General features: G+C 70.1%; 46 protein-coding genes (2 of these 46 cut by a window edge). 18 read left to right on the top strand and 28 right to left on the bottom strand.

Going from position 1 to position 57671, the window contains the following annotated elements; translation table 11 throughout:
- Nucleotides 1-497, bottom strand: partial view of an amidohydrolase family protein gene (locus tag ABT367_RS03685; RefSeq protein ID WP_352249191.1) — the 5' portion only. Its footprint begins 592 nt before the window's first position; the window shows 497 of its 1089 coding nt (coding positions 1-497); its start codon is at nucleotides 495-497; its stop codon lies off the left edge, out of view.
- A gap of 79 nt (nucleotides 498-576) precedes the next feature.
- Complete coding sequence (locus ABT367_RS03680; RefSeq protein WP_352249189.1) at nucleotides 577-936, bottom strand: hypothetical protein; 360 nt, start codon at nucleotides 934-936, stop codon at nucleotides 577-579.
- Between the two features lie 112 nt (nucleotides 937-1048).
- Here ABT367_RS03680 and ABT367_RS03675 point away from each other — a divergent pair, with 112 nt between their 5' ends.
- Together ABT367_RS03675 and ABT367_RS03670 are read left to right on the top strand one after the other, a co-directional pair.
- The gene (locus tag ABT367_RS03675; RefSeq protein WP_352249186.1) at nucleotides 1049-2104 is read left to right on the top strand and encodes a D-2-hydroxyacid dehydrogenase; all 1056 of its coding nucleotides are present in this window, start codon (nucleotides 1049-1051) and stop codon (nucleotides 2102-2104) included.
- 17 nt (nucleotides 2105-2121) lie between these two features.
- Nucleotides 2122-2436 (top strand): hypothetical protein, encoded by a 315-nt coding sequence (locus tag ABT367_RS03670; protein ID WP_352249184.1) that lies wholly within the window; start codon nucleotides 2122-2124, stop codon nucleotides 2434-2436.
- An 18-nt stretch (nucleotides 2437-2454) separates the two neighbouring features.
- Here the strand turns inward: ABT367_RS03670 and ABT367_RS03665 are convergent, their stop codons facing one another.
- On the bottom strand, nucleotides 2455-3405 hold the full coding sequence (locus ABT367_RS03665) for a heme o synthase (protein WP_352249240.1): 951 nt from the start codon (nucleotides 3403-3405) through the stop codon (nucleotides 2455-2457).
- 340 nt (nucleotides 3406-3745) lie between these two features.
- Between ABT367_RS03665 and tkt the strand changes: the two genes are divergently transcribed.
- The 6 genes from tkt to ABT367_RS03635 are packed head-to-tail and all read left to right on the top strand — an operon-like array spanning nucleotide 3746 to nucleotide 10722.
- Complete coding sequence (gene tkt, locus ABT367_RS03660) at nucleotides 3746-5833, top strand: transketolase (RefSeq protein WP_352249182.1); 2088 nt, start codon at nucleotides 3746-3748, stop codon at nucleotides 5831-5833.
- Between the two features lie 43 nt (nucleotides 5834-5876).
- Nucleotides 5877-6995 carry a transaldolase gene (gene tal / locus ABT367_RS03655; RefSeq protein ID WP_352249181.1) on the top strand — a complete coding sequence of 373 codons (1119 nt, stop codon included), beginning with the start codon at nucleotides 5877-5879 and terminating at the stop codon, nucleotides 6993-6995.
- Between the two features lie 4 nt (nucleotides 6996-6999).
- A complete protein-coding gene (gene zwf, locus ABT367_RS03650; protein ID WP_352249179.1) occupies nucleotides 7000-8529 on the top strand; it encodes a glucose-6-phosphate dehydrogenase in 1530 nt (509 codons plus the stop codon).
- Nucleotides 8526-9590, top strand: a complete 1065-nt coding sequence (opcA, locus tag ABT367_RS03645; protein WP_352249177.1) for a glucose-6-phosphate dehydrogenase assembly protein OpcA — start codon at nucleotides 8526-8528, stop codon at nucleotides 9588-9590. Before zwf ends, opcA begins: the two co-directional genes overlap by 4 nt.
- Entirely contained in the window at nucleotides 9587-10372 is a 786-nt protein-coding gene (gene pgl / locus ABT367_RS03640) for a 6-phosphogluconolactonase (protein WP_352249175.1), read from the top strand. The genes opcA and pgl overlap by 4 nt, the downstream gene beginning before the upstream one ends.
- The gene (locus ABT367_RS03635) at nucleotides 10369-10722 is read left to right on the top strand and encodes a DUF1801 domain-containing protein (RefSeq protein WP_352249174.1); all 354 of its coding nucleotides are present in this window, start codon (nucleotides 10369-10371) and stop codon (nucleotides 10720-10722) included. Before pgl ends, ABT367_RS03635 begins: the two co-directional genes overlap by 4 nt.
- Nucleotides 10723-10818: 96 nt before the next feature.
- Here the strand turns inward: ABT367_RS03635 and ABT367_RS03630 are convergent, their stop codons facing one another.
- The 16 genes from ABT367_RS03630 to ABT367_RS03555 all read right to left on the bottom strand — a co-directional run bounded on the left by ABT367_RS03630 (nucleotide 10819) and on the right by ABT367_RS03555 (nucleotide 31836).
- Nucleotides 10819-11766 carry a hypothetical protein gene (locus ABT367_RS03630; RefSeq protein WP_352249172.1) on the bottom strand — a complete coding sequence of 316 codons (948 nt, stop codon included), beginning with the start codon at nucleotides 11764-11766 and terminating at the stop codon, nucleotides 10819-10821.
- A gap of 118 nt (nucleotides 11767-11884) precedes the next feature.
- Nucleotides 11885-12370, bottom strand: a complete 486-nt coding sequence (locus ABT367_RS03625; protein WP_352249170.1) for a DUF2087 domain-containing protein — start codon at nucleotides 12368-12370, stop codon at nucleotides 11885-11887.
- Nucleotides 12371-12528: 158 nt separating this feature from the next.
- On the bottom strand, nucleotides 12529-14181 hold the full coding sequence (gene pgi, locus ABT367_RS03620) for a glucose-6-phosphate isomerase (protein WP_352249168.1): 1653 nt from the start codon (nucleotides 14179-14181) through the stop codon (nucleotides 12529-12531).
- A gap of 75 nt (nucleotides 14182-14256) precedes the next feature.
- Entirely contained in the window at nucleotides 14257-15492 is a 1236-nt protein-coding gene (locus ABT367_RS03615) for an MFS transporter (protein ID WP_352249166.1), read from the bottom strand.
- A 129-nt stretch (nucleotides 15493-15621) separates the two neighbouring features.
- Complete coding sequence (locus ABT367_RS03610; RefSeq protein ID WP_004002138.1) at nucleotides 15622-15909, bottom strand: RNA polymerase-binding protein RbpA; 288 nt, start codon at nucleotides 15907-15909, stop codon at nucleotides 15622-15624.
- A 331-nt stretch (nucleotides 15910-16240) separates the two neighbouring features.
- A complete protein-coding gene (gene secG / locus ABT367_RS03605) occupies nucleotides 16241-16471 on the bottom strand; it encodes a preprotein translocase subunit SecG (protein ID WP_147990402.1) in 231 nt (76 codons plus the stop codon).
- A gap of 91 nt (nucleotides 16472-16562) precedes the next feature.
- On the bottom strand, nucleotides 16563-17339 hold the full coding sequence (tpiA, locus tag ABT367_RS03600) for a triose-phosphate isomerase (protein WP_352249238.1): 777 nt from the start codon (nucleotides 17337-17339) through the stop codon (nucleotides 16563-16565).
- 2 nt (nucleotides 17340-17341) lie between these two features.
- The gene (locus tag ABT367_RS03595) at nucleotides 17342-18553 is read right to left on the bottom strand and encodes a phosphoglycerate kinase (protein WP_352249164.1); all 1212 of its coding nucleotides are present in this window, start codon (nucleotides 18551-18553) and stop codon (nucleotides 17342-17344) included.
- 125 nt (nucleotides 18554-18678) lie between these two features.
- Nucleotides 18679-19689 carry a type I glyceraldehyde-3-phosphate dehydrogenase gene (gene gap / locus ABT367_RS03590; protein WP_352249162.1) on the bottom strand — a complete coding sequence of 337 codons (1011 nt, stop codon included), beginning with the start codon at nucleotides 19687-19689 and terminating at the stop codon, nucleotides 18679-18681.
- Between the two features lie 214 nt (nucleotides 19690-19903).
- A complete protein-coding gene (locus ABT367_RS03585) occupies nucleotides 19904-22858 on the bottom strand; it encodes a M14 family metallopeptidase (protein WP_352249160.1) in 2955 nt (984 codons plus the stop codon).
- A 135-nt stretch (nucleotides 22859-22993) separates the two neighbouring features.
- Nucleotides 22994-23983: a DNA-binding protein WhiA gene (gene whiA, locus ABT367_RS03580; protein WP_352249158.1), complete on the bottom strand. Its 990-nt coding sequence runs from the start codon at nucleotides 23981-23983 to the stop codon at nucleotides 22994-22996.
- Nucleotides 23974-24990 carry a gluconeogenesis factor YvcK family protein gene (locus ABT367_RS03575; RefSeq protein WP_352249156.1) on the bottom strand — a complete coding sequence of 339 codons (1017 nt, stop codon included), beginning with the start codon at nucleotides 24988-24990 and terminating at the stop codon, nucleotides 23974-23976. Before ABT367_RS03575 ends, whiA begins: the two co-directional genes overlap by 10 nt.
- A complete protein-coding gene (gene rapZ / locus ABT367_RS03570; protein WP_199546732.1) occupies nucleotides 24987-25928 on the bottom strand; it encodes an RNase adapter RapZ in 942 nt (313 codons plus the stop codon). Before rapZ ends, ABT367_RS03575 begins: the two co-directional genes overlap by 4 nt.
- A 30-nt stretch (nucleotides 25929-25958) precedes the next feature.
- Nucleotides 25959-27911, bottom strand: a complete 1953-nt coding sequence (gene uvrC, locus ABT367_RS03565; RefSeq protein ID WP_352249154.1) for an excinuclease ABC subunit UvrC — start codon at nucleotides 27909-27911, stop codon at nucleotides 25959-25961.
- A gap of 90 nt (nucleotides 27912-28001) precedes the next feature.
- The gene (locus ABT367_RS03560; protein ID WP_352249152.1) at nucleotides 28002-28685 is read right to left on the bottom strand and encodes a response regulator transcription factor; all 684 of its coding nucleotides are present in this window, start codon (nucleotides 28683-28685) and stop codon (nucleotides 28002-28004) included.
- A 427-nt stretch (nucleotides 28686-29112) separates the two neighbouring features.
- Nucleotides 29113-31836, bottom strand: coding sequence for a PAS domain S-box protein (locus tag ABT367_RS03555; protein ID WP_352249150.1), 2724 nt, complete (start codon nucleotides 31834-31836; stop codon nucleotides 29113-29115).
- A 290-nt stretch (nucleotides 31837-32126) separates the two neighbouring features.
- On the opposite strand from ABT367_RS03555, the gene ABT367_RS03550 reads away from it, so the two are divergent.
- Entirely contained in the window at nucleotides 32127-32483 is a 357-nt protein-coding gene (locus ABT367_RS03550) for a LytR/AlgR family response regulator transcription factor (protein WP_352249148.1), read from the top strand.
- A 185-nt stretch (nucleotides 32484-32668) separates the two neighbouring features.
- A complete protein-coding gene (locus tag ABT367_RS03545) occupies nucleotides 32669-33097 on the top strand; it encodes a Rieske (2Fe-2S) protein (protein WP_352249146.1) in 429 nt (142 codons plus the stop codon).
- A gap of 41 nt (nucleotides 33098-33138) precedes the next feature.
- On the opposite strand, the gene ABT367_RS03540 is transcribed toward ABT367_RS03545, so the two are convergent.
- A complete protein-coding gene (locus ABT367_RS03540; protein ID WP_352249144.1) occupies nucleotides 33139-34881 on the bottom strand; it encodes an alpha/beta hydrolase in 1743 nt (580 codons plus the stop codon).
- 55 nt (nucleotides 34882-34936) lie between these two features.
- Nucleotides 34937-37987, bottom strand: a complete 3051-nt coding sequence (uvrA, locus tag ABT367_RS03535; protein WP_352249142.1) for an excinuclease ABC subunit UvrA — start codon at nucleotides 37985-37987, stop codon at nucleotides 34937-34939.
- A gap of 222 nt (nucleotides 37988-38209) precedes the next feature.
- Between uvrA and ABT367_RS03530 the strand changes: the two genes are divergently transcribed.
- From ABT367_RS03530 to ABT367_RS03510, 5 genes are all read left to right on the top strand, one after another.
- Nucleotides 38210-38905, top strand: coding sequence for a maleylpyruvate isomerase family mycothiol-dependent enzyme (locus ABT367_RS03530; protein WP_352249140.1), 696 nt, complete (start codon nucleotides 38210-38212; stop codon nucleotides 38903-38905).
- A gap of 81 nt (nucleotides 38906-38986) precedes the next feature.
- Nucleotides 38987-39643: an MBL fold metallo-hydrolase gene (locus ABT367_RS03525; RefSeq protein WP_352249137.1), complete on the top strand. Its 657-nt coding sequence runs from the start codon at nucleotides 38987-38989 to the stop codon at nucleotides 39641-39643.
- Nucleotides 39644-39931: 288 nt separating this feature from the next.
- Entirely contained in the window at nucleotides 39932-40669 is a 738-nt protein-coding gene (locus ABT367_RS03520; protein ID WP_352249135.1) for a D-Ala-D-Ala carboxypeptidase family metallohydrolase, read from the top strand.
- A 148-nt stretch (nucleotides 40670-40817) separates the two neighbouring features.
- Nucleotides 40818-42083 carry an MFS transporter gene (locus tag ABT367_RS03515; RefSeq protein WP_352249236.1) on the top strand — a complete coding sequence of 422 codons (1266 nt, stop codon included), beginning with the start codon at nucleotides 40818-40820 and terminating at the stop codon, nucleotides 42081-42083.
- Nucleotides 42084-42112: 29 nt separating this feature from the next.
- Nucleotides 42113-45499 carry an ATP-binding protein gene (locus ABT367_RS03510; protein WP_352249133.1) on the top strand — a complete coding sequence of 1129 codons (3387 nt, stop codon included), beginning with the start codon at nucleotides 42113-42115 and terminating at the stop codon, nucleotides 45497-45499.
- A gap of 92 nt (nucleotides 45500-45591) precedes the next feature.
- Here the strand turns inward: ABT367_RS03510 and ABT367_RS03505 are convergent, their stop codons facing one another.
- From ABT367_RS03505 to ABT367_RS03480, 6 genes are all read right to left on the bottom strand, one after another.
- Nucleotides 45592-46470 carry a siderophore-interacting protein gene (locus tag ABT367_RS03505; RefSeq protein WP_352249130.1) on the bottom strand — a complete coding sequence of 293 codons (879 nt, stop codon included), beginning with the start codon at nucleotides 46468-46470 and terminating at the stop codon, nucleotides 45592-45594.
- A gap of 141 nt (nucleotides 46471-46611) precedes the next feature.
- Nucleotides 46612-47625 (bottom strand): TerC/Alx family metal homeostasis membrane protein, encoded by a 1014-nt coding sequence (locus ABT367_RS03500; protein WP_352249128.1) that lies wholly within the window; start codon nucleotides 47623-47625, stop codon nucleotides 46612-46614.
- Nucleotides 47626-47931: 306 nt separating this feature from the next.
- Nucleotides 47932-49941, bottom strand: a complete 2010-nt coding sequence (locus ABT367_RS03495) for a TerD family protein (RefSeq protein WP_352249126.1) — start codon at nucleotides 49939-49941, stop codon at nucleotides 47932-47934.
- A 142-nt stretch (nucleotides 49942-50083) separates the two neighbouring features.
- The gene (locus ABT367_RS03490; RefSeq protein WP_199546743.1) at nucleotides 50084-50662 is read right to left on the bottom strand and encodes a TerD family protein; all 579 of its coding nucleotides are present in this window, start codon (nucleotides 50660-50662) and stop codon (nucleotides 50084-50086) included.
- A 323-nt stretch (nucleotides 50663-50985) separates the two neighbouring features.
- A complete protein-coding gene (gene uvrB, locus ABT367_RS03485; protein WP_352249124.1) occupies nucleotides 50986-53142 on the bottom strand; it encodes an excinuclease ABC subunit UvrB in 2157 nt (718 codons plus the stop codon).
- 83 nt (nucleotides 53143-53225) lie between these two features.
- Nucleotides 53226-54062, bottom strand: coding sequence for an MHYT domain-containing protein (locus ABT367_RS03480; RefSeq protein ID WP_352249122.1), 837 nt, complete (start codon nucleotides 54060-54062; stop codon nucleotides 53226-53228).
- Between the two features lie 280 nt (nucleotides 54063-54342).
- On the opposite strand from ABT367_RS03480, the gene ABT367_RS03475 reads away from it, so the two are divergent.
- From ABT367_RS03475 to ABT367_RS03465, 3 genes are all read left to right on the top strand, one after another.
- A complete protein-coding gene (locus ABT367_RS03475) occupies nucleotides 54343-55284 on the top strand; it encodes a glycerophosphodiester phosphodiesterase family protein (RefSeq protein ID WP_352249120.1) in 942 nt (313 codons plus the stop codon).
- A 147-nt stretch (nucleotides 55285-55431) separates the two neighbouring features.
- The gene (locus ABT367_RS03470; RefSeq protein WP_352249118.1) at nucleotides 55432-56007 is read left to right on the top strand and encodes a methylated-DNA--[protein]-cysteine S-methyltransferase; all 576 of its coding nucleotides are present in this window, start codon (nucleotides 55432-55434) and stop codon (nucleotides 56005-56007) included.
- Nucleotides 56008-56056: 49 nt separating this feature from the next.
- On the top strand, nucleotides 56057-57394 hold the full coding sequence (locus tag ABT367_RS03465) for an MFS transporter (RefSeq protein WP_352249116.1): 1338 nt from the start codon (nucleotides 56057-56059) through the stop codon (nucleotides 57392-57394).
- Nucleotides 57395-57456: 62 nt separating this feature from the next.
- Here the strand turns inward: ABT367_RS03465 and ABT367_RS03460 are convergent, their stop codons facing one another.
- On the bottom strand, nucleotides 57457-57671 hold the 3' portion of the coding sequence (locus tag ABT367_RS03460; RefSeq protein ID WP_352249114.1) for a cupin domain-containing protein. Its footprint extends 184 nt past the window's final position; the window shows 215 of its 399 coding nt (coding positions 185-399); its start codon lies off the right edge, out of view — the gene reads right to left on this strand; it ends in the stop codon at nucleotides 57457-57459.

The following is a 57671-nucleotide window of genomic DNA, read 5'->3' as shown; positions in this document are numbered from 1 at the left end:
TCGCCCGCGACCGAGGTGAACGCGACCGCGGCGGAGGCCGCACCGTGCACGGACTCGGCGAGATTCGCGAGGAACGACTCCACGGTCCCGGACGTGTCCGCGACCTGCTCGGCGAGGAGTTCCAGGCGGACGATCTCGTGCGCCGACGCCCCGCCCGCCGCGCCCAGTTCGGCGGGCCCGGTCAGGTCCTCGGGCAGCCCGGTGTCGACGAGATACGTGGTGATCCCGCTGCCCCCGAGCAGCCGTCGCGCCGCCTCGACCACTCCCAGTTCACGGCGCCGCGCCAGATAGTGCGGCGCCGGACAGTGCGGTTCGAGGTCGAGCAGGGGCGGGCACCAGCGGCGTACGGCGAAGCCCGTCTGGGTGTCGAAGAAGGTGGTGCCCGGGGCGGGCGGGCCCTCTCCGCGCCCGAGATGGGACTCGAACGTGCCGAGGCCGAGCTCGGTGCGCAGTACGCCGTGGCAGTACTGGTCCACCAGGGACGGGGTGTCGATCATCCGGGGCTCCCTGTGCTGGACCGCTGTTCCTTACGGTCCTAACGCCGAAGCCCCGCTCCAGGTGTTGCCCGCCGCCGCCTCAACCGTTCTTCGGACCGCCGAGCTGCATACCGGCCATCCGCGTCCACTCGTACGGGCCTGTCTTCACCTTGGCCGCGAACTCGCCGTCGAAGTCCTCGTGCACGGTGACCCCGGCCTTCGCGACCGCGGCCTCGGCCACCGCGTGGCTGGTCGCGAACAGGTCGCCCCAGCCGCCGTCCTGCCCGACGAGCACGATCCGCGTACCGCGCTCCCCCACATAGGCGAGCTGCGCCTCGGCCCCGCCGTGCTCCTTGGCGAACGCGCCGATCCGCTTGGCCAGCTTGGCCGCCGTCCGCTCGTCCTTGGTGTCCCGGACCTCGGAGTCCTGGGCCGCTGTCTCCGTCTTCGTCTCTGCCATGGGCCAGATGCTACCGACGGGTAGATCAACGCGCGACGCCCGCCCGCAGTGTCCTCGGCCACGCGGCCGTGCCCATTCCCCTTGCAAGCCGCCCGTGGTACCACCTCTGCCCATGGGCGACTCGGTCGTGGTGGGCATCAGCTATCCGCCCCATTGGGATGTACGGCCCGAGGGCGCCCTTGCCGCCGATCTCGCCGCGACCGCCGCACTGGACCCGCGTATCGAGCTGGTCGACTGCCGTTACGTCGAGCCCGATTCCCTGCGCACGGCCCGCAGCGCACCACCGCCGCATGACCACTCGCGCGACCGGGCACCGGAACTGACCGGTCCCCAGCGCGAGTTGTTCGCCCGCGCCGAGGTGATTCTGACCACAGACCTCCCCTTCGCCATCGCCGCGCTCGCCCCGAACCTCCGCTGGGTCCAGGGCATCGGCGCCGGCGTCGGCCAGCTCCTGTCGGCCTGCCCCGGCGAAATCCGGGTGACCACCGCGGCCGGGGTGAACGCCGCCTCCGTCGCCGAGTTCGCCCTGGCCCGCCTGCTCGAACACGCCAAGCGGCTACGGGAGATCGACGAGGTCCAGCGGATACGCGGCCCCCGCCGCCCCTTCGGCACCCAGCTCGGCGGCCGCACGCTCGGCGTGATCGGACTCGGCCGGATCGGCACCCGTATCGCCGCCGGTGCGCATGCGCTGGGAATGCGGGTCCTGGCCGTCCGCCGGGACAGCACGGCACCCCGCCCGGCCTGCGTCGACGAGGTGTACGCGCCTTCGCGGCTCCTTGCGTTCCTGCCCCGCTGCGACGCGGTGATCGCCGCCGCCCCCGAGACCCCGGACACCGCGGACCTGATGGACGCGCGGGCCTTCGCGGCCATGCGGCCGGGCTCGTTCTTCTGCAACGTGGGGCGCGGCTCCCTTGTCGACGAGGCCGCCCTGATCGCGGCTCTGGACACCGGCCACCTGGCCGGTGCGGCCCTCGACGTGACCCGCGAGGAACCGCTGCCTGCCGGCAGCCCGCTGTACGACGCCCCGCGGCTGGCCCTGTCACCGCATGTGGCGACGGCCGCCGGCGAGCACTTCACGGGTGTCTTCGAGCTGTTCCGCGAGAACCTGAGCCGCTATCTGAGCGGCCGTCCGCTCCTCAACGAGGTCGACAAGAACCTCGGCTACTGACGACGGGAGACCTGGAGATGAGCGAGCGCGTCCTCGGCGACATCGCCACGAAGCTGCTCTTCGAGAACGACCGCGTACGGGTCTGGGAGCTGCGCCTGGCACCCGGCGAGCGCAGCGCGGTCCACCGCCACGACCTCGACCATCTCCTGATCCAGATCTCCGGCGACCGCATCGCGATCGAACCCGAGCCGGACTCGGCGGGCCCGTTCAAGGACTACCTGGCGGCGGACGTGGTCCCAGGCGCCGTGATCCCGGTGGACCGCGGCGGCATCGAGACGGCGGTCAACGTGGGCGAGCGGGCTTACCTGGAGGTCATCGTCGAGCTGAAGTGATCCGGCCCGCAGCCGGACTCAGCGCAGGAAGGGGTCCACCGCCACGGCCACGAACAGCAGCGACACATAGGTGATGGACCAGTGGAACAGGCGCATCTCCTTGAGCTTCGCGCCCGTGACCTCGGAATTCGCCCGGTTCTGGAGACTGTGCGCCTCCCAGAGCCAGAACCCGCCCGCGAGCAGGGCGACCACGGTGTAGAACCAGCCGGTGTAGCCGAGCGGGGTGAGCAGCAGCGATGCGCCGACCATCACCCAGCTGTAGAGCACGATCTGCCGGGCGACCACCTTGTTGGAGGCGACGACCGGGAGCATCGGCACACCGGCGCGCGCGTAGTCGTCCTTGACCTTCATCGACAGCGGCCAGTAGTGCGGCGGCGTCCAGAAGAACATCACCAGGAAGAGGATGACCGGCGCGTACGACATCGAGTTGGTCACCGAGGACCAGCCGATGAGGACCGGCATACAGCCCGCGATCCCGCCCCACACGATGTTCTGCGAGGTCCGCCGCTTCAGGATCATCGTGTAGACGACCGAGTAGAAGAGCAGTGCGCCGAGCGCCAGCCAGGCCGACAGCCAGTTGACCGCGAAACCGAAGAGCAGCGTCGAGCCGATCGCGAGGGCGATGCCGAAGGCGAGGCACTCGCGCGGGCTCACCATGCCGGTGACCAGGGGACGCTGCGACGTACGCTCCATGAGCGCGTCGATGTCGCGGTCGTACCACATGTTCAGGGCGTTGGCCCCGCCCGCCGACAGATAGCCGCCGAGACAGGTCACGAGGACCAGCCACAGATCCGGCACACCCTGCTCGGCGAGGAACATCACCGGCACGGTCGTGATGAGCAGCAGCTCGATGATCCGTGGCTTGGTCAGAGCGACGAACGCCATGACCCGGGCCTTCAGTGGCCGACGGCTCGTGCTCGTCGTGCTCAGCACACCCGCAGGACGGGATTCAACGGCCGTCACGCACACCCCTGACAGAGACTCCCAGCGAGCCACGTCGGACGTCCGTCGATGTGAACACCCGGTAAAGGCTCGCGCGTACCAGGCCACTGTAGAGGTTGGCCATACCTCGCCTGCCGCGGGGGTGGGTCGTGTTGGCAGACCGGCCCGTTCGGCGGTCCGGCCGCCTTCCGGAGGCGAATCCGCCCGGCGCCCGGCACCCTGGAATGAGTCGAAAAAATGCACGGCCCAACGGCGGTAGGCTCGGCGGTACGAGCCAGGTGGCGCAGGCCATCGGGCTCGTGACCCGACCGGCGCACGCCCGCCGGTTTCGACATGTGGAGCATGTGGAGAGGAGCCCTGACCCAGGGTGAGCACCAAGCCGACCACCACAGACCTCGAGTGGACCGACCTCGACCAGCGCGCCGTAGATACGGGACGCATCCTGGCCGCGGATGCCGTACAGAAGGTCGGCAACGGCCATCCCGGTACGGCCATGAGCCTGTCCCCCGCCGCGTACACCCTCTTCCAGAAGGTGATGCGGCATGACCCGGCCGACCCCGAGTGGGTGGGGCGCGACCGTTTCGTGCTCTCCGCCGGTCACTCGTCCCTGACCCTGTACATCCAGCTCTACCTGGCCGGCTTCGGTCTCGAGCTCGATGACCTCAAGGCCTTCCGCACCTGGGGCTCCAAGACCCCCGGCCACCCGGAGTACGGCCACACCGCCGGCGTCGAGACCACCACGGGTCCGCTCGGCCAGGGTGTCGCCAACGCCGTGGGCATGGCGATGGCCGCCCGCTACGAGCGCGGTCTGTTCGACCCCGAGGCCCCGGCGGGCGAGAGCCCGTTCGACCACTTCGTGTACGCGATCGCCGGTGACGGCTGCCTCCAGGAGGGCATCTCCGCCGAGGCCTCCTCCCTCGCGGGCCACCAGAAACTCGGCAACCTGGTCCTGCTGTGGGACGACAACCACATCTCGATCGAGGGCGACACGGAGACGGCGATCTCCGAGGACACCCTCAAGCGCTACGAGGCGTACGGCTGGCACGTCCAGCGCGTGAACCCGAAGCCCGACGGTGACCTGGACCCCGAGGCGCTCTACAACGCGATCGAGGCCGCGAAGGCCGTCACGGACAAGCCGTCCTTCATCGCGATGCGCTCGATCATCGCCTGGCCCGCCCCGAACGCCCAGAACACCGAGGCCGCCCACGGCTCGGCTCTCGGCGACGACGAGGTGGCCGCCACCAAGCGCGTGCTCGGCTTCGACCCGGAGCAGAGCTTCGAGGTCTCCGACGAGGTCATCGCCCACACCCGCGGCGCCCTGGCGCGCGGCGCCGAGGCCCGCAACGAGTGGGACAAGTCCCTCGCGGCCTGGCGCACCGCCAACCCGGAGCGCGCCGCCGAGTTCGACCGCATCAACGCGGGCGAGCTGCCGGCCGGCTGGGAGGAGAAGCTCCCGGAGTTCGAGACCGGCAAGGGCGTCGCGACCCGTGCCGCATCCGGCAAGATCCTGCAGTCGCTCGGCGCGGTGATCCCGGAGCTGTGGGGCGGTTCGGCCGACCTCGCGGGTTCCAACAACACCACGATCGACAAGACGAGTTCCTTCCTCCCCGAGGGCAACCCGCTGCCGGAGGCCGACCCGTACGGCCGCACGATCCACTTCGGCATCCGCGAGCACGCCATGGCCGCGTCCATGAACGGCATCGCGCTGCACGGCCACACCCGTATCTACGGCGGCACCTTCCTGGTGTTCTCGGACTACATGCGCAACGCCGTGCGCCTGTCCGCGCTGATGCACCTGCCGGTCACGTACGTGTGGACGCATGACTCCATCGGTCTCGGCGAGGACGGCCCGACGCACCAGCCGGTCGAGCACCTGGCCGCGCTGCGCGCCATCCCGGGTCTGAACCTGGTCCGCCCGGCCGACGCCAACGAGACCGCGATCGCCTGGCGCGAGATCCTGCGCCGCGGCAAGAAGGACTACGGCAAGAGCGCCCCGCACGGCCTCGCGCTGACCCGTCAGGGTGTCCCGACGTACGAGCGCAACGAGGACGCCGCCAAGGGCGGTTACGTCCTGTTCGAGGCCTCCAAGGAGACCCCGGACCTGATCCTGATCGCCACCGGTTCCGAGGTGCAGCTCGCCGTCGCCGCGCGCGAGGCGCTCGAGGCCGAGGGTGTCGCCACCCGGGTCGTCTCGATGCCGTGTGTCGAATGGTTCGAGGCCCAGGACCAGGGGTACCGGGACAGCGTCCTGATCCCTTCCGTCAAGGCGCGGGTGGCCGTCGAGGCCGGTATCGGTCTGACCTGGCACCGCTTCGTCGGGGACGCCGGCCGCATCGTCTCGCTCGAGCACTTCGGTGCCTCGGCCGACGGCAAGGTGCTCTTCCAGGAGTTCGGCCTGACCGCCGACGCGGTCACCGCCGCGGCGAAGGAATCTCTCGCCGCTGCTCAGCGCTGACGCCCATAGACGCTTCATACGACACGTAGGAGATGCAATTTCCATGACAGACGCACTCAAGCGCCTCTCCGAAGAGGGCGTCGCGATCTGGCTGGACGACCTGTCGCGCAAGCGCATCACGTCCGGCAACCTGGCCGAACTCATCGACCAGAGCCACGTCGTGGGCGTCACGACCAACCCGTCGATCTTCCAGAAGGCGATCTCTTCCGGAGACGGTTACGAGGAGCAGGTCGCCGACCTCGCCGCCCGCAAGGTGACGGTCGAGGAAGCCATCCGCATGATCACCACCGCGGATGTACGGGACGCGGCCGACATCCTGCGGCCCGTCTTCGACGCGACCGACGGCCAGGACGGCCGGGTCTCCATCGAGGTCGACCCGCGCCTGGCGCACAACACCAAGGCCACGGTCGCCGAGGCCAAGCAGCTGGCTTGGCTGGTGGACCGGCCGAACACGCTGATCAAGATCCCGGCCACCAAGGCGGGTCTGCCGGCCATCACCGAGACCATCGGCCGGGGAATCAGCGTCAATGTCACGCTGATCTTCTCGCTCGAGCGCTACCGCGAGGTCATGGACGCCTACCTCGCGGGTCTGGAGAAGGCCAAGGCCAAGGGCCTGGACCTCTCCAAGATCCACTCGGTGGCCTCGTTCTTCGTGTCCCGTGTGGACACCGAGATCGACAAGCGTCTGGACGCCATCGGCACCGACGAGGCCAAGGCCCTCAAGGGCAAGGCCGCGCTCGCCAACGCGCGTCTCGCGTACGAGGCGTACGAAGAGGTCTTCGGCTCCGACCGCTGGGGCGCCCTCGACAAGGCCGGCGCCAACAAGCAGCGTCCGCTCTGGGCCTCGACCGGCGTCAAGGACCCGGCGTACAAGGACACCTTGTACGTGGACGACCTGGTCGCGCCCGGCACGGTGAACACCATGCCGGAGGCCACCCTGGAGGCGACCGCCGACCACGGCGAGATCGTCGGCAACACCATCGCCGGTACGTACGAGCAGGCCCGCGCCGAGCTCGACGCCGTCGAGAAGCTCGGGATCAGCTACGACGACGTCGTGCAGCTCCTCGAGGACGAGGGCGTCGACAAGTTCGAGGCGTCCTGGAACGACCTGCTCAAGTCGACTGAGGCGGAGCTCAAGAAGCTCGCTCCCTCGGAGGGCTGACACCTTGACCGCAATCGGAGCCAATCCGCTCCGTGACGCCGCAGACCGACGGCTCCCGCGTATCGCGGGGCCGTCGGGCCTGGTGATCTTCGGCGTCACGGGTGATTTGTCACGCAAAAAGCTGATGCCTGCTGTGTACGACCTGGCCAACCGCGGCCTGCTGCCGCCGGGCTTCTCGCTCGTCGGCTTCGCGCGCCGCGAGTGGCAGGACGAGGACTTCGCGCAGGAGGTGCACGACGCCGTCAAGGAGCACGCCAGAACCCCCTTCCGCGAGGAGGTCTGGCAGCAGCTGATCCAGGGCATGCGGTTCGTGCAGGGCGACTTCGACGACGACGACGCCTTCGAAACGCTCAAGGCCACCATCGAGGACCTGGACAAGAAGCAGGGCACGGGCGGGAACTTCGCGTTCTATCTCTCCGTACCGCCGAAGTTCTTCCCGAAGGTCGTCAAGCAGCTCAAGAAGCACGGCCTCGCCGACCAGGCGGGCGACGCCTGGCGGCGCGCGGTGATCGAGAAGCCCTTCGGGCACGATCTCGTCTCCGCGCAGGAGCTGAACTCGATCGTGCACGAGGTGTTCAAGCCGGACCAGGTGTTCCGGATCGACCACTACCTCGGCAAGGAGACCGTCCAGAACATCCTGGCGCTCCGCTTCGCCAACACGCTCTTCGAGCCGCTCTGGAACCGGTCGTATGTCGACCACGTCCAGATCACGATGGCCGAGGACATCGGCATCGGCGGCCGCGCCGGCTACTACGACGGCATCGGCGCCGCGCGTGACGTCATCCAGAACCACCTGCTCCAACTGCTCGCGCTGACCGCGATGGAGGAGCCCGCCTCCTTCGACGCGGACGCGCTCGCGGCCGAGAAGACCAAGGTGCTCGGCGCGGTCAAGCTGCCCGACGACCTGTCGACCGGCACGGTGCGCGGCCAGTACACGGCCGGCTGGCAGGGCGGCGAGAAGGTCATCGGTTATCTCCAGGAGGACGGCATCAACGCGTCCTCCAAGACCGACACCTATGCCGCGGTGAAGCTGCAGATCGACAACCGCCGCTGGGCGGGTGTGCCGTTCTATCTGCGCACCGGCAAGCGCCTGGGCCGCCGGGTCACGGAGATCGCGGTGGTCTTCCAGCGCGCTCCGCACTCCCCGTTCGACCACACGGCGACCGAGGAGCTGGGCCGCAACGCCCTGGTCATCCGGGTCCAGCCGGACGAGGGCGTGACGGTGCGCTTCGGCTCCAAGGTGCCGGGCACGTCGATGGAGGTCCGGGACGTGTCCATGGACTTCGCGTACGGCGAGTCCTTCACGGAGTCGAGCCCCGAGGCGTACGAGCGCCTGATCCTCGATGTCCTGCTCGGCGACTCCAACCTCTTCCCGCGTACGGAGGAGGTCGAGCTGTCCTGGAAGATCCTCGATCCGATCGAGCAGTACTGGGACAGCAACGGCAAGGCCGCCGAGTATCCGGCGGGCACCTGGGGTCCCGCCGAGGCGGACGAAATGCTCGAACGAGACGGACGGAGCTGGCGTCGGCCATGAAGATCGACCTCACGGACACCACCTCCAGCAAGATCAACAAGGCGCTCGTCAAGGGGCGCCGGGCCATCGGCACCCCCGCCGTCGGCATGGTGCTCACCCTCGTCATCGTCACCGACGAGGAGAACGCCTACGACGCGCTCAAGGCCGCGAGCGACGCCTCGCGCGAGCACCCCTCGCGCACGCTCGTGGTCATCAAGCGCGCATCGCGCTCGCCCCGCGACCGCACCCAGTCCCGGCTCGACGCCGAGGTCAGGGTCGGCGCGGACGCGGGCACGGGTGAGACCGTGGTGCTGCGCCTGCACGGCGAGATCATCAACCACGCCCAGTCCGTGGTACTCCCGCTGCTGCTGCCCGACGCTCCGGTCGTCGTCTGGTGGCCGGTGAACGCCCCGCTGTCGCCCGCCACCGACCCGCTCGGTGCGCTGGCCCAGCGCCGTGTCACCGATACGTACGCGGCCGAGCAGCCCATCCACGAACTGACCGCGCGCGCCGACACGTACACCCCCGGCGACACGGACCTGTCCTGGACCCGCATCACGCCCTGGCGCTCGATGCTGGCCGCCGCGCTCGACCAGGTGACCTGCAAGGTGACCGAGGTCGAGGTGGAGGGCGAGGAGTTCAACCCCAGCTGCGAGCTGCTCGCGATGTGGCTGGCGGACCGGCTCGGCGTCCCGGTGCACCGCACCCTGTCGGCGGGGCCCGGTCTGACCGCGGTCCGGATGAGCACCGACTGCGGCCCGATCGTCCTGGACCGCGCCGACGGCTCCCTCGCGACGCTCTCCATGCAGGGCCAGCCCGACCGTGCCGTGGCGCTCAAGCGCCGCGAGACGGCCGAGCTGATCGCGGAGGAGCTGCGGCGGCTCGACCCGGACGACACGTATGCGTCCGCGCTGAAGTTCGGCGTGGACCGGCTGGGCGAGCCGGGTTCGATGCAGACGGTGCCGCCGGTGGAGTCGACGCAATCAGCGGAATCGGCGTCCGGCTCGGGCGGGGAGTCCGCCTCCGCCGCCTCGAAGAAGAAGTCCGCCGCCCGTCCGGCCAAGAAGGCGGCGAGCAAGTGAGCTCCTCGCCCCAGCTGGTCGTCCACCGCGACAAGGACCTGATGGCGCAGGCCGCCGCGGCCCGGCTGCTCACGAAGATCGTGGACGCCCAGGCCGCGCGCGGTGCGGCGTCGGTGGTCCTCACAGGCGGCCGTAACGGCAACGGTCTGCTCGCCGCCCTCGCCGCCTCTCCGGCCCGGGACGCGATCGACTGGTCGCGACTCGATCTGTGGTGGGGCGACGAAAGGTTCCTGCCGGAGGGCGACCCGGACCGCAATGTCACACAGGCCCGCGAGGCCCTGCTCGACGCGGTGCCGCTCGACCCGGCGCGTGTGCATGCGATGCCGGCTTCGGACGGTGCGTACGGGAACGACGCCGACGCGGCGGCGGAGGCCTACGCGCAGGAGCTCGCGGCAGCCGCACGCCCCGAGAACCACGCCGAAGTCCCCTCCTTCGACGTGCTGTTGCTCGGTGTCGGCCCGGACACCCACGTGGCATCGCTGTTCCCCGAGCACCCCGGTGTCCGCGAGACGGACCGCATGGTGATCGGCGTCCACGGTGCGCCCAAGCCCCCGCCCACGCGCATCTCGCTCACGCTCCCCGCGATCCGCGCGGCGCGTGAGGTGTGGCTGCTCGCGGCGGGCGAGGACAAGGCGAAGGCGGCGGCGATCGCGCTGTCCGGCGCGGGTGAGATCCAGGCACCGGCGGCGGGTGCGTACGGCCGCGCCCGCACGCTCTGGCTGCTCGACTCCGCGGCGGCTTCCCAGTTGCCGCGCGAGCTGTACCCGCCGGCGCTGGCATGACCCCCGAGGTCCAGGCCCTGCTTGCCCGCCAGTCCCCCGCAGTCGCGGAAACGGCCTGGCGGGCGGTCGGCCTGATCCTGGAGCTGTATCCCGACGCGGTGGTCACCGTGGACGGGGGCGACATCGGCTTCGGCTCGGGCGCCGGCTACAAGGGCCTGGTCTTCGTCGTATCGCCGCATACGTCCTGGGTCACGCTGGGCCTGCCGAACGGCGCGGCGCTGCCCGACCCGGAGGGCCTTCTCCAGGGCAAGGGCAAGGTCCACCGCCATGTGAAGCTGCACTCCCCGGCCGATGCCGACCGCCCGGCGCTGCGCGCGGTGCTGGGCGAGGCGGTGGCCCGGCGGGCGTAGGCCGCCTGCGGCAACGCCCCTGCCGGCCAGTCCGAGCTTGCGCCGCGCCGCGATGACCGCGGCCCCGGCGGTAGCGCCGGCTCCGGGATACGCCGGTCAACTCCCGTACGGGTTACCCGGGTTGGGCCCCCCGGCGCCGTACGGGTGTGTCTGCGGAGGTCCGTACGGGTGCCCCTGGGGCGGACCGTACGGCTGCCCCTGTGGCGGGCCGTAGGGATTCCCATTCGGCGGCCCGTACGGAAAGCCCTGCCCCGGCGGCGGCACATGCGGCGGCCGGGGCGGCGGGACCGTGGGCGTCGCACGGACGTGCGGGTGCGCCGAGAGACGGATGCCGTGATGGCGGCGCAGGCGGCTCATCTCGAAGAGGGCGATGCCCGTCACCGCCACGGGGGCGCCCAGGATGAAGAGAACGCCCATGGTGAAGCTCAGGCCGTGCAGATCGCCGGTGAGCAGATCGGGCAACGCCATCAGCCAGCTGGTGACCGTCGCAAGGAGCGGCGGCAGACAGCGGTGGATGGCCGCCGATCCGAAGAAGTTGCTGTTGACCTGGACGGCCGCCTGGGCGAGGAAGATCAGCCCCCAGATGCCGCCGAAGGCCATGAAGAACGAGAACACCAGGCCGCCGCCGCCCTGCGCGGCGGCAAGGGACAGGATGCCGAGGATCCCGACCAGGGCGCCCACGAAGCAGAGCAACACGCGCAGCGAGCCGAGCAGCGGGGACTTCAGGGCCCCCAGCGGACCGCTGCGGCGCCAGACGAGCAGCATCACGCCGACCGTGAGCGGGGTGATGACCATGAGGACGAGACCGGCGATGAGCACGTTCTCCATGACCTGTTCGAAATCGAAGCCGCCCGCCACGGATGTGTAGACGCCGACCGTGGCAATCAGTCCGGCAATGATCCGGTACCGCTTCAGACGGTCGACGACCGGATCGAGCGGCTCCGGGATCCAGGAGGGATGGAAGACCGCGTAGGCCGCCCCTCTGGGCCACCAGCGCGACGTCTCCGCCGCGCTGCGCCGATACCCGTACCGCCGTCGCACCATGCCCACTCCCCCGAGTGCCGTTCCGTATGCAGACCCGCGATCTTAGCGGTCCCAGGGAAGGGTGAACTCCGTTTCCGGGAGACGGACTTGTCCCACGCCCGAGGTCGGGGCTCGGGCCTCAGGCCACCTGGTAGCTCGCGCCGTCCTTCGTACGCCGCAGCAGCCCGCCCTCCACGCAGTAGCGACGCAGCATGGCGCTGTCGTCGTGCACGGTGGTGAAGCGCTGGTTCACCTCGGGCTCGGTGTAGGGGTGGTTCTCCTCGAAGAGCGTGCGGACGACATACGCGAGCAGCTCATGGCGTACGGCGGGCCGCATGGGCATCGAACGCAGCCGGCCCTCGGCGAAGAACGGGCGCAACTCCTTGGGGACGCCTTGCTCTTCGCCCTGCGTCTCGGCCGCCAGGGCTTCCTGGAACACGGACGCGTCGGCCTTGAACGAGCCGTCGGGCAGCGGTTCGACGAGACCCGCCTTGATCAGCCGCGCCAGGTGCTTCTGCCCGGCCTTGCCGGCGGCAGCCTCAGTGGCGTCACCGAAGCGCACGATGCTGGCGTACAGCTTGAGGCGCTCGGGATCGGCGAGAGCGGCGAGCAGTTGGCGGCTCATGGGGGCGGCCTTCCTGAGGGTGACGGAACCGGGCCGTCGGGCGCCGGCGGACGGATCCGCCGGGCACAACCGCAGCAGTGTCACCCCCGGGCCGGGTCCCGCGCACCCGAATATCGGGCGCGCGGAACCCTGTTATCGGGCGCGCGGAACCACGGCGATCAACGTCCGCGCAGCTCCCGGTACTTGGCGACCAGCGCCTTGGACGAGGCGTCGAGGCCGGGTACGTCCGCGCCCTCGGTCAGGGCCGGCTCGACCCGCTTCGCGAGGACCTTGCCGAGCTCGACGCCCCACTGGTCGAAGGAGTCGATGTTCCAGACCGCACCCTGCACGAACACCTTGTGCTCGTAGAGCGCGATCAGCTGGCCGAGCACGGAGGGCGTGAGCTCCGAGGCCAGGATCGTGGTCGTCGGGTGGTTGCCCTGGAAGGTCTTGTGCGCGACCAGCTCCTCCGGCACACCCTCGGCGCGGACTTCCTCCGGCGTCTTGCCGAAGGCGAGCGCCTGCGTCTGGGCGAAGAAGTTCGCCATCAGGAGGTCGTGCTGGGCGACCAGGCCGGGCAGCAGATCGCCGACCGGCTTGGCGAAGCCGATGAAGTCGGCCGGGATGACCTTCGTGCCCTGGTGGATCAACTGGTAGTACGCATGCTGCCCATTGGTGCCGGGCGTACCCCAGACCACGGGACCGGTCTGCCAGTCGACCGGGTTGCCGTCGCGGTCCACGGACTTGCCGTTGGACTCCATGTCCAGCTGCTGGAGGTACGCGGTGAACTTGGACAGGTAGTGCGAGTACGGCAGCACCGCGTGCGACTGCGCGTCGAAGAACGCCCCGTACCAGACGCCCAACAGGCCGAGCAGAAGCGGCGCGTTGGCCTCGGCGGGCGCCGTGCGGAAGTGCTCGTCGACGAGGTGGAAGCCGTCGAGCATCTCCCGGAAGTTGTCCGGGCCGATGGCGATCATCAGGGAGAGACCGATCGCCGAGTCGTACGAGTAGCGGCCGCCGACCCAGTCCCAGAACTCGAACATGTTGGCCGTGTCGATGCCGAACTCCGCGACCTTCTCGGCGTTCGTCGACAGTGCCACGAAGTGCTTGGCCACGGCCTCCTGGCCGGCCCGCAGCTCGGTGAGCAGCCAGTCGCGCGCCGAGGTCGCGTTGGTGATCGTCTCGATGGTGGTGAAGGTCTTCGAGGCGATGATGAACAGCGTCTCGGCCGGGTCCAAGTCCCGTACGGCCTCGTGCAGATCGGCGCCGTCCACGTTGGAGACGAAGCGGACGGTGAGGTCGCGCCGGGTGAAGGAGCGCAGCACCTCGTACGCCATGGCGGGGCCGAGGTCGGAGCCGCCGATGCCGATGTTGACGATGTTCTTGATGGGCTTGCCGGTGTGGCCGGTCCACTCGCCGGAGCGGACCTTCTCGGAGAACGCGCTCATCTTGTCGAGCACGGCGTGCACCTCGGGCACCACGTTCTGCCCGTCGACCTCGATCACGGCCTCGCGCGGCGCGCGAAGCGCCGTGTGCAGGACGGCCCGGTCCTCGGTCGTATTGATCTTGTCGCCGCGGAACATGGCGTCGCGCAGCCCGAACACATCGGTCGCGACGGCCAGCTCGCGCAGGAGAGCCAAGGTCTCGTCGGTGACCAACTGCTTGGAGTAGTCCAGGTGCAGATCGCCGACCCGCAGGGTGTAGCCGGTGCCGCGCCCGGGGTCGCTCGCGAAGAGATCGCGCAGATGCGTCTCGCCCAGCTGCTCCCGGTGCTTGGCCAGCGCCGCCCATTCGGGCATCTGGTTCAGCCGCGTACGGTCACTTGCGTTCATCTCGGACTTCCAGCCTTCTTGTCGTCCTGAGCACTCGGCGTGAGTGCTGCGCCCCTGCTCCACCAACCTAATTGATCAGATGTCGCCCCGAGGCCCGTCGACCCGGCCCGCCGGGAGCAGGACCACTACGGCCGCGACGAACACTCCGGCCGCGAGCAGCGCCGGAGCGTTCAGCCCCCAGGCCGTGGCCACCACGCCGCCGAGCAGGGCGCCCAGCGGGGCTCCGGCCACCGCGAGGGTGCGGTAGGCGGCACTGATCCTGCCCAGCATCTCTCGCGGGCTGCGCTCCTGCATCAGGGTGCGCTGGCTGACGTTCCACACGATGCTCATCACGCCGAAGAGCGCCAGGCTCACCAGCGCCGCCCACAGCGCCCTGACCAGGCCCATCGCGAGCAGACAAGCCAGCTGTACGACACCGGCGACGAGCACGCTCCGTAGCCGCCCGAGCTTCGCCGCGAGCCGCCCGGCGACGAACCCGCCGGCCACGCTGCCCGCCGAGAAGGCGGTGAGTGCCGCGGCATAGCCGCCGTTCCCGGCGTCGAGCCACCACTTCACGTGCAGGACGAGGGTGGCGATCAGGGCGCCCATGCCGATGTTGCTGAGCGTGGTCGCCCAGCACAGCGCCCGCAGCGGCCGGTCCTGCCACAGCACCCGCACGCCCTCGGCGATGTCCCCGCGCAAGGTGGCGCCCGCGGGCCTGGGCGCCCGCTCGGGCGCCGGTATCCGCAGGGAGGCGATCAGGAACGCACCGACGGCATACGTGGCCGCGTCCACCCCGTACGGCAGCGCGATCCCGCCGGCCAGCAGCACCGGCACCAGCGGGGCGGCCACGAAGCCGCCGGCGATCTGCTGTCCGGTCATCAGCCGTGCGTTGGCACTGCCCAGGGCGCTCTCGGGCACGAGGGACGGCAGCAGGGCCGTGGCGGCGTTGTCGAAGAGTGTCTGGAAGGTGGTGAGCAGGAAGGCCAGGCCGATGAGCAGCCCGATCGAGGCATGCCCGAGGGCCACGGCCACCGCGAAGGCGGCCATCAGGACCCCTCGTACGACATCGACGGCCCACATCGCGCGCCGCTGGTCCACCCGGTCCGCCACGGCGCCGCCGAGCAGTCCGAACAGCAGCCAGGGCAGATAGCCGCACGCGCTGACCAGCGTGATCAGCAGGGGATCGTCGGTGAGCGAGGCGGCGAGCAGCGGCAGCGCGGCGGTACGCAACGAGTCGCCGAACTTGGAAAGGACCGCGGCCGTCCACAGCCTTCCGAACCCGCCACGCCACGTGGGCACTTGAACGCCCACGGCCTCGACAGCAGTCACAACTCCCCCTTCGGTCCGATGATCGAAACCGTAGAGGGTGCCACTGACAATCGACCGAGGCCGAGCGGCAGACGGGAACAAAACAGGTCCGGCCGGACACCCCGAAGGGGTCGAGCCGGACCTCAACTGCTAAATCTCGCCCCGCAGTTTCGCGAGCGCTTCCGCGAGGATCGCCTCGCCGTCCGCGTCGCTGCGCCGCTCGCGCACATACGCGAGATGCGTCTTGTACGGCTCGGTGCGCGGCGGGTCCGGCGGATTGTCCCGGTCCTGACCTGCCGGGAAGCCGCAGCGCGGACAGTCCCAGGTGTCCGGTACCTGCGCGTCGCTGGCGAAACTGGGCTGCGTCTCATGCCCGTTGGAGCACCAGAAGGAGATGCGCAGGCGCGGCGCTGACTCGCCTCGCTCGGCCTCGCCCATCGGCCCCGCTCCGACCCGACTTCCACGGATCGCGTTGCCACTTGCCACGGTCGTAACTCCCTGCGTAACGGTGCTGCACAGCGTTGCCCACCGGCGGCTGCGCCGCGGGTGCCACCAGGCTGAGCCAGTTTACGGAAGGCCCAACGCGCGTCCAGTGATTGGAGTTACACCCCCACCCCGAGACGTACGCCCATATTAAGCACAGCGTAAGTCCCGGCGTGGACGGGGGAACGAAGTCCCGCCGTAACGAAACGGGCAGCAAAACGGGCAGCCGCCCCGAAAACGAGGCGGCTGCCCGAAAGGCGAAGCTACGCAGAAGTGCGGAAAAGGCTCAGCTGTCCAGCTTCATCAGCAGGCCGAGCACCACGATGCAGGCGAACCACAGCAGACCGACCACGATGGTGATGCGGTCGAGGTTGCGCTCTGCGACGGAGGAGCCGCCGACGGAGGACTGCATACCGCCACCGAACATGTCGGAGAGGCCGCCGCCCTTTCCCTTGTGCATCAGGACAAGGAGCATCAGCAGCAGGCTGAAGACGATCAGGGCGATCGAGAAGCCCATAACCACGGCTGGACCAACTTCCTCGGATTCGGACAGAAAGACGGGGGCCGCTCCTCGGAGAGGAAGCCGACCCCCGTCAGGGTACCGGACCCTACTGGTCGCGGAACCGGACGATCTTGACGAACTCGTCGGCGTCGAGCGCGGCACCGCCCACCAGGGCGCCGTCCACATCGGGCTGCGCCATGATCGCGGCGACGTTGCCGGACTTCACGGAGCCGCCGTACTGGATGCGGACCTTGTCGGCCAGCTCCTGCGAGTACAGCTCGGCCAGACGCCCGCGGATCGCACCGCAGACCTCCTGGGCGTCCTCGGGGGTGGCGACCTCGCCGGTTCCGATGGCCCAGACCGGCTCGTACGCGATCACGATGGACTCGGCCTGCTCGGCCGGGATGTCCTTGAGCGCGCCGTCGACCTGGTTCAGCGTGTACTGGACCTGCTGGCCGGCCTTGCGGATCTCCAGGCCTTCGCCGACGCACAGGATCGGCGTGATGCCGTGCTTGTAGGCGGCCTTGACCTTGGCGTTGCAGATCTGGTCGGTCTCGTTGTGGTACTGGCGGCGCTCCGAGTGGCCGATGGCCACGTAGGTGCACTTCAGCTTGGAGAGCATCGGGCCCGAGATCTCACCGGTGTAGGCACCGGAGTCGAACGCCGAGATGTCCTGGGCGCCGTACTTGATCTTGAGCTTGTCGCCGTCGACCAGGGTCTGCACACCGCGCAGGTCCGTGAAGGGCGGCAGGACCGCGACCTCGACGGCCTCGTAGTCCTTGTCGGCGAGCGCGAAGGCGAGCTTCTGGGTGTGGGCGATGGCCTCGAGGTGGTTGAGGTTCATCTTCCAGTTGCCTGCCATCAGGGGCATGCGCGTCATGATCTTCACTTCTCCAGTGCTACGAGGCCGGGGAGGGACTTGCCCTCGAGGTACTCAAGCGAGGCGCCGCCGCCGGTCGAGATGTGACCGACCTTGTCCTCACTGAAGCCGAGGATGCGGAACGCGGCGGCCGAGTCGCCGCCGCCGACCACGGAGAAGGCGGAGGAGTCCACGAGGCCCTTGGCGACCGCGCGGGTGCCGTTCGCGAAGTCCTTGTGCTCGAAGACACCCATCGGGCCGTTCCAGAACACGGTGGCGGCGTCCTGCAGCTTGGCAGCGTACAGTTCCTCGGTCTTCGGGCCGATGTCCAGGCCCTCCTTGTCCGCCGGGATGGCGGTGGCGGCCACGATGTCGGGGTGGACATCGACCTGGTTCTTGAGGTCGGGGAAGTCCGCGGAGACCCGGACGTCGACGGGGAGCACGAACTCGACGCCCTTGGCCTCGGCCCGCTTCAGGTACTCCTGGACGGCCGGGATCTGGTCCTTCTGCAGCAGGGACAGACCGACCTCGTAGCCCTGGGCCGCGAGGAAGGTGTACGCCATGCCGCCGCCGATGAGGATCCGGTCGGCCTTCTCGATGAGGTTGTCGATGACGGCCAGCTTGTCGGAGACCTTGGCGCCGCCGAGCACGACCACGTAGGGGCGCTTGACGTCGTCGGTGAGCTTCTTGAGGACGCCGACCTCGGTGGCGATCAGGTAGCCGGCGGCGTGCGGAAGGCGGGCCGGCAGGTCGAACACCGAGGCGTGCTTGCGGTGCACCGCGCCGAAGCCGTCGCCGACGTACACGTCGGCGAGGGTCGCGAGCTGGTCCGCGAAGGCGCCGCGCTCGGCGTCGTCCTTGGAGGTCTCGCCGGCGTTGAAGCGCAGGTTCTCGATGACGGCGACCTGGCCGTCGGCGAGGCCTGCGACGGTCGACTGTGCGGACTCGCCGACCGTGTCGGTCGCGAACGCCACGTCGGCGCCGAGGATTTCACCCAGGCGCGTCGCGGCGGGCGCGAGCGAGAAGGCCGGGTCCGGAGCGCCCTTGGGGCGGCCCAGGTGCGAGGCGACGACCACGCGGGCGCCGGCGCCGGCGAGCGCCTTGACAGTGGGCGCGACGGCGCGGATACGGCCGTCGTCGGTGATGGTGGTGCCGTCCAGCGGCACGTTGAGGTCGGCGCGGACGAAGACCCGCTTGCCGGCGACCCCTTCGGCGAGAAGCTCGTCGATCGTCTTCATGACTCAAGGACTCCTAGGGAGAAACAACGAAGGAAAGCTACAAGCGAACGGGGCCCGGACGACGCTTCAACTGCGCGCCGTCCGAGCCCCATTGCTCACATCGATGTGCCTGACTCAGCGACAGCTCAGAGCTGGCCGCCGACGAACTCCGTCAGGTCGACGAGGCGGTTGGAGTAGCCCCACTCGTTGTCGTACCAACCGAGGATCTTCACCGTCTTGCCGTCCTGGACCATGGTCATCTGCGAGTCGAAGGTGCAGGAGGCCGGGTCGCTGACGATGTCCGAGGACACGATCGGGTCCTCGGTGTAGTACAGGCGGCCGGCGAGCGGACCGTCCTCGGAAGCCTTCTTGAAGGCCGAGTTGACCTCGTCCTTGGTGACCTCGCGCTGCAGCTCGACGACCAGGTCCGTGGCGGAACCGGTCGGGACCGGCACGCGCATCGCGATGCCGTCGAGCTTGCCCTTGAGCTGCGGCAGGACCAGCGCGGTGGCCTTGGCGGCACCCGTGGTGGTCGGGATGATGTTCTCCGCGGCGGCGCGGGCGCGACGCAGGTCCTTGTGCGGGAAGTCCAGGATGCGCTGGTCGTTGGTGTACGCGTGGACCGTCGTCATCAGGCCCTTGACGATGCCGAAGTTCTCGTCGAGAACCTTGGCCATCGGCGCCACACAGTTGGTGGTGCAGGAGGCGTTGGAGATGACGTGGTGGTTGGCCGCGTCATAGTTGTCCTGGTTGACGCCCATCACGATGGTGATGTCCTCGTCGGTGGCCGGAGCCGAGATGAGGACCTTCTTGGCGCCGCCGGCGATGTGCTTCTCGGCGTCGGCCTTCTTGGTGAAGATGCCGGTCGACTCGATGACGATGTCGACGCCCAGGTCGCCCCAGGGGATGTCGGCCGGGTTGCGCTCGGAAAGCACCTTGATGGTGTGGCCGTCGACCGTGATGGTGTCCGCCGTGTGCGACACCTCGCCCTGGAAGCGGCCGAGGATGGTGTCGTACTTGAGCAGGTGCGCCGTGGTGGCGGTGTCACCCAGGTCGTTGACGGCAACGACCTCGATGTCCGCACCCTGGGCCTTCAGAGCCCGGAAGTAGTTGCGGCCGATACGACCAAAGCCATTGATGCCTACGCGGATCGTCACGAACCGATCTCCTCGTTGGTACGCCGGACTGTCCGCCGGCGAGCTGTATGGGATGTCCCCGACCGCCTTCGACCCTACCTCTCCGGAGCCCTTCGGGTGACATCGAGCAGGTCCGTACGAGTAAGGACGGCCCGCACCGGTTCGCCGGAAACGGGCCGTCGGGACCTTGGACCCGGCTACGGTGCGTAGCCGGGCTCAAGATTTCAACAGACTGTCAACGCCGCAGTGCGGCAAGGGCCTTGCCCATGAGCTGATTGCGTGTCGCCTGACCTGGGATGTGTTCCAGACCGAAGCCGACGAGCACGCTGTCACGCGTGGTGACGGCCGCGTAGGGCTTGTAGAGCTCGCCGGTCCGGGACCAGTCGCCGGTGATGTTGGGACTTCCGGCCGGTGGTGCCGACACGGCCCATACACCGAGCCCCGACTCGAAGCCCTCGGTCTCGGTGACGGTGCCGCCGACGGCCACCTGGGCGTTGTCGGCGAAGACGCCGCGCAGCCCGAAGGAGGGGTCGGTGACGTTGCTCAGTGACACCTCGACCTTCTTGCCCGCGTACGCGCTGAGGTCGAACGCCACCGGCTTCCAGCCGTCCGAGGCGCCGGAGAAGCTGTTCCACGCCCCACTGCTGCCGCCCGCGGTGCAGGTGGTGCCGGTGCGGGTCAGGTAGCGCTCCAGGAAGGGGTGTCCCCGCATGAAGAATCCGGCCCCGCACTCCTCGGGCACGGTCTGGGAGGTGTTCCCGTTCTTGTCGGGCAGCGTGGTCCAGTCGTCGCCGCCCGCGGTACGGGCCTCGAGCAGGGCGTGGTCGTAGCCGGGCTCGACGTTCCAGTTCATGACGAACCGCAGCTCGGGTGCCTGGGCCGCGGTGACCCCGGTCAGATCGATGGTCCGGGTCAGCCGCTGCCAGTCGTTGTCCGCGTGCACCGAGGAGGCCATGCCGGTCCCCTCGTACGGCGCGTACGGGTTGGCGACTCCGGGATACGCACCGGCCTGGGCGCTCCTGAACAGCGGGAACTCGTCCGCGGGCAGGGTGTCCGAGGTGACGGTGTAGCGGCCGGCGCTGTCGAGCGGGTTGCCCTCGGCGCCCGCGAGCGGGGTGTCGACGCCGTCCAGGGCGCCGGCTCCGTCGAAGGTGGTGACGGCGGGCGTCGCGAGGCGCTCGTACGCCCCTAGGTAGTACTGCCCGAAGTCGTTGGAGTTCGCCCGGCCGATACGCACGGTTCCGCCGGCGCGCTCACCGGCGACGATCACCTTGCCGCCTTCGTTGAGATACGAGCGGATGGCCAGGGTGGTGGGACCGCCCGGAGCCGGGTCGCCGGTGTAGTGGACGACCGTGCCGAAGTGGGCGAGGACGGCCAGCGGGTGCGGAGCTCCCTGCGTGGCCACGTCCCAGACGATGGCGCTGCGGCCGTTGGCCTTGAGCGCGTCCACGTACTTCTGCGCGTGCTTCTGCGCGGCGCCTTCCTCGGCCACCACGAGCGTCGAGGCACGGGGGCGTTCGACGACGGTGTACGTGAAGTGCTCGCTGGAGACCCGCTCGCCCTTCTTGGTACGGCCCGTGTACCAGACCTCGACCTTGTCGCCCGGATCGGCGTCCTCGATCTCCGCCCGGTACTCGTCGAAGTGGAGGTTGTCGGCGCCGCCGAAGCGCTCACCGCCGCGCCACGCTTCGAGGTCCTCATCGTGCGTACGCCCGCCGTTGATGCGGTAGTTGAGCTCCTTGTCGCGCACCGACTTGCGCGCGGTGACCGTGACCTCCTGGTCCGCGCCCCGCGCGTACGAGGCGGCGAACTTGTCGACCGTGAAGTCCGGCGCTTCGATGCCGACCGGCGAGGAGGGCTGGTCCGGGTGCATCGCGGACTCGGCGACCGCGAGCGCGAACGGGATGTTCTTGGCGAACTCGTCCTGGATCAGCTTCTCGTCGTCCGGGAAGGTGAAGACGGACTCGCAGTCCCCGGGGTTCCAGGGGTCGTTCGGGTCCAGGTTGGAGATGGTCTGGCAGGTCGACATCTCCGGCGTGAACATCGCGATGCCGTTGACGTTGCCCGCGTGACCGTCGGCCTCGCCGTTGGTGGTGTACAGCTCGGAGGAGACCTGCGGGCGGTAGCCGGGCACCGCGGAGTTCTCGGGCGTGCCGGCAAGTGCCTTGTAGAGCACGTCGTCCGGGGTCGGCGTGGCGACCTGCCAGCCGACTCCGTACAGGATCAGCTCGGCGGCGGAGTGGTAGTTGATGCCGTACTCGAAGCCGATGCGCTTCTGGAAGCGGTCGAGTGCGACCGTCTCGGGCTCCGAGTTCGGACCGGCGCCGCGGTAGGTCTCACTGGACAGGTCGGGGGACGAACCCTCGTTGTCGTAGCCCCACTTGTAGGCGAAGTTGCGGTTGAGGTCGACTCCGTCGGCTGCGGTGTGCGCGCCGTCCCTGTCGTTGTCCCGCATGTTCTTGCGCCACTGGCGGTCGCCGTCGGCCGCGTGCGTGTAGTCGTAGCCGTCGGGGTTGGCGGAGAGGACGAACCACAGCTCGGTGCTGTCGACGAGCTTGGTGATCCTCGGGTCCTTGCCGTAGTTGTCGAGGTAGTGGTGCATCAGGCGGCGGGTCATCTCGGGGGTGATCCACTCGCGCGCGTGCTGGTTGGACAGGTAGAGCGTGGAGGGCTTCGAACCGTCGCGGTACTTGTCGGCACCCTTGCTGATCTTGAGCGCGAGGATGTCCTCGCCCTTGACGGTCTTCCCGATCGAGACGACCTTCGTCAGGCTGTTGTGCGCCTGACCGGTCTTGACGATCTCCTCCTTGAGGCCGCCCGCACCGCCGTACGGACGGAAGACGCCGTCTCCGGCGGCCGCGAGCTTCTTCAGGGCCTGGGCCGAGACCTTGTGCTCCTTCATCTCGATGCCCTGCTCGCGGAGCCGGCCGGCCTGCTGGTCGGTCAGATAGAGCTCGACGCTCGCGGTGCCCTTCTGGGGTGCCTGCTCGGCCAGTTCGTGTCCGTCCTGGCCGGCCTTGAGGAGCAACGGCACCTGCTCCTTGGTGACTTCGGCGCGGAACACCTTGATGGCGTCCGCGGCGGCGGGGTCGTCGGCGCCCGGGCCTTGCGCCTGGACCGGCGGGGCGGCGAGTAATCCGCCCGCCAGGAGTGCAGCCGCGGCGAGCACCGCGTTCGCTCTTCGTCTCATGAGCCCCCCTTGCGGTTGTCCGGCACATTTGTGCGCAGACCGCCAGGCTCATGACACACCATGATCATGTCAATACGGCAGCACAAAAGGGGTGTGAGGGCCAGTGCCCCCACACCCCGGGTACTGCGTACGGGCTCAGCCCGCCATGTTGTCCGCCATCTCCTCGGTCAGGTTGGACTCGGTGCCGGGGATGCCCAGGTCCTGGGCCCGCTTGTCCGCCATCGCCAGCAGGCGGCGGATACGGCCGGCGACGGCGTCCTTCGTCAGCGGCGGGTCGGCCAGGGCGCCCAGCTCCTCGAGCGAGGCCTGCTTGTGCTCCATGCGCAGCCGGCCGGCTGCCGCGAGGTGCTCGGGCACCTCGTCCTGGAGGATCTCCAGGGCCCGCTGCACCCGCGCGCCCGCCGCCACCGCGGCGCGGGCCGAGCGGCGCAGGTTGGCGTCGTCGAAGTTGGCCAGGCGGTTGGCCGTCGCGCGGACCTCGCGGCGCATCCGCCGCTCCTCCCAGGCGAGCACCGACTCGTGCGCACCAAGGCGCGTCAGCAGCGCGCCGATCGCGTCACCGTCACGGACGACGACACGGTCCACGCCGCGTACCTCACGGGCCTTCGCCGCGATGGACAGCCGACGTGCGGCGCCCACCAGGGCGAGGGCCGCCTCCGGTCCGGGGCAGGTCACTTCGAGGGAGGAGGAACGGCCCGGCTCGGTGAGCGAGCCGTGCGCGAGGAACGCGCCCCGCCAAGCGGCTTCGGCGTCACAGGTCGCACCCGAGACGACCTGCGGCGGAAGGCCGCGGATCGGCCGGCCGCGCCCGTCGACGAGCCCGGTCTGGCGTGCCAGCTGGTCGCCGCCCGCGACGACCCGTACGACATAACGCGAACCGCGGCGCAGTCCGCCCGCGGCCATCACCATCAGCTCCGAGCTGTGCCCGAAGATCTCCAGGATGTCCTTCTTGAGCCGGCGCGCGGCCATCGCCGTGTCCAGCTCCGCCTCGATCACAATGCGGCCGCTGACCAGGTGCAGCCCGCCCGCGAACCGAAGAATCGCCGAGACCTCTGCCTTCCTGCAGCAGGTCCGGGTGACGGGAAGCCGGGAAATCTCATCCTTCACCGCTGCCGTCATCGCCATGGGCCGATCCTTCCATGCATCCGAAAAATACGGTCGTACGCGGCTGCGAGGAGCACCGGATCATGCTTGGCGGAACTCTCCTGCGACGCGACCGGCGCCAGCTCGACCTCGGCTCCGAGGCCCTTTGCAGCGTGGGTCAGAGAGTCCGGGTCGGGCACGGCGGCCAGATCGGCCAGCACCACGTCCAGGGCGAGTTTAGGGGCGTGTCGGGCCAAAACCTCCAAATGACGCTGCGGTGAGAAGCCATCGGTTTCACCGGGTTGCGGTGCGAGGTTGAGCGAAAGCACCTTCCGGGCCTTCGTCTCGACGAGCGCGTCGAGCAGTTGTGGCACCAGAAGATGCGGGATCACCGACGAGAACCAGGAGCCAGGACCGAGCACCACCCAGTCCGCGTCGAGCACCGCGGCGACCGCCTCGGGGACGGCCGGCGGGTCGTGCGGGACCAGGTGCACGGACTGCACCTCGCCCGGCGTGAGCGCCACGGTCGCCTGGCCGCGGACCAGGTCGACATTGCCGGGGTGCTCCGGGTCGTGCCCCTTGACGAGGGCCTGGAGCTCCAGCGGTACGGCGGACATCGGCAGCACCCGGCCATGGGCGCCGAGCAGCTTGCCGACCAGGTCGAGGGCCTGGACGTGGTCGCCGAGCTGTTCCCACAGGGCGACGATCAGGAGATTGCCGACGGCGTGGTCGTGCAGTTCGCCCTGCGACTCGAAGCGGTGCTGGATGACCCGGGACCAGGTCTGGCCCCAGTCGTCGTCTCCGCACAGGGCCGCGAGGGCCTTGCGCAGATCGCCGGGCGGCAGCACACCGAGCTCGTCGCGGAGCCGGCCGCTGGAGCCGCCGTCGTCGGCGACGGTGACCACGGCGGTGAGGTCACCGGTGATACGGCGCAGGGCGGCCAGCGAGGCGGACAGGCCCATGCCGCCGCCGAGCGCGACGACCTTGGGCTGTGCGCCCCGCTTGCGGCCCAGACGGTTCAGACGCCCCAGGCGGGGAGTCGGCTTCACTCGCGCCCCATGTCCCGGTGGACGACCACCGTCTCCACGCCTTCGGCGGCCAGGCGCGCGGCCAGCTTCTCGGACATCGCGACGGAGCGGTGCTTGCCGCCGGTGCAGCCGACCGCGATGGTCACATACCGCTTGCCCTCGCGGCGGTACCCGGTGGCGATCAGCTGGAGCAGCTCGGCGTACCGGTCGAGGAACTCCTTGGCGCCGGGCTGGTTGAAGACGAACCCGGACACCTCCTCGTTGAGCCCGGTGAACGGACGCAGTTCGGGCACCCAGTGCGGGTTGGGCAGGAAGCGGCAGTCGACGACGAGGTCGGCGTCGACGGGCAGGCCGTACTTGTAGCCGAACGACATCACCGTGGCGCGCAGCTCCGGCTCGTCGTCGCCCGCGAACTGGGCGTCCATCTTGGCGCGCAGCTCGTGCACATTGAGGCTGGAGGTGTCGATCACCAGGTCGGCGTCGCCGCGCAGCTCGCGCAGGAGCTCGCGCTCGGCGGCGATACCGTCGACGATCCGGCCGTCGCCCTGCAGCGGGTGCGGACGGCGCACGGACTCGAAGCGGCGCACCAGGGCCTCGTCCGAGGACTCCAGGAAGACGATGCGGCGCGTGACGCTCTTGGCCTCCAGGTCCGCGAGGGACTGGCGCAGATTGTCGAAGAAGCGGCGGCCGCGCACGTCGACGACGACGGCGATCCGCGCGACATTGCCCTGCGAGCGCGCGCCCAGCTCCACCATGGTGGGGATCAGCGCGGGCGGCAGATTGTCGACCACGAACCAGCCGAGGTCCTCCAGACACTTGGCCGCGGTGGAACGGCCCGCGCCCGACATGCCCGAGATGATGACCAGCTCGGGGATGGCGGCCTCGGCGGCCTCTCCGGCTTCGATCGTGGTGCCCGTGTTGCCCGTACTCACCTGTGCTCCATCGTCGTGCTCGGTCATCTGTACTGCCCCCGTCGGTCGTCTGCTGGTCTATTCCATGATCTCTCCGGTCGCGGTGTTCACCGCGGGCGCGGCGGGTTCCGCCGTGGCGAAGGCCGCGAGAATGGTCTCGGCGGTCTTGCGCCCTATGCCGGGCACTTCACAGATCTGGTCAATTGTGGCGGACCGCAGCTTTTTCACCGAACCGAAGTGTTTGATAAGCGCTTGCTTACGCGCCTCTCCCAGGCCCGGCACGTCATCGAGCGGGCTGGAGCGGATCCGTTTGTTGCGCTTGCTGCGCTGGTACTGGATCGCGAAGCGGTGCGCCTCGTCGCGCACCCGCTGAAGAAGATAGAGCCCTTCGCTGGAGCGCGGCAGCACCACCGGATCGTCGTCGTCCGGCAGCCAGACCTCTTCCAGGCGCTTGGCGAGACCGCAGACGGCGACATCGTCGATACCCAGCTCGTCCATGGCCTTCTTGGCGGCCGCGACCTGCGGCTGACCGCCGTCGACGACCACGAGCTGCGGCGGATACGCGAATTTCTTCGGGCGTCCGTCGTCCTCGGCCGGTACCTCTCCGTCCTCGGCCCACTCCCCCGTCTTCTCCTTCTCGGCCAGATAGCGCCGGAAGCGGCGGTGGATCACCTCGTGCATGGAGCGGACGTCGTCCTGTCCCTCGAAGCCCTTGATCTGGAAGCGCCGGTACTCGCTCTTGCGTGCGAGCCCGTCCTCGAAGACCACCATCGAGGCGACCACGTCATCGCCCTGGAGATGGGAGATGTCGAAGCATTCGATACGCAGCGGAGCGCTGTCGAGGTCGAGCGCGGCGGCGATCTCCTCCAGGGCACGGGAGCGGGTGGTCAGGTCGGCGGCCCGCTTGGTCTTGTGCAGGACCAGGGACTGCTGGGCATTGCGCTGCACGGTCTCCATGAGGGCCCGCTTGTCGCCGCGCTGCGGGATCCGCAGGCTCACGTTCGCCCCGCGGCGCTGGGTGAGCCACTGCGTGACGGCCGCCTCGTCCTCGGGCAGGGCCGGTACGAGGACCTCCTTGGGAACGGCGTCGCCGCTCTCCTCCCCGTACAGCTGCTGCAGTGCGTGCTCGACGAGGCCGGCGCTGGTGACGGCCTCGACCTTGTCGGTGACCCAGCCGCGCTGGCCGCGGACGCGTCCGCCCCGTACATGGAAGATCTGCACGGCGGCTTCGAGCTCGTCCTCCGCGAGGGCGATCAGGTCGGCGTCGGTGGCGTCGGCGAGGACGACCGCGCTCTTCTCCATGGCGCGCTTGAGCGCCTCGATGTCGTCGCGCAGCCGGGCGGCCCGCTCGTACTCCATCTCCTCGGCCGCGTCCTGCATGTCCTTCTCGAGCCTGCGGATGTACGCGCCGGTGCGGCCCGCCATGAAGTCGCAGAAGTCCTCGGCCAGTTCACGGTGGTCCTCGGCGTCGACACGGCCGACGCAGGGGGCCGAGCACTTGCCGATGTAGCCGAGAAGGCAGGGGCGGCCGGTGCGCGCGGCGTTCTTGAAGACGCCGGCCGAGCAGGTGCGCACCGGGAAGACGCGCAGCATCAGGTCCACTGTCTCGCGGATGGCCCAGGCATGCCCGTAAGGACCGAAGTAGCGCACGCCCTTCTTCTTGGCGCCGCGCATCACCTGGACGCGCGGGTACTCCTCATTCAGCGTGACCGCGAGATAGGGATAGCTCTTGTCGTCGCGGTACTTGACGTTGAACCGGGGGTCGAACTCCTTGATCCAGCTGTACTCCAGCTGCAGCGCCTCGACCTCGGTGGCGACGACGGTCCACTCGACGGAGGCGGCGGTGGTGACCATGGAGCGGGTGCGCGGGTGCAGGCTCGCGAGATCCTGGAAGTAGTTCGCAAGCCGCTGGCGCAGGGATTTGGCCTTGCCGACGTAGATCACTCGGCGGTGCTCGTCACGGAATTTGTAGACCCCTGGCGAGTCGGGGATCTGTCCCGGCTTGGGGCGGTAGCTGGAGGGGTCGGCCATGGCATCCACCCTACTGGCGGCCACCGACAGCCAGGGCCCGAGGCGGGCCTCCCGAAGCAGCGGCCGCCGGGACTCCGGGGCCGTGCGGATCTAGCGGGACTCCAGGAACGTGAGGACCGCGAGGACGCGGCGGTGGTCGTCGGTGTCCTCGGGGAGACGTAGTTTGCTCATGATCGACCGGACGTGCTTCTCGACGGTGCCCTCGGTGACCCAAAGGCGCCGTCCGATACCGGCGTTGGAGCGGCCCTCGGCCATCAGCTCGAGCACCTCGCGCTCGCGGCCGCTCAGCAGGGACAGCGGATCGTCGCGGCGCTGGGCGGCCACCAGCTCCTGCACCAGCGACGGGTCGACGACCGAGCCGCCCTTGGAGATCCGGTCGAGGGTCTCCAGGAACTCGTCGACATCCGTGATCCGGCTCTTGAGGAGATAGCCGATGCGGTGGCCGCCGGCGAGCAGGGCGAGTGCGTCCTCGACCTCCACATACGCCGAGAGGACGAGGATGCCGGTCGCGGGGAACTTCTCGCGGATGGTCGCGGCCGCCCTGAGACCTTCCGTGGAGTGCTCCGGCGGCATCCGGATGTCGACGACCGCGAGGTCCGGGCGGTGCTCGTCGACCAGGGCGAGCAGCGTCTCGGCTTCGCCGGCTTGGCCGACCACGGCGTATCCGACGCGTTCGCACAGGCTCGCGAGGCCCTCGCGGAGCAGGACGTCGTCGTCGGCGAGGACGACCCGTCCCTTCGGCATCCCCTGCTGCCACCCCTGTGACATTCCCATGGCCAGTCCCCTCCGTCGGCGGCGTACGAGACCGTGCCGGGCCGTCCGTGCACATGCTGCCGGACCAGGGCTCTTCCTGCTAGCGGGAAGAGCCGGGAGGTGCTGGCGGTAAGAGGTCCATGGGGGCGTCCCCGAAAGGGAGTTGGGGGCTGGCCATGACGACAGGGGGCCGCTCGGGGGCGATGCTGAAGACCTCGGGAGAAACCCGGTATGTACGGGTCGAGAGGGCGGAAGCCATGCGGCAGTCACGGGTCGAGCGCAGTCGGCGGTGGTCGACCCGTGACTGCCACACCGAACATGGCGACCGTCTCGATCCCAGAGACCCCGACGTGGTCCGCGCCAAGCGGATCCGGCGCGCGGCGGCGCGCTCCTCTACTGGACGGAGTCCCGGTCCGTCCGGCTGACCGCCGCACGGCGAACGCGGTATTCAAGTCCAAGGCCCCCCACTTGGCTCCCCCTCGCGTTCGCCGGGCGGTCGGCGTCCGGACTCCCCCTCGCGTTCGCCGGGCGGTCGGCTTCCGGGATCGTCCGCGGGCGCCGGCAGCCGTACGAGCAGGGATGTTCCGTTCCCCAGACGGCTGTTGACATGCAGCGTGCCGCCGATCGCCTCGACGCGGTCCGCGAGGCCGATGAGTCCGGAGCCGCGGGCCGGTTCGGCGCCGCCCACCCCGTCGTCGGCGATGACCAGTTCCACGGCCCCGCGCTCGCGCGTCACCTGGACCGTCACGACGTTGGCGTTGGCGTGTTTGGCGGTGTTGGCGAGGGCCTCGGAGACCACGTAGTACGCGGCGACCTCCACCGGCTCGGGCAGCCGGGCGCGCGGGACCCGCAGATCGAGTTCGACGGGGACGGACGAACGGCGGGCCAGTGCGCGCAGGGCGGGGCCGAGGCCTCCCTTGGACAGGATGGCCGGGTGGATTCCGCGCGAGAGACGTTGCAGCTCGTCGAAGGCGTCCTGCAGCCCGCGGCCCATGTGGGCGAGCCGTTCGAGGAGTTCGTCTGAGCCTGCGGGCGCGAGGGCCTCCGCGGTGCGCAGTTCCAGCTGGAGCGAGACGAGGCGTTGCTGTACGCCGTCGTGCAGATCGCGTTCGATACGCCGCCGTGAGGCGTCGGAAGCGGCGACCACACGGGCACGCGACGCGGCGAGCTGGGCCCGGCTGTCGGCGTTGGCGATGGCGCTGACGATCAGCTCGGTGAACGCGGCCAGGCGTTTCTCGGAGCCCGGCGGCAGCTCCTGTCCGCCGGGGGCGGCCGCGATGACGGCGCCCCACAGACGGCCGTCCACCACGATCGGCACACCGGCCGCGTCGCCCGTGCGGACCGGCTTGCCCGTGTCGGCCACCGCGGTCACGGCGGGTTCCTCGTGCGGGGCGCGGGGCGCGGCGCCCGCGTCGCCGACGGTGGTGACCCGGCCGTCGGCTCCGTACCGTACGACCGCGGCGGACGGCGTCTCCAGGAGCCGGCCGACCTCCCGCGCGACCTCACCGAAAAGCCGCTCCGGCGGCACCCCCTGGGCGACCAGGGTGGCTACACGGCGCAGCGCGCTCTGCTCGCTCTGCACCCGGCGCCGCTCCGTGACATCGCGGGCCGCGGCGTGGATCAGGCCCTTCTCCGGGATGGACCGCGCGTTCCACTGCAGCCAGCAGTAGGTGCCGTCGGTGCGCCGATAGCGGTTCTCGAACCGGAAGACCTCTTCGCCGTCGCCCAGCCGGGCCAGCGCCGCGCGCGTGCGGGCACGGTCCTCCTCGTGTACGAGCTCCATGAAGGGCCGGCCGAGAACCACCTCGGGCGGATGGCCGAGCACCTCCTCGAACGCGGGGTTGATCCGGCGGAAGTACCCCTTGAGGTCGGCGATGCACAGCAGGTCCGCGGAGAGCGTGAACAGGTTCTCCACTTCGCGCTCGGCCTCCTTGCGGCGGCCGTGCAGTTGGGCGATGGAGGTCATCGTGCCGTTCAGACCCTCGAGGAGCTGCGCCCAGGCCCCTTCGAACTGAGCCGGTTCGGCGCGGTGGTCGAGCCGGTCGCCGTCGACGGCCTGCGTCATGGCCCGCACCTCGTCGGTCAGCCGCTCGACGGTGCCGCGCAGCTCACGGAAGCTCTCCGCGACGGTGCCGATCTCGTCGTGGCCGTGGTGACGGATGCCGTACGAGAAGTCGCCCGCCGCCAACGCCTGGGCTCCGTCGGCCACTTCGGTGAGCGGGCGGCCGATCGAGCGGCGCAGCGCGAGCGCGAAGGCGGTGACCACGGCGAGCAGGAGCAGGAACAGGGCGAGGTCGCGCCATGCCCTGGTCTCGGCGGCGCTCACGCCGTCGGATGCGGAGTCCCGCAGCTCCTCCTCCGCGGCGCGGGTGACCGTACGCAAGGCGTCCATCCTGGCCGAGGCGGCTTCGGCCCAGCGCTCCACGGTGGGGTAGCGCCAGGAACCGCCTGCGGCGAGCTGGTCGCGCACCTCCCGTACGAAAGCGGACTCGGGACGTGAAAGGACCTTTTCCAGCCGGGACTTGAGGGGACCCGAGGCCGTCCGCCGGAAGGTGTCGAGGCGGGCTTCCTCCAGGGCCGGCCAGCGGCTGGCCGTGGGTGATGGGGCGCCCGGCGGCGCGGCGAACAGGATGACCAGCTCGGAGCGTTCGGCGCCGGCGGCCTCGGTGGCCTGGATCATCGACAGATGGGCATCGGCCACCGAGCGGGAGAACGCGCTCGGCTCGCGGGACTCGACGGCCGCCACCAGCTCCACCACATCGAGGATCACGGCGCCGAAGCCGCCCGCCACATGGTCGACGGTGACGGCCCGGGCGTCGTGATCTCGCCGCACCTCCGCCAGTCCCGTCCGGATCTCCGCCATCCGCTCCTCGAAGCGGCCTTCCTCGTCCGTCCTGCGTCCGGCCTCCGCGAGTGCGGCGGAAGCGGTACGGCGGGCGTCGGCGAGCCGCTCTTCGGCCTGCGGGCCTGGACGGAGCGTGTCGAGCATGGTGGCGAGGCGCTCCTGGGCGAGGGCGTCGGCGAGCGTTCCCGCGGCGAACGACACCCGGGTCGACCGGTCGAAGTCCCGCAGCTGGGCCGCCTCCCGCCACTGACCCGCGGCGGAGACGACGGTGAGGGTGAGCAGGACGCCCACGGGGAGGAGGGCGAGGAGGAGCAGTTTGGTCCCCACGCGGAGGCGGGCGAAGAGCGAGGTGGGCCGTGTCGCCCCTGTGCCGCCGCTCGGCGTGGCCTTCCGGGTTCTTCCCGTCCGCACCCACCGCCTGCGCACTCCCATGGCGCACCCCCGGCCACTCGGCCTTCCGCGCGCCGCCGACTGATGGCGGGCGCTTCCGGCAGGTTTCATGCTAGCGCCGGGGACCGCCACCAACCCTGCGTACGATCAAGGTAGTTGGCACGGCGCCGACAAGGTTTCCGGCTAGCAGGAAAGCGTGCGGGCCACAGCATTGGCAGGCTGGGCGTATGGCGATGCGCTGTCTCCTCGTGGACGACAACGCCCGCTTCCTCGAAGCCGCGAAGGTGCTGCTCGAGCGGGGCGGGGCAAGCGTGGTCGCACTCGCCGGATCGAGCACCGACGCGCTCGTATACGCCAGGGAGTTGCGGCCCGACGTCGCGCTGCTCGATATCGATCTCGCCGGTGAGAGCGGGTTCGAGGTGGCCGAGCGGCTCTCGGGGATCGTGCCCCATCTGATCATGATCTCGACCCATGCCCAGGAGGATTTCGAGGAGCTCATCGCCGAGAGCCCGGTGCTCGGGTTCCTGCCGAAGTCGCGGCTTTCGGCCGAGGCCGTGGGGGCGCTGGTGAGCGCGGGCGATTGAGGACCGGGGGCAGGCGCGGGCGGGTGCGGGAGCGGCCGGCGGTTGACGCCAGGCCGGTGACAGGCCGGCCGGTGGTGGACGCCAGGCCGGTGGCAGGACGGCCGGTGGTGGGCGGCGCAGGGCCGGGTGATCTGTGGCGGTATCGTCGACCGGGTCAGTCGTACCCCCTGAGCTGTGGAGACTCCATGCCCGGCAAGGCCCCCGCCCGTCGTACCGTCCTCAAGGGCGCCGCCCTCGCAGGAACGGCCGGGCTCGGCGCCGCGGCCTGCTCCACGGAGTCCGACCTCGGCCACGCCGAGAACCCCACGCCGACCGCTCCGGTCGACCTGGGTGACGCCTCCGCCGTGCCGGCGGGCAGCGCGAAGCTCTTCCGTGAACAGCGGCTTCTCGTGGCCTGCTCCCAGGACGGCAAGTACTCCGCACTGAGCGCGCAGTGCACCCACGCCGGCTGCGTCCTGGACAAGATCGAGGGCGACGAGGCCAACTGCCCCTGCCACGGCAGCCGCTTCAACGTCGTCAACGGTGCCGCGATCGAAGGCCCCGCCTCCGTACCGCTGCCGAAGGTCCCGGTCCGGGTCGAGAACGGCAAGCTGATCGCCGGGCCGAAGGCATAACCCGTACGGCGTCGGCAATGTCGGTACGACATCGGGCGACGTCAGTACGGTGTCGGGCGGGCGTCCAGGTGGGCGCGCAGCCGGTCGGTGTCCTTGGCGGTCCAGCCCTCGGGCGGCGCCACGGCGGCCCAGCCGTCGACCGATCCGGTGCCGTAGCGGTGGCCGTGCGGGGCCTGCACTCCGTAGGAGACGGCCATGTCGACCGTGGTCTGCCAGAAGTTCACGAACGGGAACCAGTTGATCTCCGGCGTGATGTCCGGGCCCAGCGGTTGGTCCAGCCACTGCGGACGTTCGAGCAGCAGGTCGGGCGACCACCAGACGATCGCGTCGGAAGCGTTCTGCAGGACGACGGCACGCGGGTGGCCCCACTTCGCCTGCGGCCGCTTCAGGTCCTCGGCCGGGAACTGGGCGAAGCGCACATTGCTGCCGCCCTCGAACTCCGGGCGCCATACGGGACTTCCCTCGTCCCTGCGGTCGCGCAGCTCGCGGGCGATCGGCGAGAAGTTGGGGACCCCGAGCAGCAGGGCGCCGTCGGTCTCGCCGAGGAGCTTGTCGACCGTTCGATATGAGTCCTCGATGGCGTACGCGCCCAGGCTCTCGCCGGTCACGGCGAGCTTGGGGCGGCGCTCGGCGGGCAGCTTGTCCAGCTCGGTGCGGACCGCGTCGACCAGGGCGCGGGTGGCCTTGCCCGCCTTCTCCTTGTCGACGAGGAACGACACCCAGCTCGGCAGATACGAGTACTGCACGGCGACGGTCGCGGTGTTCCCGCCGTACATGTACTCCAGGCTCTCGACGGTGTTGGCGTCGATCCACCCGGAGCCGGTGGTGCCGGCGATGGTCAGGATCTCCCGCTCGAAGCCCCCGGTGCGCTCGAGCTCACGGACGGCGAGCTCGGCCTGCGCCCGGAAGGGCTCCTCGTCCTCGAAGGCCTCGGGCGCCGAGGAGCTGATGTAGACCCGTACCGGCTCCTGCGCCGGCTCCTTGGTGAACTGTGAGATCTGCCGGCCGCTGAGCACCGAGCCGGTGAAGTTCCGCCCTTGGAACCCCAGGTCGTCCCATTCCATGGCGGAACCGGGCCCACCGGAGACGAAGCGCGAAGTGGGCCGGTGGATCCCTTCCTTGGTCCCGCTGTTGGTGGCCTTGGCGATGCGGTCGGCGATGTCGATGACGCCCCGCTCGAACACCACGTCCTGCAGGGCCGTGGACACCACGACCGCGCTCACGACGAGTCCGATTGCGATGGCGACGGGCCGGGGCAGCGCTCGGCCGAGCCAGTGGATGAACTTGCTGGAGCCGAGCCGCACCGCACGCGCGCACACGAGGAGAAGCAGCCAGAGGGCCACCGCGATCAGGCCGATCATCGGTGTGTGCCAGGTGAGCGACGGCGGCAGGCCCTGCAGCTGTCTCAACTGCCGCTGCATATGGGCGCTTTCGGAGATCAGCCAGCCGGCGAGGATCGGGCTGAGGATCCAGTACGCCAGCCAGCAGCGCGCCCGGGCCCGCTGACTGGGGCGCCACTTGACGACCCAGCGGAACAGGGAGCTGAGCAGACTCCCCACGGCGTACCCGATGGCGGCGGTGATCCCGCCGATGACGCCCTGCAGCAGCCAGGGGCGAGGTACCAGGGAGGGCGTGAGCGACAGCCAGAAGAAGACCGTCGCCACACAGGTGGCGAAGAGGTCGGGCCAGCGGCGCACGAGATAACTCTCGGCGGGCCGCTCCCAATAGGGCTGCGCAAGGAACTTCTTGCCCAGTTTTCTTACCCTTTGCCCCGTATCGCGCATGGGGCAACTTTAGGTGGTGGGGCGGGACACCCCCCCCCCACCACCCGGCTCACGCTCAGCTCTTACGTGCCCGCGCCGCCTTCTTCGCGGGCGCCGCCTTCTTCGCGGCGGTCTTCTTCGCGGGCGCCGCCTTCTTGGCCGTCCCCGCCTTCGCCTTGGCGGTCACCGCCGTCTTGGCCGGAGCCTTGGCCGCCGCGACCGTCTTCTTCGTGGCCGCCTTGCGGGCCGGCTTACGCGCGGCCGGCACCCCGCCGTCGCTGATCCGGTCGGCCTCGAGGATGTCGCGCAGGAACTTGCCCGTGTGGCTGGCCGCCACCCCGGCCACCTGCTCCGGAGTGCCCTCGGCGATCACGAGACCACCGCCGGAGCCGCCCTCGGGACCCATGTCGACCAGCCAGTCCGCGGTCTTGATGACATCGAGGTTGTGCTCGATGACGATGACCGTGTTGCCCTTGTCGACCAGGCCCGAGAGCACCGTGATCAGCTTGCTGATGTCCTCGAAGTGCAGACCGGTGGTCGGCTCGTCGAGCACGTACACCGTGCGGCCCGTGGACCGCTTCTGCAGCTCGGAGGCGAGCTTGACGCGCTGCGCCTCACCGCCGGAGAGCGTGGGCGCCGACTGGCCCAACCGGACGTATCCCAGACCGACTTCGTTGAGCGTCCTGAGGTGGCGGGAGATCGTCGGCACGGCCTCGAAGAAGTCGAGCGCCTCCTCGATCGGCATGTCCAGAACCTCGGCGATGGACTTGCCCTTGTAGTGCACTTCCAGGGTCTCGCGGTTGTAGCGCGCTCCGTGGCAGACCTCGCACGGGACGTACACATCCGGCAGGAAGTTCATCTCGATCTTGATGGTGCCGTCGCCCGAGCAGTTCTCGCAGCGGCCGCCCTTGACGTTGAACGAGAAGCGTCCGGGCAGATAGCCGCGCACCTTCGCCTCGGTGGTCTCCGCGAACAGCTTGCGGATGTTGTCGAAGACTCCGGTGTACGTGGCCGGGTTGGACCGCGGGGTACGCCCGATGGGCGACTGGTCGACGTGTACGACCTTGTCGACGAGGTCGTCGCCCTCGACCCGGGTGTGCCGGCCGGGAACGGACCGCGCACCGTTCAGCTCGCGCGCGAGGTGCGTGTACAGGATGTCGTTGACCAGCGTCGACTTACCTGATCCCGAGACACCGGTGACCGCCGTGAGCACACCGAGCGGGAAGGCGACGTCGATGTCCTGCAGGTTGTTCTCGCGGGCGCCGTGCACCACCAGCTGCCGCCCCGGGTCCACGGGCCGGCGGATGTCCGGTACCGGGATGGACCGCTTGCCCGACAGGTACTGGCCGGTCATCGACTCGGCGGTGGTGAGCAGTTCGGCCAGCGGTCCGCTGTGCACGACCTTGCCGCCGTGCTCACCGGCGCCCGGGCCGATGTCGACGACCCAGTCGGCGACCTTGATGGTGTCCTCGTCGTGCTCGACGACGATCAGGGTGTTGCCCATGTCGCGCAGGCGCACGAGCGTCTCGATCAGCCGGTGGTTGTCCCGCTGGTGCAGGCCGATGGACGGCTCGTCGAGTACGTAGAGGACACCGACCAGACCCGAACCGATCTGCGTGGCGAGGCGGATGCGCTGGGCCTCGCCGCCGGACAGGGTGCCGGCGGCCCGGTTGAGCGAGAGGTAGTCGAGGCCGACGTCGACGAGGAAGCGCAGCCGCTCGTTGACCTCCTTGAGGACCCGCTCGGCGATCTTCTTGTCCCGCGCGTTGAGCTTCAGCTTGCCCAGGAAGTCCGCGCAGTCGGAGATCGACATCGCGGAGACCTCGGCGATGGACTTCTCCATCACCGTGACGGCGAGCACGATCGGCTTGAGGCGGGTGCCCTGACAGGTCGGGCAGGGCACCTCGCGCATATAGCCCTCGAAGCGCTCACGGCTCGCGTCGCTCTCGGCCTCGGAGTGCCGCCGCTTGACGAAGGACACCGCGCCCTCGAACGGGGTGGTGTAGACCCGCTCGCGTCCGTAGCGATTGCGGTAGCGGACCTCGATCTGCGTCTTGTGCCCGTACAGGAGCGCCTTCTTGGCACGCTGCGGCAGCGCCGCGAACGGCATGTCCGTACTGAAGCTCAGGGCGTCGGCGAGCGCCGTGGTGAGGCGGCCGAAGTACTCCTTGGTGTGGCCGTGCGACCACGGGTGGATGGCGCCCTCGTCGAGGGACTTGTCCTCGTCGGGCACGATCAGCTCGGGGTCCACCTCCATCCGCGTACCGATGCCGGTGCAGTCGGGGCAGGCGCCGAACGGCGAGTTGAACGAGAAGGAGCGGGGCTCGAGCTCCTCGAACGACAGGTCGTCGTATGTGCAGTAGAGGTGCTCCGAGTACATCCGCTCGCGCTCGGGGTCGTCCTCGGGGAGGTCGACGAAGTCGAGCACGACCATGCCGCCGGAGAGGCCGAGCGCGGTCTCCACGGAGTCGGTGAGGCGGCGCTTGGCGGAGTCCTTCACCGTGAGGCGGTCGACGACCACCTCGATGGTGTGCTTCTCCTGCTTCTTGAGCGTCGGCGGCTCGGAGAGCTGGATGGTGGCGCCGTCCACGCGCGCCCTGCTGTAGCCCTTGGTCTGCAGGTCGGCGAAGAGGTCCACGAACTCGCCCTTGCGCTCGCGCACGAGCGGCGACAGGACCTGGAAACGGCTGCCCTCGGGCAGCTCGAGCACCTTGTCCACGATGGCCTGCGGCGACTGGCGCGTGATGGGGCGGCCGCACTCGGGGCAGTGCGGCTTGCCGATGCGCGCGAAGAGCAGGCGCAGATAGTCGTAGACCTCGGTGATGGTGCCTACCGTCGAGCGCGGATTGCGCGAGGTCGACTTCTGGTCGATGGAGACCGCAGGGGACAGACCCTCGATGAAGTCCACATCGGGCTTGTCCATCTGGCCGAGGAACTGCCGGGCGTACGACGACAGCGACTCGACATAGCGGCGCTGCCCCTCGGCGAAGATCGTGTCGAAGGCGAGCGAGGACTTGCCCGAGCCGGACAAGCCGGTGAACACGATGAGGGAATCACGCGGGAGGTCGAGCGACACGTTCTTCAGGTTGTGCTCGCGCGCGCCACGGACGATGAGACGGTCGGCCACGCCGGTCCGCACCTTTCTTGATGGGAGAGCGGGGGCGGGGCCCCGTTTCTCAGACTACGAGGGCCGCCTCAGCGATGGACTGCTAACGACTGAGACAGCGGGATTGCGTTGAGCGGCCCGACTGTCAAGGATGCCTCGGTCGAGCCTATAGCACGCACATTCGATTTGCGGTCGTGGTCCACCACCTTCACCCGAAGGAGTGGCGGGACTATCGTCGGGCCCATGCCCTCAGCGATCGATCATGACCATGACCTGCTTCTGGTACGGGAAGCGACCGACCGGCTACTGGCCGCTGCGGCCAAGCTGGACAACGCTTCGGTCGCCGGTCCGTCACGCCTTCCGGGGTGGTCCCGTGGTCATGTGCTGGCGCATGTCGCCCGCAATGCCGACGCCCTGGTGAACGTCCTGGCCGGCCGCCCGATGTATCTGAGCGCCGAAGCCCGCGACGCCGATATCGCGCGCGACGCCCCGCGCCCGCTGGACGTCCAGCTCGACGACGTGCGCGACAGCGCGGCCCGCTTCATCGCCCAGGCGGCGCAGCCCGCGGACTGGGCGCGCACCGTGGAGCTGCGCAACGGCGTCACGGACCAGGCCGCGCGCATACCCTTCCGCCGCCTCGTCGAGGTGGAACTGCACCATGTCGACCTCGGCATCGGCTACGAACTCGAGGATCTGCCCGAGGAGTTCACCGACCGCGAGATCGCCTTCCTCGCGGACCGCTTCTCGGGCAATGCCGCGGTCCCCCGTATCGCCGTCACCGCGAACGACGGCCGGCAGTGGACCACCGGCAGCACGGACGGCGATTCGGTCTCGGTGATAGGAGCGGCGCCCGCCCTGCTCGGCTGGCTCTCCGGGCGGCGCCAGGGCGGCGGCCTGGACTGCGACGCCGGTCTGCTGCCCGTACTGCCCGCGCTGTAGCCCGCTGCCGCGCCACCCTCGCGCCGGGCGGGCGCCCGGCGGCCCCTGTGGACCGCCGGGGCCGCTCGGTACGCTGAGCCCATGACGTACAGCGGAGCGGTGACAGTCGGCGGGCCTGCGGATGTCCATGAGCTGGCGGACCTGATGATCTCCAAGGTCGCGGTCGGCCCCATGAACAACAACGCTTATCTGCTGCGCTGCCGGGCCACCGGCGAGCAGCTCCTGATCGACGCGGCCAACGAGGCCGACACCCTGCTCAAGCTCATCGGCGGCGACGGCATCGCCTCGCTCGTCACGACCCACCGGCACGGCGACCACTGGCAGGCGCTGCGCGAGGTCGTGGACGCCACCGGTGCGCGCACCTACGCGGGCGCGTACGACGCCGAGGGCATCCCTGTGCCGACCGACGTGCTCGTCGAGGACGGCGACACGATCCGCGTGGGCCGGGTCGAGCTCACCGCCCGCCATCTCGTCGGCCACACCCCCGGCTCGATCGCGCTGATCTACGACGACCCGCACGGCCACCCCCATGTGTTCACCGGCGACTGCCTCTTCCCGGGCGGCGTGGGCAACACCTGGAAGGACCCGGAGGCCTTCGCCAGTCTGATCGACGACGTCGAGACCAAGCTTTTCGGCGTGCTGCCGGACGAGACCTGGGTCTATCCCGGACACGGCGACGACACCACGCTCGGTGCCGAGCGCCCGCAGTTGCCCGAGTGGCGCCGCCGCGGCTGGTGAGACCGGCCCCGCGAGGGGCGCCCGGCCGTCGTCACAGATGTCCATGCGTCCGATCGTGGCACCCGCCACTGACAATTGACCGTTTGTGCAGGTCAGAGCGGGTTTGACGGAATCCGGGGCGCGACGCCGCCCAGGGGCGCGGCCTCCGCGGGCCGGGGCCCGGTCGACATTGGGTGGACAAATGGCAGTGGGCCGGCCCCGTTGACGCGCGTCGACCCTCACGTCAAGCTCGGCGATGCGCGCGCTGTCCCCCCGTACCGGACTCCCCATCCCCCTCTGGAGGGCCCGATGTCCAGACGTGCCTTACGTCTTCTGTTGTCGATTGTCATGCTCATAGCAGCCTCGCTCGGTGGCGTGCTCGCCACGGCGGGCACCGCCCAGGCCGACGGCTGCTACACCTGGTCCCGCACCCTGTCGGCGGGCGCTTCGGGCGCCGACGTCACCCAGCTGCAGATCCGCGTCGCCGGCTACCCGGGTTCGGGTGGCGTCCTCGCGATCGACGGCGCGTACGGTCCCGCGACCACCGCCGCCGTCAAACGCTTCCAGTCCGCCTACGGCCTCGCCGCCGACGGCATCGCAGGACCGGCCACCTTCAGCAAGATCTACGCCCTGCAGGACGACGACTGCACGCCGGCCCACTTCTCCTACGCCGAGTTGAACACCTGCAACTCCACCTGGTCGGGGGGCGCGGTGAGCGCGACCACCGCCAAGTCCAACGCCCTGCGCACCATGTGGAAGCTGGAGGCACTGCGGCACGCGCTCGGCGACGAGCCGATCCGGGTCACCAGCGGTTTCCGTTCCCACGCCTGCAACGACGCCGTCGGCGGGGCCTCCGGCAGCCGCCATCTCTACGGTGACGCGGCCGACCTGGGCGCGGGCCCGCACTCGCTGTGCAGGCTGGCGCAGCAGGCCCGCAATCACGGCTTCAACGGCATTCTGGGCCCCGGATATCCGGGCCACAACGACCACACCCACGTCGACCACCGATCCGGCCGCTTCTGGTCCGCGCCCAGCTGCGGCATCTGACGGGCGCCAAGTGCGCGGCTCTCGTACGGTCGCCAGTGCGCGGCCCTCGTACGGGAGCCGCGCACCTGCGTAACCGCCTCGCCACCTGGGCAGTTGACGCGTCATGCACGACGCAACGCCGAGCGGCCCCGCCCCCGCACGCCCCTCCATGACCCGGCTCGCCGCCGCCTCGCTGGCCGGCACCGCGATCGAGTTCTACGACTTCTTCATCTACGGCACGGCGGCCGCCCTGGTACTCGGCCCGCTGTTCTTCCCGACCTTCTCGCCGCTCGCCGGGACACTCGCCGCCTTCGGCACCTTCGGCATCGGTTTCCTCGCCCGCCCGCTCGGTTCGGTGCTCTTCGGGCACATCGGGGACCGGCGCGGACGGCGCCCGGTCCTGATCGGTTCGCTGCTCCTGACGGGCGGCGCGACGGTGGCCGTGGGCTGCGTCCCCACGTATGACGCGATCGGGGTGTTCGCCCCCTTGCTGCTGCTTCTCCTGCGCTTTCTGCAGGGGCTCGGACTCGGCGGGGAGTGGGGCGGTGCGGTGCTGCTCACCGCCGAGCACGCGCCCGCCGCCAAGCGCGGGCTGTGGGCGAGCTTTCCGCAGATCGGGCCCTCGGTGGGTTTTCTGCTCGCCAACGGTGTGATGCTCGCGCTGTCCGCCGGGCTCAGCGACGCCCAGTTCGCGGCGTGGGGCTGGCGGGTGCCGTTCTGGGCGGCGGGGCTGCTCGCCCTGGCCGGTCTCTGGCTGCGGCACTCCGTCACGGAGACACCGCAGTTCCTCGGCGTACAGGAGCGTGCGCGGGTGCCGCTGTTCGAAGTGGTGCGTGACCATTGGCGGTTGGTGCTGCTGACCGCCGGGTCCATGGCCATCGGATACGCCATCTTCTATACGGTCTCGACCTGGGCGCTCTCCTATGGGACCGAGCAGTTGGGGGTGGCCCGCACCGTCATGCTGACGTGCATCATGGCCGCCGTCGCGATCAAGGGGGCCACGACGCCGTTCGCCGCCATGCTCGGTGATCGCTTCGGCCGGCGGACTCTTTGCCTGTACGGGGCCGGGGCGGCGGTGCTGTGGATGTTCCCCCTGATCGGGCTGATGAGCACGGGCGAGCCGCTGCTGATGTTCTGCGGGTTCCTGGTCGCGCTGCTCGCGTTCATCACGATGTTCTCGGTGATCGCCGCGTATCTGCCGGAGCTGTACGAGCCGAGGGTGCGCTGCACGGGGGCCGCCGTGGGCTACAACCTGGGCGGCGTTCTCGGCGGGGCGCTCACGCCGATCGTGGCGACCGCCGTGGCGGGGCGCGGGGACGGGCCGCCCTGGGGTGTGGCCGCGTATCTGACCGTGATCGCACTGGTCAGTCTGGGGTGCTTCGCCCTGCTGCCGGAGACGCGGCCCGTCGCCGCCGCCGACGCGGCCGCCGTCTGATCAGGGGTTCGGCGCTGGACAATGGCCGGGTGACCTATCGCTACCGTCTGCTCGGCACCACCCGGGTCCTGCGCGAGGACGGCACCGAGGTGCCGCTCGGCGGGGCCCGGATCCGTGCGCTCGTCGCCGCGCTCGCCCTGGCGGCCGGGCGCAGCGTGCCGGTCGGGCAGCTGGCCGCTCAGATCTGGGCCGCGGACGAGGAGCCGCCGGCCGACGAGGTGAAAGCGCTGCAGGCGCTGGTGGGGCGGCTGCGCAAGGCGCTCGGGCCGGATGCGGTGGCGACCGGGCCCGGCGGGTACCGGCTTGCGGCGAAGGCCGAGGACATCGATCTGTTCCGGTTCGAGCGGCTGGCCCGTGAGGGCGCCGACGCGCTGGGTGCGGGCGATGCCGTGCGTGCGGCCGGGCTGCTGGAGGACGCGCTGGGGCTGTGGACCGGTGGCGTACTGCTCGATCTGCCGGGGCGGGACACGGACCCCGCGGTCGTACGGGCCGAACGCCGGGGCGCACAGGCGCGCCGGGCGCGTCTCGCGGCCGAGGTGGCGCTCGGCCGGGCGGCCGGCGCACTGGACGAACTCACGGCGCTGAGCGCGCAGGAGCCGCTCGACGAACCTCTGCAGGCGCTGCGGCTGCGGGCCTTGCGGGACGCCGGGCGGCGGGCGGAGGCCCTGGCCGCGTACGAAGAGGTGCGCAGGATGCTGGTGGAGCGGTTGGGGACCGATCCCGGGGAGGAACTCCAGCAGGTCTACGGCGAGTTGCTGGGTACGGCAGGACCGCAGGCCGACGACGGAGTCCGACCGGCCCGCGAGCACCACTCCCCCGGCGAGCCACGTCGCGCGGCCGGCAATCTACGCGCCCGGCTGACCTCCTTCGTCGGTCGCGATCGGGAACTCTCCGACCTTGCCGAGGAGTTGGGGAAGCAACGTCTTGTCACGCTGCTCGGTCCCGGCGGTGTGGGCAAGACCCGCCTTGCCCAGGAAGCGGCCGAAGCACAGGAGGAGGTGTGGCCGGACGGCGTCTGGATGGCCGAACTCGCTCCCGTACGGGAGGGATCGGCGGTGGCGGAAGCTGTGCTCACGGCGCTCGGCGCACGCGAGACGACGCTGCGTGGCCCCGGGGCGGCACAGGATCCGGGGCCCGCTTCCCAGGATCCGTCGGCCCGCCTGGTGGAGCACTGCGGCCGGCGGCGGATGCTCCTGATCCTTGACAACTGCGAACATGTCATCGGCGCCGCGGCCCGGTTGGCCGAGTCGGTCCTCACCCGCTGCCCGGGGGTGACCGTCCTCGCCACGAGCCGTGAGCCGCTCGGCGTGCCGGGTGAAACGGTCCGCCCTGTGGAGCCCCTGCCGCAGGAGGTGGCGCTGCGCCTGTTCTCCGAGCGGGGTGCGGCGGTACGGCCCGGCTTCCGCACCGAGGACGACATCGAGGCGTGTACGGAGATCTGCACGCGGCTCGACGGTCTGCCGCTCGCCCTCGAACTGGCCGCCGCCCGGCTGCGGTTGCTCACCCCGCGCCAGCTCGCGGACCGTCTCGACGACCGCTTCCGGCTGCTCACCGGCGGCGGGCGCACCCTGCTGCCGCGTCAGCAGACGCTGCGGGCCGTCGTGGACTGGTCCTGGGATCTGCTCGACGAGGACGAGCGGGCCGTGCTGCGCCGGCTCGCCGTGTTCGCGGGCGGCTGCGCGCTGGAGCAGGCGCAGGAAGTGTGCGGACAGGACACCCTTGAGGCGCTGGGCGCACTGGTCGACAAGTCGCTGGTCGTGGCGGACCCGGGCGGCCGGTTCGGCATGCGCTACCGGCTGCTCGAGACCGTCGCCGAGTACGCGGCCGCTCGGCTCGACGAGTCCGGTGAGCGGGCGTCGTACGAGCGAAGGCATCTCGTGGCGTACCGCGAGCTGACGCGCTCCGGGGAGGCCGAGCTGCGGGGGCCGCGGCAGGTCGAGTGGCTGGAGCGGTTCGAGCTCGAACACGACAACGCGAGAGCCGCGCTGCGTACGGCGGTTGCGCTCGGCGCCGAGCAGGACGGGCTGTGTCTGGTCCATGCGATGAGCTGGTTCTGGCAGCTGCGCGGACATCAGGCCGACGCCACCACCTGGTCGGCGGCCGTGGCGGCGCTCGGTCCCGATCCGTTCGACGCACCGGTGCGTCCTGCCGTACCCCTGGTCGAGCGGTGCACGGACAGCGCACCACCGTGGGACGAGGAACAGGTGTGGGAGGCGCGACGGGGAGCGCGGCTCCTCGTGCAGGCTGCGTCGACCGGGGACGGGGCGGACGGGCAGGCGGGGGCGGACGAGTACGTGAGGGCGGAGGCCGACGGGGAGACAGGGCCCGCGCCCCACTCCCCGGGTCAACTGGCGTACCTGCGCCGGATCGTGGCCGCGTACCGCAGCGGACTGCCGCAGGTCTGCCGGCAGCCCGGCTCGATGTGGTACTTCGCGCGCATGATGACCGGTGACTTCTCCGGGCTCGAGGAGACCATGGACACCGTGGTCCGCGACTGCTGGGAACTCGGACCCGAGTGGCGCGAGCGCCACCACTGGGAACTGGGCTACACGCTGCTCATGCGGGCGAAATTCGTGCATGACCGGCCGGCCACTTTGGAGCAGGCGACGCAGGACGCGGGCCGGGCGCTGCGCCACTTCGAGCGGACCGGCGACCCCTGGGGCATCGCCGAGTCGCTGTCCGCGCGCGGTGAGGCGTATCTGCGGCGCGGGCTGTTCGAGCAGGCCGCGGAGGATTTCGCGCGGGCCGTCGACGGGGCCACGAGGGCGGGGGCACACCGTCAAGTGCCGGTGTTCAAGGCGCGGTTGGCGGACGTGCGGCTGCACACGACCGAAGACCCGGAGGCGCGGGGCGCCGCCGAGCGGATGCTGCTCGAAGCCGTCGAGGAGTCGGCGCGCCACGGGGACGAACCGCTCGGCACGGCCCGGCTGCTGCTGGCCCGTCACTACGGCAGCACGGGCCGCCTGGCCGAGGCGCGCGAACAGCTCACGGAGGTCGAACGCGCCCTGCCACCGGGCATGCCGCTGCTCTTCCATGGAACGGTCGCGGGGGTCCGCGGCTGGCTCGACTGCCTGGAGGGGCGGTACGCGTCGGCGCGGGACCAACTCCGGGAAGCTGTACGGGGGATGGCGAGCGTGGCGTATCTGGTGGCACCGCAGCTGGTCGTGGACCAGTTCCTCGCCGCCGCCTGGGCGAAGGCGCGGCTCGGCGAGGGCGAGGACGGTGCGCGGCTGCTGGGCACGTACGACCGTCAGGCGCTGAGCGGCGGGATGGGGTTCCGCCCGTTCCCGGACCAGGCGGAGATGCGACGGCACGCGGAGACGGAGCTGCGGGCCGTGCTGGCCCCGGCGGCGTACGAGCGTGCGTACGCGCAGGGGGGCGAGCTGTCGGTGGAGGAGGCGGCGGAGCTGGTGTGAGGCGGCATCCCGCAGTACGGCCCGGGTTGCGCTCAACCCCGCGCTGCACGGCCCGGGTTGCGCTCAGCCCCGTCCAGCCCCGCCGTTGCCCGCTACTCCCCCGCCTCCGCCTGAGCCAGCAGCTCCCGCGCGTCCGCGAGGTCCGCCTCCGTGGGCGCGTCGTCCTGTGTCAGCCGCAGCCGCCAATACCCCGAGAAGTGGACGGACTTCCTGTCGACCCCGCGGTCGTCCACGAGGTGGCGGCGCAGCGACCGCACGGCACCCGCCTCACCGCCCAGCCACACGTACAACGAACCCTCCGGGAACACGGCCGCCCGCACGGTCTCGACCAGCACCTCACCAGGAGCCGCCGCACCGGCCCCGTCCCGCTCCAGCCAGTGCACCGTCACCTCGCCCCGCGTCGCGATCTCCTGCCGGTCCCGGCTGTCCGCCACCTCGACGTACGCCACCGCCCGCGCCCCCTGCGGCAGCGCCTCGAGCACCGTGGCGATGGCGGGCAGCGCCGCCTCGTCCCCGGCGAGCAGCATCCAGTCCGCGGTGCCCAGCGGCACGGGCTTGGCGAACTGCGCCGACGGTCCGAACATCGCGAGCCGCTGCCCAGGCTCGGCCCGCCGCGCCCATGCGGTGGCCGGCCCCTCGGAGCCGCCCCCGTGCAGGACGAAGTCGACGGTCACTGTGCGGCGCTCGGGATCGTCCCGGCGGATCGTGTAGCTGCGCATCCACGGGCGCACCTCTTCGGGCAGCGCGTTGAACGCTTCGTACCAGCTCATGAAGTCGCCCGTGGATGCGGGCAGTACGGGCGCGTCCTGGCCCGGTACGGGGAAGTAGAGCTTGACCTGCTGGTCGGGTCCGGTGAGCCGGAGCCCCGCCAGGTCCTCGCCGCCGAAGGTGACCCGCGCAAGGCGCGGCGTAGGCCGCTGGACCTCGACGACCTGGAGTGAACGGATCGGGAGCGTCATGTCGTACGTCATGAGGACGAGGCTCCCGGCAGGCGCCTACAGGCCGTCGACAAGACGGCTATACGTGAGGCCGGAAACGCGGGCGGGCCGGAAACGGGGCAGCCCGCCCGCACCGGAGTGCGGACGGGCTGCCCAGGGGAGCTGACGGAGCGATCAGGCCTCGATGTCGGCCTTCTCGCCGGGCTCCGTGGTCGCCTTCGCGGCCTCGGCCTCCGCCTCGGCCGCGGCGATCTTCTTCGAGGCGATCAGGCTGGTGATCGTCGTGACGATCAGCACGGCGCAGATGACGCCCAGGGAGACCGGGATCGAGATCTCCGGGACGTGCAGTCCGCTCTCGTGCAGTGCGTGCAGCACCAGCTTGACGCCGATGAAGCCGAGGATGATCGACAGGCCGTACGAGAGGTGGACCAGCTTCTTGAGCAGTCCGCCGATGAGGAAGTACAGCTGGCGCAGACCCATCAGGGCGAAAGCGTTCGCCGTGAAGACGATGTACGGGTCCTGGGTCAGGCCGAAGATCGCCGGGATCGAGTCCATCGCGAAGAGGATGTCGGTCATGCCGATCGCCAGCATGACGACGAGCAGCGGCGTCATGACCTTCTTGCCGTGCTGGACCACGAAGAGCTTGGTGCCGTGGTACTTGTCGGCGACGCCGAACTTCTTCTCGATCGACTTGAGGATCTTGTTCTCCTCCCAGTCGTCTTCCTCCTCGTCGGCCCGCGCCTCCTGGATGAGCTTCCAGGCGGTGTAGATCAGGAACGCACCGAAGATGTAGAAGACCCAGGAGAAGCTGGCGATGATCGCGGCACCGGCGGCGATGAAGATCGCACGCAGGACCAGGGCGACGAGGACGCCGATCAGCAGCACGCGCTGCTGCAGATGGGACGGCACCGAGAACTTCGCCATGATCAGGATGAAGACGAAGAGGTTGTCGACGCTGAGCGACTTCTCGGTGATGTAGCCCGCGAAGAACTCACCCGCGGCTTGGCTGTTGCCCCAGATCAGCAGGCCGACACCGAACAGCGCGGCAAGCACGATCCAGACGACCGTCCAGATTCCGGCTTCCTTGATCGACACGTCATGAGGCTTGCGCCCGATGAAGAAGTCGACGGCGATAAGGGCACTGAGGCCCACGATCGTGAGGACCCACAGGGTCATGGAAACATCCACTGCGCCTCCGGCAGTACGTAACGGCACAAATCCAGCGTCGTCGCTGCCGGAGGTCTCTTCCACCCGAGAACTTTCACCTCTCGGTCGGGCCGACGTCCCGGAACCCGTGCGGGTTCGTACTGACGGAATCGTCGCAGTCGGGAGTACTCCCCTCCGCACGCAGAACACTACAGGTAAACCCAAGAGAAGGTAAAGGGTGAGGTAAAGCACAACCCAAGTTCGCAGGTCAAGGGCCTAATGGAGAGAGCGGCAATGGCAAAGGGCTCCCCAACAGCGGGGAGCCCTCCGACGCCGGTGCGGGTCCTGTCAGCGCCCCCACTCGCGCCGCGCCTGCGCCACCTGCGCGAGCACCTGCTGCAGCACCGTGCTGCCGGGCGGCACGAGGGCCGGCTGATACGTCCAGGCGTGGCCGATCCACGGATCGGCGAGGTGGTCGTCGGGCACCGGGGTCAGGCGCAGCAGGGAACGCCACAGCGGATCGAGGATCGGCCCGTAAGCGGAGGCGTCCTCACGGTCGGCCACCAGCATCAGATGCACACCGACAGCCGGGCCTTCGTCCGCGAGATAGCGCAGCTGGGTCACGGCGCGGTCGTCGAAGCCGTGCGGGAAATCGTTGACGATGAGCAGCTGCTCGCCGGTGTCGAGGTCCGGCGGCAGGGCGTCGGTGGCTCCGCCGCGTATGGCCATCTGCACCAGCTCGACGCGCTTGGTCAGGCGGGCGAGTACCTCGGTCACGCCGGGGGCCCCGTGCCCCGGCGGATGCGGGAGCACGCCGGACTGCAGCAGCGGCGCGAGCGAACCGGCCGCACCGCCGCCCGCGTCGATGACGTGCACGGAGAAGTCACCGGCCGGGTAGACCGCGAGCAGTCGGGCCGCGAGCGCGACCGCCGTCTCCAGGGCGAGCCGGTGCAGCTCGGCGCTGTCGTGGAACGTGACGCTGCCGGACGACGAGCGGCCGCTGTCGATCCACAGACCGCGCTCCAGGGGCAGCCGCATGAGGAGCGGAATCCGTACGTCCGCGCTCTCCGGCAGATGCAGATCGCCCAGGCGCAGCGCCATGGGGACCTCCATCGGCACGCGGTACGCATGCCACACCGGGTTGTCCCAGGCGGCGAAGGCGTGCGGCAGGGCCGGCTCGACCACCTCGGCCTCGGCCTTGAGCTGGGCGAGATCCCGGTCGAGCACCTCACGGGCCTGGTCGACGAGTTTCGCCTGCTTGGCGCGGGCGGCCTCACGTGCGGCATCGCCCGTACCGCCGATCCGGCTGCGCGGATCGGACAGGACCTTGTCCAGCTCCTGCTCCATCCGGGACTCCGCGAAGTCCACGGCGCTGCGATACGCGGCCGTGGTGCGGGCCAGATCCTCGAACATCCCCCAGACCTGGTTGTAGAGCCGCTCCTCCATCGACCAGCCGGTCGCGTCCCCGGCCACGGGCTGCGCGGGCTGCCCCGGCTGGGCGGGCGGTGCGGTCGGCGGCGGGGACGGGGGTGCGGCCGCGGCCGGGCGGCGGCTGGGGTGCGCATAGTTGACGCCGTCGGAGTTGGGCGTCTGCGTGGGTCCGCTTGCGGTGGGCTGCCCGGCTCCGTTCGCCGTGGGCGGCTGCGCGGGGGCCGGTCCGCCGGTGGTGGGCGGCTGAGGAGCGGCGGCGCCATGCTCACCGGCCGCCGCACCGCTGTGCTCCCCCGCCGAACCGGCGGTGGCCGCGGTGTGCCGTACGCGATCGCCCTCGGCCGTACGCGGCGGAGGCGCCGCCACCGAGCGGGCCATTCCGCGCGCCACCGCGTCGAGGATCTGCGAGGCGATCTCACGCGACTGGTCGAGGCCCTGGTCCGCGAGCATCTCGGCGAGCCCGCCCGCGTAACCCTGACCGACGGCGCGGACCTTCCAGACCCCGTTCCTGCGGTACAACTCCAGTGCCACGACGGCCGATTCGGGGTCGAGATCGGTGATCGTGTAGCTCGCGACCTCGGTGCCGTCGAGTCCGGTGACCGCCACGAAGGGGGCCGCGACCGCGCCGAAGCGGACCGGGCCGCCGACGCCGACGGGCAGCGCGAGCAGCACGTTCACCTGCTCCACCGCGTCCGGCAGGGCCTCCAGGTCCACGGCCAGGCGGTGATCCGCCGCGGCCTGCTGCGAGACCTCGAGCCCGGGCAGCTGCGGCGATCCGGGGTGGGCGATCCACTCGGCGCTGCGCACCTTGCCCTGCGCGTCGCTCAGCGTGGCGCCCGCCACGATCGGTTTGCCTGCGGATACCCGGATCTCCAGACGGGTTTGAGGCAGCGGGGTGTTCTGACCCCGTACCAGCTCGACCGCCATGGTGTTGGTCCCCCTCGTCGCTGCGTTCGGGCGCGGCGGTGTGCCGGCTCGTTTGCCTATTGCGTACGTGCCTCGGAGCGCGGACGCGGACGGCTCCCGGTGGCCGCATGGGCGCCCGGGAGCCGTGTACCGCGAACTGCCCTCAGAGGTGCGGCAGGATCGCCGGCATCAGGTCCTGGAACGTACGGCCGTTGGCCGGCTGGCCCAGCGCCGTCATCGTCCAGCCGGTGCCATTGCGGTGCACCTTCGCCATGATCTGGGCGGTGTACTGGCCGCCGCCGTCCAGCGTGTAGCGCGCCATCTCCTGGCCGTTGGTCTCGTCGACCAGCCGGCAGAAGGCGTTCTGCACCTCCTGGAAGGTCTGGCCGGTGAACGAGTTGACCGTGAACACGATCTGGTCGATGTGCACCGGAACGCGGGCGAGGTCGACGAGCACCGACTCGTCGTCGCCGCCCTGACCGGCGCCGCCGACCAGGTTGTCGCCGGTGTGCCGCACCGAACCGTCGTCGCTGACGAGGTGGCGGAAGAACACCACGTCGACCGGCTGCTTGTCCGCGAAGAGCACCGCCGAGGCGTCCAGGTCGATCTCCCGCGTACGCGAGCCGAACAGGCCGCGGCGCGGAGCCGCCTGCCAGCCGAGGCCCATGCGCACCGCGGTCAGCGTGCCCCCGTCGCTCTTCTGCAGGCTGATGGCCTGACCCTTGGTCATGTTGACCGTCACGCGATGTCCCCTCTCATCCCCAACTTCTTCCCCGCCTGCCGCCTGTGCCTGCGGTTGACCTGAACCCTACGCAGTGGATCTGACAAGCCCACCCCCGGGCCCGGGGTTTGTGTCGGTCTTGCAACACTCGCGGCGCCTGAAAAGGGACTTCAGACGCCGCAAGGGACTTCACGTGCCAATCGGGCCCTGCGCGAGCCGGTCCGGCCTCCCGGCCCCGTCGGTCCGCCTCCTGTCTCCAGGTCTGCCCGGCCGCCCGGCGCGCTCAGGCCGGCCCGCCCGGTGCTCAGGCCCGCCCGGCGCGCTCAGGCCGGCCCGCCCGGTGCTCAGGCCAGCCCGGCCTCCCGCATCTGGCGCAGCTCCTTCTTCATCTCCGAGACCTCGTCACGCAGCCGCGCCGCGATCTCGAACTGCAGATCCGCGGCCGCCGCGCGCATCCGCTCGGTCATCTCCTCGATCTGCCCGGCCAGTTCGGCCGCGGGACGGTCGGTGGGCGTACCCGGCTCGGCCTTCTTCGCCTTGCCCTTGGCGGCCTTGGCCGGGGCACCCTTCGCTCCGCCCAGCGAAGGCACCGGGGCCTTGGCGCTCTTGCCGTCCTTGCGATAGCCGCTGCCGAGCAGCTGCTCGGTGTCGACCTCCTCGCGGGCGATGGTCGCGACGATGTCGTTGATCTTCTTGCGGAGCGGCTGCGGATCGATGCCGCGCTCCGTGTTGTACGCGATCTGCTTGGCACGGCGGCGGTTGGTCTCGTCGATGGCCTTCTCCATCGCCGGCGTGATCTTGTCCGCGTACATATGGACCTGGCCGGAGACGTTACGCGCCGCACGGCCGATGGTCTGGATCAGGGAGGTCCCCGAGCGCAGGAAGCCCTCCTTGTCCGCGTCGAGGATCGCGACCAGGGAGACCTCGGGCAGGTCGAGGCCCTCGCGGAGCAGGTTGATGCCCACGAGCACGTCGTACTCACCGGCGCGCAGTTCCCTCAGGAGCTCGACGCGGCGCAGGGTGTCGACATCGCTGTGCAGATAGCGGACCTGGATGCCCAGCTCCAGGAAGTAGTCGGTGAGGTCCTCGGCCATCTTCTTGGTGAGCGTGGTGACCAGGACGCGCTCGTCCTTCTCGGTGCGCTGCCTGATCTCGTGCACCAGGTCGTCGATCTGCCCCTCGGTGGGCTTGACCACGACCTCCGGGTCGACCAGGCCCGTGGGGCGGATGATCTGCTCCACGAAGCCGTCGCCGCGCGACAGTTCGTACTTCCCCGGCGTCGCCGACAGATAGACGGTCTGCCCGATCCGCTTCTGGAACTCCTCCCACTTCAGCGGACGGTTGTCCAGCGCGGACGGCAGCCGGAATCCGTGGTCGACGAGGGTCCGCTTACGGGAGGCGTCACCCTCGTACATGGCACCGATCTGCGGGACGGTGACATGCGATTCGTCGAGGACGAGCAGGAAGTCGTCGGGGAAGTAGTCGAGCAGGGTGTGCGGCGGGGTGCCGGGCGAGCGGCCGTCGAAGTGCATCGAGTAGTTCTCCACGCCCGAGCAGGAGCCGATCTGCCGCAGCATCTCCAGGTCGTACGTGGTGCGCATGCGCAGCCGCTGGGCCTCGAGCATCTTGCCCTGCTTCTCGAGCTCGGCGAGGCGCTCCCCCAGCTCCTTCTCGATGTCATTGGCCGCGCGCTCCAGGCGCTCAGGGCCGGCCACATAGTGCGTGGCGGGGAAGACGTGCAGCTCCTGGTCGTCGCTGATGATCTCGCCGGTGAGCGGGTGCAGCGTGGACAGGGCCTCGATCTCGTCGCCGAACATCTCGATCCGCACGGCCAGTTCCTCGTAGACCGGGAAGATCTCGATGGTGTCGCCGCGCACCCGGAAGGTGCCACGGGTGAAGGCCAGGTCATTGCGGGTGTACTGGATGTCGACGAAACGGCGCAGGAGCTGGTCGCGGTCGATCTCCTCGCCGACCTCGAGGTGCACCATGCGGTCGACGTACTCCTGCGGCGTACCGAGACCGTAGATGCACGAGACGGAGGCGACCACGACCACGTCGCGGCGGGTGAGCAGCGAGTTGGTCGCGGAGTGGCGCAGGCGCTCCACCTCCTCGTTGATCGAGGAGTCCTTCTCGATGTAGGTGTCCGACTGCGGGACGTACGCCTCGGGCTGGTAGTAGTCGTAGTACGAGACGAAGTACTCGACCGCATTGTTCGGCAGCAGCTCGCGGAACTCGTTGGCGAGCTGGGCCGCGAGCGTCTTGTTCGGCGCCATGACCAGGGTCGGGCGCTGGAGCTTCTCGATCATCCAGGCCGTCGTGGCCGACTTTCCCGTACCCGTCGCGCCGAGCAGGACGACATCCTTCTCGCCCCCGCGGATCCGGCGCTCGAGATCGGCGATGGCCGCCGGCTGGTCGCCGCTGGGCTGGTACGGGCTGATGACCTCGAAAGGCCGCTCGCTCCGCTGGATGTTCTGGATGGTGGTCTCGGTCTCGGGCCGCATGCAACCACCGTACGACCCACCACTGACAACGGGGCGGGATCGCGGTCAGCGCTGCCCTTCCGGCCCCTGTGGTGATCCCTTCGTCACCAGTCCTGGCGGTACTGCGAGCTCCTGCGCGAGGCGCCCACACTCCGCTGCGCGGCGGCCGGAACGCCCTTGCCGGCCTGGTCGGCGGGCTGCCAGTCCGGCTTGCCCATGATCATCAGCGGATCGAACATCACGACCACACCGGCGAGCAGCAGGAAGGCGAGCGGGCCGACCATCATGGGCGCGAGCAGCTCGGCGGGCGAGTCTCCGGCGACCGCACCGGACGATCCGTGCAGATGGACGCTGAGCGCCGCCATGCCGGTGTAGTGCATGCCGCTCACGGCGAGCCCCATGATCAGGCTGGCGCCCAGGCTCCACAGGAAGCCGCGGACCTGTGCCGCGCACCAGAGGGCGGCGGTCGCGGCGACCACGGCGATGACGACGGAGGCGGCGACCGTGACGGTGTCGTACTCCAGAGCGCCGCGCAGGCGCATGGCGGCCATGCCGAGGTAGTGCATCGAGGCGACGCCGAGGCCGGTGATCGTGCCGCCGGTGAACAGAGCCATGACCGTGGGCCCTCGATAGCCCACGATGAAGACCCCGATGCCGACCATGACGATCGCGACGCCGAGGCTGGCGAAGGTGAGAGACGGGTCGTAGCTGACGGGCGCTTCCTTGACGGTGAAGCCCATCATCGCGATGAAGTGCATGGTCCAGATGCCGGAGCCGATGGCCGCGGCGCCGAGCGCCAGCCAGCCGGGGCGCCAGGAGTTGCCCACAACGAGCGATCGCGCGGTGCAGCGCAGCCCGAGGGCTCCGCCCACGCAGGCCATCACATATGCGGCGATCGGGGTGACCAACCCGTAACTGAATCCGTCGACGGTGCCCTGCATGGTGGGATGACCCCTTCGCCCCTTTTGATATGCCCCAGGGGCGCCCCCGCACCCCAACGCACCGCCGGACAGATGGCCGGTGCTGAGCAGAGATTAAGGCTCCAAGCGGAACGTACGAGCGATTCTCCGGCAAAAACTCATCGGCTTCGCCAACGGCGGACAACCCTATGTTCCGTCTTGAGTGGCTCTGTTCAACTTCTGGCCAACCTGCACCTGTCCTCCGTTGCCGCCCAGCTGCCACGCTCGGTCGGTCTGTGATCGCACGACGTGAGGAGTTCTGGTGCACGCACGCACTGCAGCAGCCACGGCCGCCGCTCTCATAGGTGTCGGAGTCCTCGTCCTGCCCGCCTCCGCCGCTCCGGCCCACTCCCCCGCGACCGCGAAGGCGACCGCGACCCCGACCGCCAAGGCGACGGCGGCAGGGACGGCGAACGCCGCGAAGAGCGACACCCCCGTCATCGTGGCCCACCGCGGGGCCTCGGCGTACGCCCCCGAGAACACCCTGGCCGCCATCGACAAGGCGCGCGAACTCGGCTTCACCTGGGTCGAGAACGACGTCCAGCGCACCAAGGACGGCGAGCTCGTGATCATGCACGACGACTCGCTGGCGCGCACCACGAACGTGGAGCAGGTCTTCCCGGACCGTGCGCCGTGGAAGGTCGCGGACTTCACCGCGGCGGAGATCGCCGAGCTGGACGCGGGCAGTTGGTTCGACGCCAAGTTCAAGGGCGCCCGGGTGCCGACGCTCACGCAGTACATGAACCGCGTGGAGCGCAACCACCAGAAGCTGGTCCTCGAGATCAAGAAGCCGGAGCTCTACCCGGGGATCGAGCGCGACACGCTGCGTGTCCTGCGCAAGACGGGCTGGCTCGACCGGAACCACGTCAAGCACAAGCTGGTGATCCAGAGCTTCGGCGCGGACTCCGTGAAGTCCGTGCACGCCCAACGCCCGGACATCAAGACCGGGTTCCTCGGCACGCCCGCGGTGGCCGATCTGCCCGCGTATGCGAAGTTCGCGGACCAGATCAACTCCAACCACGGGACGATCACGGCTGAGTACGTTTCGGCCATTCACGCTCAGCGCGGTCCGCACGGCAGGCCCTTGGAGATCCTCACCTGGACCGTCGACGACGCGGCGAACGCCCGGCGCGCGGCCGGCTTCGGGGTGAACGGGATCATCACCAACCGGCCGGACGTCGTACGGGACGCGGTCGGCGGCTGAGTCCTGAAGCCGTGCCGGCTGCCGTCGTCGGCTGAGTCCTGAACTCGTACGGGACGCTGCCGGCGGCTGAGTCCTGAACTCGTACAGGCTGCCGCCGTCGGCTGAGCCCGGGCGGCGTTGTCAGTGCCCCGCCGTACCGTGGTCCGCGTGAACATCGAAGGGCAGAACACGGGGAACGCGGACGGCGGGCAGGCCGCCGTCGAGTGGGCCGTCGTCGACAGCGACATCGGACCGCTGCTGCTCGCGGCGACGGCGGACGGGCTGGTGAACGTGGTCTTCCATGCGCACCCGCGGGTGCGCGACAAGGCGGTGGCGTCACTCGCCGCCCGGTTCGGCGGTGCGGTGGCCGAGGCGCCGGACTCACCGCGTCTGGCCGAGCCCATACGTCAGTTGCGCGCGTACTTCGCCGGGGAGCTGCGCGAGTTCAGCCTCGACCTGGACTGGACGCTGATCGGCGGCTTCAACCGCCAGGTGCTGCGCGAGCTGAACGACGGTGTGCCCTACGGGGCCGTCGTCGGTTACGGGGATCTGGCCCACCGGGTCGGACAGCCGGGCGCCGCGCAGGCGGTGGGCATGGCCATGGGCGCCAATCCGCTGCCCGTGGTGGTGCCCTGCCACCGGGTCGTGGAAAGCGACGGCGGGATCGGGGGGTTCGGCGGCGGTCTGGAGACCAAGCGGAAGCTGCTCGCTCTGGAAGGGGTGCTGCCGGAGCCGTTGTTCTGAGTCGGGTGGATGGGGGCCTGGGCCGGACGCGGGGCGGACGCCGCGCAAGATGCCGCCCTGCCGTCCTCCCGCCCCCGCCTGGCACACTGCGCCGGTGACCACCACCGAGCCGTCCTCCATATCGATCACGCCCGAGCAGTTGCCCGCGCTGCGCCGGCGGACCACCGCCGTGCTGATCGCGAGCCAGATCCTGGGCGGACTCGGAGTCGCCACCGGGATCGCGCTGGCCGCCGTCCTCGCCCAGGAGGTCAGCGGCACCGAGGCGCTCTCCGGCCTTGCGCCGACCGCGACGGTGGCCGGTACCGCGATCCTGTCGATGCCGCTGGCCGCCCTGATGACCCGGCGCGGACGACGGCCCGGACTCGTACTCGCGTATGCGATCGGCGCGTTGGGAGCGGGGGTCGTGGTGCTCGCGGCCTCGATCGGGAACTTTCCGCTGCTCCTGATCGGCATGGCGGGCTTCGGCGCCGCGTCCTCGGCCAATCTGCAGGCCAGGTTCGCGGCGGCCGACCTCGCCGAACCGCAGCACCGGGCGCGGGCGATCTCCAATGTCGTCTGGGCGACGACCATCGGCGCCGTCTTCGGCCCCAATATCGCCGCGCCGGCGGGCCGCAGCGTCTCGGGCCTCGGGATACCCGAGGCGTCGGGCGCGTTCCTGTGGGCGGCGGGGGTCTTCGTCGTCTCGGCCGTGCTCGTCGCCGTACTGCTTCGACCCGATCCGCTGCTCGCCGCCCGCGCCCTCGAACCCGAAGCGGAAGGATCACCGCAGAGCCGTTCGCTGCGCGCCGGACTGGCCGCGGTCGCCGCGTCGCCGAAGGCCCGGCTCGCCCTGGTGACGGTCGCCGTCTCGCACACCGCGATGGTCTCGATCATGTCGATGACCCCGGTCGATCTGGGCCACCACGGCGCGGACATCGATCTGATCGGCCTTGTGATCAGCGGCCATATCGCCGGCATGTACGCGTTCTCGCCGGTGATGGGCCGCCTCTCCGACCGCTTAGGCCGGCTCTCCGTCATCGCGCTCGCCGTCTCGCTGCTCGCGGTGGCGGCCCTGCTCGCCGGCACCGCCGGTCCGAACCACACCCAGACCGCCATCGGCCTGTTCGTGCTCGGCCTCGGCTGGTCGGCCGGCCTGGTCTCGGGCTCCGCCCTGCTCACCGACTCGGTCCCGCAGCCCGCCCGGGCCGCCGCCCAAGGCTTGTCCGACCTGACCATGAACACGGCGGCGGGACTGGGCGGCGCCGCGGCCGGCCTGATCGTCGCGCAGGCGAGCTACGGCTGGCTCAACCTGATCGCCGCCGTACTGCTGCTTCCGCTGGCCGCCCTCGCGGTGCTCACACCGCTGCGGTCGCGTCGGGCGAAGGAGACGCCGGACGCGGCGAATTGACCGTAACGGGACGCGGCGAGCCAACCGTCACGGGCCGGCCTGCGAACCGACCGTCACAGCCGTCAGAGGCTGATGTGGTACGCCTTGCGCAGCGTCTCGTGCACGGTCCACGTCGTACGGTCCCCTTCGCGCAGCACCGCCGCGACGCCCGGCCCGAGTTCGAGGACGTCCCCGCCCTCGACCGCCACGGTCGCCCGGCCGCTCACCACCACGAACAGCTCGTTCGCCTCCGTGTCGGTGACAACGCCCGGCGTGATCTGCCAGATGCCGCGCAGCT

The sequence above is a fragment of the Streptomyces mesophilus genome, assembly GCF_040300965.1.
Taxonomy (GTDB): Bacteria; Actinomycetota; Actinomycetes; order Streptomycetales; family Streptomycetaceae; genus Streptomyces; species Streptomyces mesophilus_A.
Note: the sequence above shows the minus strand (reverse complement) of the source record. Positions and strands in the feature narration are given on the sequence as shown.

Excerpts from the sequence above, each read along its gene's own strand:
- ABT367_RS03675 (WP_352249186.1), top strand. The coding sequence starts at position 1,049 with ATGGGCGACTCGGTCGTGGTGGGCATCAGCTATCCGCCCCATTGGGAT.
- ABT367_RS03625 (WP_352249170.1), bottom strand. The coding sequence starts at position 12,370 with ATGAGCCGCCAACTGCTCGCCGCTCTCGCCGATCCCGAGCGCCTCAAG.
- ABT367_RS03530 (WP_352249140.1), top strand. The coding sequence starts at position 38,210 with ATGCCCTCAGCGATCGATCATGACCATGACCTGCTTCTGGTACGGGAA.
- ABT367_RS03630 (WP_352249172.1), bottom strand. The coding sequence starts at position 11,766 with ATGGTGCGACGGCGGTACGGGTATCGGCGCAGCGCGGCGGAGACGTCG.
- ABT367_RS03515 (WP_352249236.1), top strand. The coding sequence starts at position 40,818 with ATGACCCGGCTCGCCGCCGCCTCGCTGGCCGGCACCGCGATCGAGTTC.
- ABT367_RS03520 (WP_352249135.1), top strand. The coding sequence starts at position 39,932 with ATGTCCAGACGTGCCTTACGTCTTCTGTTGTCGATTGTCATGCTCATA.
- ABT367_RS03635 (WP_352249174.1), top strand. The coding sequence starts at position 10,369 with ATGACCCCCGAGGTCCAGGCCCTGCTTGCCCGCCAGTCCCCCGCAGTC.
- ABT367_RS03595 (WP_352249164.1), bottom strand. The coding sequence starts at position 18,553 with ATGAAGACGATCGACGAGCTTCTCGCCGAAGGGGTCGCCGGCAAGCGG.
- uvrB (WP_352249124.1), bottom strand. The coding sequence starts at position 53,142 with ATGCGGCCCGAGACCGAGACCACCATCCAGAACATCCAGCGGAGCGAG.
- ABT367_RS03585 (WP_352249160.1), bottom strand. The coding sequence starts at position 22,858 with ATGAGACGAAGAGCGAACGCGGTGCTCGCCGCGGCTGCACTCCTGGCG.
- ABT367_RS03560 (WP_352249152.1), bottom strand. The coding sequence starts at position 28,685 with ATGGGAATGTCACAGGGGTGGCAGCAGGGGATGCCGAAGGGACGGGTC.
- ABT367_RS03545 (WP_352249146.1), top strand. The coding sequence starts at position 32,669 with ATGCCCGGCAAGGCCCCCGCCCGTCGTACCGTCCTCAAGGGCGCCGCC.
- ABT367_RS03550 (WP_352249148.1), top strand. The coding sequence starts at position 32,127 with ATGGCGATGCGCTGTCTCCTCGTGGACGACAACGCCCGCTTCCTCGAA.
- tal (WP_352249181.1), top strand. The coding sequence starts at position 5,877 with ATGACAGACGCACTCAAGCGCCTCTCCGAAGAGGGCGTCGCGATCTGG.
- uvrC (WP_352249154.1), bottom strand. The coding sequence starts at position 27,911 with ATGGCCGACCCCTCCAGCTACCGCCCCAAGCCGGGACAGATCCCCGAC.
- ABT367_RS03610 (WP_004002138.1), bottom strand. The coding sequence starts at position 15,909 with ATGGGCGAGGCCGAGCGAGGCGAGTCAGCGCCGCGCCTGCGCATCTCC.
- ABT367_RS03465 (WP_352249116.1), top strand. The coding sequence starts at position 56,057 with ATGCCGCCCTGCCGTCCTCCCGCCCCCGCCTGGCACACTGCGCCGGTG.
- ABT367_RS03670 (WP_352249184.1), top strand. The coding sequence starts at position 2,122 with ATGAGCGAGCGCGTCCTCGGCGACATCGCCACGAAGCTGCTCTTCGAG.
- ABT367_RS03480 (WP_352249122.1), bottom strand. The coding sequence starts at position 54,062 with ATGCAGGGCACCGTCGACGGATTCAGTTACGGGTTGGTCACCCCGATC.
- ABT367_RS03525 (WP_352249137.1), top strand. The coding sequence starts at position 38,987 with ATGACGTACAGCGGAGCGGTGACAGTCGGCGGGCCTGCGGATGTCCAT.
- ABT367_RS03495 (WP_352249126.1), bottom strand. The coding sequence starts at position 49,941 with ATGGCGGTCGAGCTGGTACGGGGTCAGAACACCCCGCTGCCTCAAACC.
- rapZ (WP_199546732.1), bottom strand. The coding sequence starts at position 25,928 with ATGACCGAGCACGACGATGGAGCACAGGTGAGTACGGGCAACACGGGC.
- opcA (WP_352249177.1), top strand. The coding sequence starts at position 8,526 with ATGAAGATCGACCTCACGGACACCACCTCCAGCAAGATCAACAAGGCG.
- ABT367_RS03505 (WP_352249130.1), bottom strand. The coding sequence starts at position 46,470 with ATGACGTACGACATGACGCTCCCGATCCGTTCACTCCAGGTCGTCGAG.
- whiA (WP_352249158.1), bottom strand. The coding sequence starts at position 23,983 with ATGGCGATGACGGCAGCGGTGAAGGATGAGATTTCCCGGCTTCCCGTC.
- ABT367_RS03540 (WP_352249144.1), bottom strand. The coding sequence starts at position 34,881 with ATGCGCGATACGGGGCAAAGGGTAAGAAAACTGGGCAAGAAGTTCCTT.
- secG (WP_147990402.1), bottom strand. The coding sequence starts at position 16,471 with ATGGGCTTCTCGATCGCCCTGATCGTCTTCAGCCTGCTGCTGATGCTC.
- ABT367_RS03680 (WP_352249189.1), bottom strand. The coding sequence starts at position 936 with ATGGCAGAGACGAAGACGGAGACAGCGGCCCAGGACTCCGAGGTCCGG.
- pgi (WP_352249168.1), bottom strand. The coding sequence starts at position 14,181 with ATGAACGCAAGTGACCGTACGCGGCTGAACCAGATGCCCGAATGGGCG.